Annotated in this window: 48 protein-coding genes, 11 tRNA genes and 2 rRNA genes (1 of these 61 running past the window's edge); 21 read left to right on the top strand and 40 right to left on the bottom strand. The window is 40.7% G+C overall.

Annotation, left to right across the window (positions count from 1 at the left end; all coding sequences use genetic code 11):
* The 3 genes from ACOT8F_RS16575 to ACOT8F_RS16565 form a co-directional block, all read right to left on the bottom strand.
* Positions 1-1043 carry the 5' portion of a BglG family transcription antiterminator gene (locus ACOT8F_RS16575; protein WP_421653026.1) on the bottom strand. It extends 1048 nt beyond the left edge of the window, so 1043 of the gene's 2091 nt are visible here — the first part of the coding sequence; the start codon lies at positions 1041-1043; its stop codon lies beyond the left edge, outside the window.
* Between the two features lie 77 nt (positions 1044-1120).
* Positions 1121-3049 carry a PTS mannitol transporter subunit IICBA gene (locus ACOT8F_RS16570; RefSeq protein ID WP_421653025.1) on the bottom strand — a complete coding sequence of 643 codons (1929 nt, stop codon included), beginning with the start codon at positions 3047-3049 and terminating at the stop codon, positions 1121-1123.
* A 247-nt stretch (positions 3050-3296) separates the two neighbouring features.
* Positions 3297-4004 (bottom strand): class I SAM-dependent methyltransferase, encoded by a 708-nt coding sequence (locus tag ACOT8F_RS16565; RefSeq protein ID WP_421653024.1) that lies wholly within the window; start codon positions 4002-4004, stop codon positions 3297-3299.
* A gap of 186 nt (positions 4005-4190) precedes the next feature.
* On the opposite strand from ACOT8F_RS16565, the gene ACOT8F_RS16560 reads away from it, so the two are divergent.
* A complete protein-coding gene (locus ACOT8F_RS16560; RefSeq protein ID WP_421653023.1) occupies positions 4191-4721 on the top strand; it encodes a YfiT family bacillithiol transferase in 531 nt (176 codons plus the stop codon).
* A gap of 82 nt (positions 4722-4803) precedes the next feature.
* Here the strand turns inward: ACOT8F_RS16560 and ACOT8F_RS16555 are convergent, their stop codons facing one another.
* Complete coding sequence (locus ACOT8F_RS16555) at positions 4804-5997, bottom strand: MFS transporter (protein ID WP_421653022.1); 1194 nt, start codon at positions 5995-5997, stop codon at positions 4804-4806.
* Between the two features lie 533 nt (positions 5998-6530).
* Positions 6531-7175 (bottom strand): SDR family oxidoreductase, encoded by a 645-nt coding sequence (locus tag ACOT8F_RS16550; protein WP_421653021.1) that lies wholly within the window; start codon positions 7173-7175, stop codon positions 6531-6533.
* A gap of 217 nt (positions 7176-7392) precedes the next feature.
* On the opposite strand from ACOT8F_RS16550, the gene ACOT8F_RS16545 reads away from it, so the two are divergent.
* Positions 7393-8895 carry an amidase family protein gene (locus ACOT8F_RS16545; protein ID WP_421653020.1) on the top strand — a complete coding sequence of 501 codons (1503 nt, stop codon included), beginning with the start codon at positions 7393-7395 and terminating at the stop codon, positions 8893-8895.
* Between the two features lie 108 nt (positions 8896-9003).
* Here ACOT8F_RS16545 and ACOT8F_RS16540 read toward each other — a convergent pair whose 3' ends face one another.
* The 7 genes from ACOT8F_RS16540 to fdhA all read right to left on the bottom strand — a co-directional run bounded on the left by ACOT8F_RS16540 (position 9004) and on the right by fdhA (position 18187).
* Complete coding sequence (locus ACOT8F_RS16540; RefSeq protein WP_421653019.1) at positions 9004-10098, bottom strand: Gfo/Idh/MocA family protein; 1095 nt, start codon at positions 10096-10098, stop codon at positions 9004-9006.
* Positions 10099-10119: 21 nt separating this feature from the next.
* A complete protein-coding gene (locus ACOT8F_RS16535; RefSeq protein ID WP_421653018.1) occupies positions 10120-10947 on the bottom strand; it encodes a sugar phosphate isomerase/epimerase family protein in 828 nt (275 codons plus the stop codon).
* A 331-nt stretch (positions 10948-11278) separates the two neighbouring features.
* Entirely contained in the window at positions 11279-12127 is an 849-nt protein-coding gene (locus tag ACOT8F_RS16530) for an SDR family oxidoreductase (RefSeq protein WP_421653017.1), read from the bottom strand.
* Between the two features lie 34 nt (positions 12128-12161).
* Positions 12162-13223, bottom strand: coding sequence for a mannonate dehydratase (gene uxuA / locus ACOT8F_RS16525; protein WP_421653016.1), 1062 nt, complete (start codon positions 13221-13223; stop codon positions 12162-12164).
* 17 nt (positions 13224-13240) lie between these two features.
* Complete coding sequence (uxaC, locus tag ACOT8F_RS16520) at positions 13241-14647, bottom strand: glucuronate isomerase (RefSeq protein ID WP_421653015.1); 1407 nt, start codon at positions 14645-14647, stop codon at positions 13241-13243.
* Between the two features lie 1072 nt (positions 14648-15719).
* Positions 15720-16427: a hypothetical protein gene (locus tag ACOT8F_RS16515; protein WP_421653014.1), complete on the bottom strand. Its 708-nt coding sequence runs from the start codon at positions 16425-16427 to the stop codon at positions 15720-15722.
* A gap of 542 nt (positions 16428-16969) precedes the next feature.
* On the bottom strand, positions 16970-18187 hold the full coding sequence (fdhA, locus tag ACOT8F_RS16510; protein ID WP_421653013.1) for a formaldehyde dehydrogenase, glutathione-independent: 1218 nt from the start codon (positions 18185-18187) through the stop codon (positions 16970-16972).
* 293 nt (positions 18188-18480) lie between these two features.
* Between fdhA and ACOT8F_RS16505 the strand changes: the two genes are divergently transcribed.
* The 3 genes from ACOT8F_RS16505 to ACOT8F_RS16495 all read left to right on the top strand — a co-directional run bounded on the left by ACOT8F_RS16505 (position 18481) and on the right by ACOT8F_RS16495 (position 21911).
* A complete protein-coding gene (locus ACOT8F_RS16505; protein ID WP_421653012.1) occupies positions 18481-18852 on the top strand; it encodes a DUF948 domain-containing protein in 372 nt (123 codons plus the stop codon).
* A gap of 349 nt (positions 18853-19201) precedes the next feature.
* Entirely contained in the window at positions 19202-20530 is a 1329-nt protein-coding gene (locus ACOT8F_RS16500) for an FAD-dependent oxidoreductase (protein ID WP_421653011.1), read from the top strand.
* Between the two features lie 454 nt (positions 20531-20984).
* A complete protein-coding gene (locus tag ACOT8F_RS16495; RefSeq protein ID WP_421653010.1) occupies positions 20985-21911 on the top strand; it encodes a S66 peptidase family protein in 927 nt (308 codons plus the stop codon).
* A 191-nt stretch (positions 21912-22102) separates the two neighbouring features.
* Here ACOT8F_RS16495 and ACOT8F_RS16490 read toward each other — a convergent pair whose 3' ends face one another.
* Positions 22103-23284: an MFS transporter gene (locus tag ACOT8F_RS16490; RefSeq protein WP_421653009.1), complete on the bottom strand. Its 1182-nt coding sequence runs from the start codon at positions 23282-23284 to the stop codon at positions 22103-22105.
* 397 nt (positions 23285-23681) lie between these two features.
* Here ACOT8F_RS16490 and ACOT8F_RS16485 point away from each other — a divergent pair, with 397 nt between their 5' ends.
* The 7 genes from ACOT8F_RS16485 to ACOT8F_RS16455 all read left to right on the top strand — a co-directional run bounded on the left by ACOT8F_RS16485 (position 23682) and on the right by ACOT8F_RS16455 (position 29759).
* Entirely contained in the window at positions 23682-23993 is a 312-nt protein-coding gene (locus tag ACOT8F_RS16485) for an iron-sulfur cluster biosynthesis family protein (protein WP_421653008.1), read from the top strand.
* A 73-nt stretch (positions 23994-24066) separates the two neighbouring features.
* Positions 24067-24411, top strand: a complete 345-nt coding sequence (locus tag ACOT8F_RS16480) for a metal-sensitive transcriptional regulator (protein ID WP_421653007.1) — start codon at positions 24067-24069, stop codon at positions 24409-24411.
* Between the two features lie 19 nt (positions 24412-24430).
* Positions 24431-24637, top strand: a complete 207-nt coding sequence (gene copZ / locus ACOT8F_RS16475) for a copper chaperone CopZ (RefSeq protein ID WP_421653006.1) — start codon at positions 24431-24433, stop codon at positions 24635-24637.
* An 83-nt stretch (positions 24638-24720) separates the two neighbouring features.
* The gene (locus ACOT8F_RS16470) at positions 24721-27138 is read left to right on the top strand and encodes a heavy metal translocating P-type ATPase (protein ID WP_421653005.1); all 2418 of its coding nucleotides are present in this window, start codon (positions 24721-24723) and stop codon (positions 27136-27138) included.
* Positions 27139-27286: 148 nt separating this feature from the next.
* Positions 27287-28021 (top strand): ABC transporter ATP-binding protein, encoded by a 735-nt coding sequence (locus tag ACOT8F_RS16465; RefSeq protein WP_421653004.1) that lies wholly within the window; start codon positions 27287-27289, stop codon positions 28019-28021.
* Positions 28011-29039 carry an ABC transporter permease gene (locus ACOT8F_RS16460; RefSeq protein WP_421653003.1) on the top strand — a complete coding sequence of 343 codons (1029 nt, stop codon included), beginning with the start codon at positions 28011-28013 and terminating at the stop codon, positions 29037-29039. The genes ACOT8F_RS16465 and ACOT8F_RS16460 overlap by 11 nt, the downstream gene beginning before the upstream one ends.
* Before the next feature lie 75 nt (positions 29040-29114).
* Complete coding sequence (locus ACOT8F_RS16455; RefSeq protein WP_421653002.1) at positions 29115-29759, top strand: TetR/AcrR family transcriptional regulator; 645 nt, start codon at positions 29115-29117, stop codon at positions 29757-29759.
* 27 nt (positions 29760-29786) lie between these two features.
* On the opposite strand, the gene ACOT8F_RS16450 is transcribed toward ACOT8F_RS16455, so the two are convergent.
* Positions 29787-31208: a Na+/H+ antiporter NhaC family protein gene (locus tag ACOT8F_RS16450; RefSeq protein WP_421653001.1), complete on the bottom strand. Its 1422-nt coding sequence runs from the start codon at positions 31206-31208 to the stop codon at positions 29787-29789.
* A gap of 369 nt (positions 31209-31577) precedes the next feature.
* Here ACOT8F_RS16450 and ACOT8F_RS16445 point away from each other — a divergent pair, with 369 nt between their 5' ends.
* Positions 31578-31967: a DUF3231 family protein gene (locus tag ACOT8F_RS16445; RefSeq protein ID WP_421653091.1), complete on the top strand. Its 390-nt coding sequence runs from the start codon at positions 31578-31580 to the stop codon at positions 31965-31967.
* Here the strand turns inward: ACOT8F_RS16445 and ACOT8F_RS16440 are convergent.
* A complete protein-coding gene (locus ACOT8F_RS16440) occupies positions 31920-32279 on the bottom strand; it encodes an MmcQ/YjbR family DNA-binding protein (RefSeq protein WP_421653000.1) in 360 nt (119 codons plus the stop codon). The two genes, ACOT8F_RS16445 and ACOT8F_RS16440, sit on opposite strands and share 48 nt — an antisense overlap.
* 200 nt (positions 32280-32479) lie before the next feature.
* On the opposite strand from ACOT8F_RS16440, the gene ACOT8F_RS16435 reads away from it, so the two are divergent.
* From ACOT8F_RS16435 to ACOT8F_RS16410, 6 genes are all read left to right on the top strand, one after another.
* The gene (locus ACOT8F_RS16435) at positions 32480-32821 is read left to right on the top strand and encodes a YflT domain-containing protein (protein ID WP_421652999.1); all 342 of its coding nucleotides are present in this window, start codon (positions 32480-32482) and stop codon (positions 32819-32821) included.
* A gap of 156 nt (positions 32822-32977) precedes the next feature.
* Positions 32978-34156 (top strand): GvpT/GvpP family gas vesicle accessory protein, encoded by a 1179-nt coding sequence (gene gvpT, locus ACOT8F_RS16430; protein WP_421652998.1) that lies wholly within the window; start codon positions 32978-32980, stop codon positions 34154-34156.
* 135 nt (positions 34157-34291) lie between these two features.
* Positions 34292-35455 carry a stage II sporulation protein P gene (gene spoIIP / locus ACOT8F_RS16425; RefSeq protein ID WP_421652997.1) on the top strand — a complete coding sequence of 388 codons (1164 nt, stop codon included), beginning with the start codon at positions 34292-34294 and terminating at the stop codon, positions 35453-35455.
* Complete coding sequence (locus ACOT8F_RS16420; RefSeq protein WP_421652996.1) at positions 35448-35618, top strand: hypothetical protein; 171 nt, start codon at positions 35448-35450, stop codon at positions 35616-35618. The genes spoIIP and ACOT8F_RS16420 overlap by 8 nt, the downstream gene beginning before the upstream one ends.
* A 676-nt stretch (positions 35619-36294) precedes the next feature.
* Entirely contained in the window at positions 36295-36972 is a 678-nt protein-coding gene (locus ACOT8F_RS16415) for a FadR/GntR family transcriptional regulator (RefSeq protein WP_421652995.1), read from the top strand.
* A gap of 2 nt (positions 36973-36974) precedes the next feature.
* Positions 36975-38201, top strand: coding sequence for a CynX/NimT family MFS transporter (locus tag ACOT8F_RS16410; RefSeq protein ID WP_421652994.1), 1227 nt, complete (start codon positions 36975-36977; stop codon positions 38199-38201).
* A 641-nt stretch (positions 38202-38842) separates the two neighbouring features.
* Here ACOT8F_RS16410 and ACOT8F_RS16405 read toward each other — a convergent pair.
* The 5 genes from ACOT8F_RS16405 to ACOT8F_RS16385 all read right to left on the bottom strand — a co-directional run bounded on the left by ACOT8F_RS16405 (position 38843) and on the right by ACOT8F_RS16385 (position 44342).
* On the bottom strand, positions 38843-39334 hold the full coding sequence (locus ACOT8F_RS16405; RefSeq protein WP_421652993.1) for a DinB family protein: 492 nt from the start codon (positions 39332-39334) through the stop codon (positions 38843-38845).
* A gap of 809 nt (positions 39335-40143) precedes the next feature.
* Positions 40144-42744, bottom strand: coding sequence for a phosphoenolpyruvate synthase (gene ppsA, locus ACOT8F_RS16400; protein WP_421652992.1), 2601 nt, complete (start codon positions 42742-42744; stop codon positions 40144-40146).
* Positions 42745-43278: 534 nt separating this feature from the next.
* A complete protein-coding gene (locus ACOT8F_RS16395) occupies positions 43279-43566 on the bottom strand; it encodes a hypothetical protein (protein WP_421652991.1) in 288 nt (95 codons plus the stop codon).
* Between the two features lie 5 nt (positions 43567-43571).
* A complete protein-coding gene (locus ACOT8F_RS16390) occupies positions 43572-43964 on the bottom strand; it encodes an SHOCT-like domain-containing protein (protein WP_421653090.1) in 393 nt (130 codons plus the stop codon).
* 15 nt (positions 43965-43979) lie between these two features.
* Positions 43980-44342, bottom strand: a complete 363-nt coding sequence (locus ACOT8F_RS16385; protein ID WP_421652990.1) for a DUF2089 domain-containing protein — start codon at positions 44340-44342, stop codon at positions 43980-43982.
* Between the two features lie 565 nt (positions 44343-44907).
* On the opposite strand from ACOT8F_RS16385, the gene ACOT8F_RS16380 reads away from it, so the two are divergent.
* Together ACOT8F_RS16380 and ACOT8F_RS16375 are read left to right on the top strand one after the other, a co-directional pair.
* A complete protein-coding gene (locus tag ACOT8F_RS16380) occupies positions 44908-45084 on the top strand; it encodes a hypothetical protein (protein WP_421652989.1) in 177 nt (58 codons plus the stop codon).
* A gap of 518 nt (positions 45085-45602) precedes the next feature.
* Positions 45603-46682, top strand: a complete 1080-nt coding sequence (locus tag ACOT8F_RS16375) for an NADH:flavin oxidoreductase/NADH oxidase (RefSeq protein WP_421652988.1) — start codon at positions 45603-45605, stop codon at positions 46680-46682.
* A gap of 426 nt (positions 46683-47108) precedes the next feature.
* On the opposite strand, the gene glmS is transcribed toward ACOT8F_RS16375, so the two are convergent.
* From glmS to ACOT8F_RS16275, 20 genes are all read right to left on the bottom strand, one after another.
* Positions 47109-48911 (bottom strand): glutamine--fructose-6-phosphate transaminase (isomerizing), encoded by a 1803-nt coding sequence (gene glmS, locus ACOT8F_RS16370; RefSeq protein ID WP_421652987.1) that lies wholly within the window; start codon positions 48909-48911, stop codon positions 47109-47111.
* Positions 48912-49555: 644 nt separating this feature from the next.
* A complete protein-coding gene (gene glmM, locus ACOT8F_RS16365; RefSeq protein ID WP_421652986.1) occupies positions 49556-50902 on the bottom strand; it encodes a phosphoglucosamine mutase in 1347 nt (448 codons plus the stop codon).
* 27 nt (positions 50903-50929) lie between these two features.
* A complete protein-coding gene (locus ACOT8F_RS16360; RefSeq protein WP_421652985.1) occupies positions 50930-52264 on the bottom strand; it encodes a CdaR family protein in 1335 nt (444 codons plus the stop codon).
* Positions 52257-53072 carry a diadenylate cyclase CdaA gene (gene cdaA / locus ACOT8F_RS16355; protein WP_421652984.1) on the bottom strand — a complete coding sequence of 272 codons (816 nt, stop codon included), beginning with the start codon at positions 53070-53072 and terminating at the stop codon, positions 52257-52259. The genes ACOT8F_RS16360 and cdaA overlap by 8 nt, the downstream gene beginning before the upstream one ends.
* Before the next feature lie 118 nt (positions 53073-53190).
* On the bottom strand, positions 53191-53799 hold the full coding sequence (locus ACOT8F_RS16350; RefSeq protein ID WP_421652983.1) for a zf-HC2 domain-containing protein: 609 nt from the start codon (positions 53797-53799) through the stop codon (positions 53191-53193).
* A 15-nt stretch (positions 53800-53814) separates the two neighbouring features.
* Entirely contained in the window at positions 53815-54378 is a 564-nt protein-coding gene (gene sigW / locus ACOT8F_RS16345) for an RNA polymerase sigma factor SigW (protein WP_421652982.1), read from the bottom strand.
* Positions 54379-54575: 197 nt separating this feature from the next.
* A complete protein-coding gene (gene rocF, locus ACOT8F_RS16340; protein WP_421652981.1) occupies positions 54576-55478 on the bottom strand; it encodes an arginase in 903 nt (300 codons plus the stop codon).
* Positions 55479-55759: 281 nt separating this feature from the next.
* Positions 55760-55832, bottom strand: a tRNA-Ala gene (locus tag ACOT8F_RS16335).
* Positions 55833-55836: 4 nt separating this feature from the next.
* Positions 55837-55911, bottom strand: a tRNA-Gly gene (locus tag ACOT8F_RS16330).
* Positions 55912-55930: 19 nt separating this feature from the next.
* A tRNA-Leu gene (locus ACOT8F_RS16325) sits at positions 55931-56012 on the bottom strand.
* A gap of 9 nt (positions 56013-56021) precedes the next feature.
* Positions 56022-56097: transfer RNA gene (locus tag ACOT8F_RS16320), tRNA-Lys, on the bottom strand.
* A gap of 137 nt (positions 56098-56234) precedes the next feature.
* Positions 56235-56309: transfer RNA gene (locus ACOT8F_RS16315), tRNA-Gln, on the bottom strand.
* 106 nt (positions 56310-56415) lie between these two features.
* A tRNA-Tyr gene (locus tag ACOT8F_RS16310) sits at positions 56416-56499 on the bottom strand.
* 13 nt (positions 56500-56512) lie between these two features.
* Positions 56513-56585, bottom strand: a tRNA-Thr gene (locus tag ACOT8F_RS16305).
* 170 nt (positions 56586-56755) lie between these two features.
* Positions 56756-56831 (bottom strand) — tRNA-Val (locus ACOT8F_RS16300).
* A 195-nt stretch (positions 56832-57026) separates the two neighbouring features.
* Positions 57027-57101 (bottom strand) — tRNA-Glu (locus ACOT8F_RS16295).
* Between the two features lie 15 nt (positions 57102-57116).
* A tRNA-Thr gene (locus ACOT8F_RS16290) sits at positions 57117-57189 on the bottom strand.
* Between the two features lie 2 nt (positions 57190-57191).
* Positions 57192-57266, bottom strand: a tRNA-Asn gene (locus ACOT8F_RS16285).
* A gap of 14 nt (positions 57267-57280) precedes the next feature.
* Positions 57281-57396: ribosomal RNA gene (gene rrf / locus ACOT8F_RS16280) — 5S ribosomal RNA — on the bottom strand.
* A gap of 156 nt (positions 57397-57552) precedes the next feature.
* Positions 57553-57671: ribosomal RNA gene (locus tag ACOT8F_RS16275) — 23S ribosomal RNA — on the bottom strand; the annotation flags it as partial.

Here is a 57671-nt window from a genome sequence, read left to right as displayed (position 1 = left end):
TGCCTGATTCTGAACAATGAAGGCTCTAAATGGGCCAGCAGTCCTTGAAATAGCGAAAAGTCCGCTGTTAAATCAACATGCAGCTGATCCGATACAATTTGGATCACATGCTTTAAGGACCTTCCGATCGTCACACTGTCATAATAGAGGTAGTCAGCCCCCTGCACCTTCGAGCCCCTCCATATCAATGCCAAAAAGCTTATATCCGAAGCATGCAAAGGGATGGATAGCTCCAGTTGAATTTTTCCTGCGAGCTGCTCCATCAGGCGGTATTCTTCAAATTCCTTTGTATACTGATCCATTTCTTTATCAGGCAGAAAAAACCCTTGCTCATTCCGCTGCAGGGTAATGCAGAGGTGCACTAGAAGGCCAATGTAATCATTGTCCGCAAGCTTCTGATAGCCCTCATTTAGTTCACTTAGCCACTCATCCGTTTTTTTCAGATAGTACGGAGTGAAAAAATGAAGAATGCGGCTGTTTTCCTCTCCCTCTTTTTCTGCAAGACGAAACAAATTCTCGATCAGTTCCTCGTTAAAATTCAGTAAATAATAATTAGCCAAAGCTTTTCTCTTAGCGTCTTCTGTTGCTAAAATATCAACCCCGATTCCTCTTTTTCTTGTGAGCTTAATGCCGTAGCTGCTCAAGCTTGCAGTTAATTCATCTAAATAGGTTACAAGGGTCGTGACACTGATTCCCAAATCGTTTGCTAATGGAGCAAGCTTCAGTGAATCCTGCTTGTCTAAAAGCTGGAGTAAAATCAATAGCTTCCGTTCCTCTGCTGACAAATCAATAGGCTGTATGGAAACAAGCGTTTGGATCAGGCGAAAAATATGCTCATTTTTGCCGGTAACGGAAAGACCCTTCTCATTCGACTTGACTAATTTCAGTTCAAAACGCTCAAGCAAGTGCTCGATATTTTTGAGATCCCGCTGGACTGTTCTGACACTGACATTCAAATAGTCTGCAATGGAATGAGCTGTATGTTTACCGGACGTTTTTATCATCAATTCAATAATTGCTTTTTCACGCGAAGTCACAAACATGCTATCCACTCATTTCCTATCAGCATGACAATAAACAGGAATAGAAAGGTGAAAAATCACCTTTCTTCCTGTTTTCATTATTTATTTAGACCGCCGATGACATCCATCAATTCTCTTGTTGTTTTTGCTGCCGCCATTTTTTCAATGTTCTCCATGTCAGAGCATGTAACAGCAATACCAGATAGAATTTCAAGATGTGTGCCGTCTTTTCCGGCTATTCCGAACAGCAGTCTTACTTTATTTCCATCAAAATCAACACCTTCAGGAACTTGAAGGATGACGACGCCTGATTTCAGTACGTCCTTCTTCGCTTCTTCTGTTCCATGAGGGATCGCAACATCATTCCCCATATAGGTTGATGTCAATTCATCTCTTGCGATCATGGCTTCGATATAATTTTCATTGACATATCCTTGTTCAGCCAATACTTTTCCGGCAAATCGAATTGCTTCTTCTTTGTTTGCGAATCGCTGATTCAAGTAAATATTTCTTTCAAGAAGGACATCTGAGTCTGATTCTGGAGCAGGAACTTCATCCGTTTCAGGGGATGGCTGCTCTGCCGGTGCTTCTTCGGCAACAGTTGCTGCTGCTTCTGTTTTTCCGTTTTTCAAATCTTCTACAAGCTTATCGTATTCAGGTGCTTGAAGGAAGCTATCAACTGAAATGTGATAAGCATTTGGCACTTTTTGGCGCGCCCGCGGTGTCAGCTCTTCCTGTGTAATAACAATTTCCGCATCTGGCGGAAGGTTTGAGATCGCAGAGTTGACAGATGTCACACTCAGTCCCGCTTCTTTTATTTTCTTTCTTAAAATGGATGCACCCATGGCGCTTGAACCCATTCCTGCATCACAAGCGAAAATCACTTTTTTTGCATCTGCAGGGAACTCACCGTTGCGTGCTGCGAAAGTACCGGCAACACTGCTTTTCTTCCCCTTCATTTCCTGCATTTTATTCGCTGCTGTTTCAATATCACCTGTTTCACTTTTGCTTGTTCTTAAAACAATAGCTGAAACAACGAAGGAAACCACTGCTGCAACCAGTACACCTAAAATATTGGCAATATACGTACCAGCATTATGAGGTGTTGCTAGAAGCAAGGCAATAATACTGCCTGGTGAAGCTGGTGACAATAATCCGCCGTGCAGAAGCACCAGTGTAAACACACCGCTCATTCCGCCAAGGATCGCTGCAATAAAAAGCATTGGTTTCATTAGAATATAAGGGAAATAAATTTCGTGAATACCGCCTAAAAACTGAATAATTGCTGCGCCAGGTGCAGACATCTTCGCTGAACCTTTTCCAAAGAAGCAATATGCGAGTAAGATACCAAAACCTGGTCCTGGGTTTGCTTCAAGAAGGAACAAGACAGATTGTCCTTGCTCTTTCGCCTGCTGCAATGCGATTGGAGATAATACACCATGGTTGATGGCGTTATTTAAGAACAATACTTTTGCTGGCTCGATGAAAATACTTGTTAATGGCAGAATGCCAAGCCCAACCATCCAGTCTACTCCTGCTACAAGCCATCCAGTAAAAGTACCGACAGCAGGCCCTATGATTAAAAAGGATAATAATGTAAGCGCTCCGCCAATAATTCCGGCAGAGAAGTTGTTCACCAGCATTTCAAAGCCGGCTTTTACTTTTCCTTCGATTGCCTTGTCAAACTTTTTAATGGCGTAACCTCCGAGAGGTCCCATGATCATGGCGCCAAGAAACATCGGCATAGTGGTACCGACGATAACCCCCATGGTGGCAATCGCTCCGACAACGCCCCCCCTTTGATCATGAATCAGTTTACCGCCTGTATAACCAATCAATAATGGCAGCAAATACGTTACCATCGGGCCTACAAGCTTTGCCAATGCTGCATTTGGTGCCCACCCTGTCGGGATAAATAAGGCTGTAATCAAGCCCCATGCTATAAATGCGCCAATATTCGGCATAACCATTGAGCTTAAAAAGTTACCGAACTTCTGAACGCCGACTTTTATGTTAGATTGAGCCATATCGCTCGCTTCCTTTCTATATATACTTCTGTTAGCCTATCTCAATCTTAGAATATTAACCGCTTACAAACAAACCTAAATTTGTCACGTCTATTCGCGTCACAACTTTTGTTTCTGCTGAATCGCCTATTAATAGGGTTTCCAGAAATTTTTGATCTGATGACTCTTCCTATACGACTGGCCAGCTCATTCATGTGAATCTCTGCGAAAACAGCCATAATAAAAGGATGAAAGCCCTTTTAGGCTCTCATCCCTTTTTTGCTTTTAGAATGAGAAAATGCGGATGGGTCATCAAGTATTGATACCCATCTGGCTTCTTATTTCTCATCGAATCCTTCGGCTGTGGCTCAATCATTTGTTCAATTGTAAAAAAGCACGATGTCTCATTAATAATTTCCTGCATCGGTCTTCTGTAAAATTGTACATCAATGTTGATATTAGGCTTATCCCACGAATCAGTCAGCTGCTTTTTTTCAAAATAATTATCACATTTAAAATTAACAAAATCCATAAATGGGTGATGGGTTGAAAAGAGAAGTGTTCCTCCCTGTTTCAACACCCTGTTAAACTCCTCAAAAATTGGCTGCCAATCCTCTAAATAGTGGAGGGTAAGCGAACTGACAATCAGATCAAATTCATTGTCCTGAAAAGGGAGCGGCTCTGAGAGATCATGGCTTAGAAGCCTCGCTCTCCCGTTTAGTCTCTTTTCGGCCTTCTGAATCATTTGTGGGCTAAGATCAATGCCTGTTACACTCGCTCCCCTCTTCGTGAGAGCTTCTGTATACCAGCCAGCTGAACAGCCGGCATCTAAAATCGTCTTTCCTTCAAGTACATCAGGAATCAATTCCATCATTGCCGGCCGTTCATAATCAGCATTATAAGGGCTCATCTGATCAACATCTTTTTCATACGTTTTAGCAAGTGCATCAAAGGTTTGTTCGGTTGATTTAGTCATATTTCCATTCCTTCCACTCCTTTATTTTCTTTTTGCATAACAGAATCCCTTCTTCCTGAGGTGATTACGATCTTTTATCGGCGGACAGCTCTTTTGGCGAATTATCCTTTTAACATTCTTCTCATGAAAGGAGTTTTAACTTATAAATATAAGAGAGACATATTTTTTGGAAGGGCAGTGAAACGCATGGAAGACTTAAAATATCCTATCGGGAAGTTTAAAAAACCAGAAATGATTTCAGCTGAAACCAAAAAAGAATGGATTGAAGTGATAAGGCTGCTCCCTGAAAAGCTGGAAAAGGCCGTAGAAAGGCTAACAGAGGATCAGCTTGAAACAACATACCGCCCTTTCGGCTGGACGATCCGGCAGGTCATTCACCATGTCGCAGACAGTCATATGAACAGCTTTATCCGATTCAAGCTGGCTTTAACAGAGGATGACCCGGCAGTAAAGATGTATAAAGAAGACAAATGGGCTGAGCTGCCTGATGTTTTGGCTGTTGATCCTGTCTTTTCTCTGCAGCTTTTAAAAGGGCTGCACGCTAGGTGGGTTCATTTGCTTGAAGGATTAACAGAGGAGGAATTTAAAAGAGGATTTTATCACCCCGAATGGAAGGCCGTCATCCCGCTTGATGTCACACTGGCCTTGTATGCTTGGCATTCGGAGCATCATCTTGCTCATGTTACGAATCTTATTAAGAGAATGGGCTGGGGTTAAAGCGCACGATTTTTCTCCAGTATTCAGACTTATAATACTATAAAACCCCCTGCTCCAACACAGGAGACGGGGGTTTTTCAGATTACTTGCTTTGTACCTTTGTAAACTGCACTTTCCTAGTGAGTGTATAGACGGCAGATAACGCCAATAAAGCAGCTGCTCCAATATAAACATTTCCAATATCTGTCTTATCTGCAAGATACCCTGAAGCTACTGAGCCGAGACCGAAGACCAGAGCTATCAATGTACTTTGGGCTGAATAGATTTTTGGCAGGAGCTGTCTTGGAGCTATTTTTTGCAGCGTTGTTGTCATACACACTGATTTCACCTGCTCCATTACACCGAATAACGCTGATGCTGCCAGGGCGGCTGCAGGCAATGCCGTGATTCCAAACCATAAAGTCGAAAGAGCAATGCCAAATCCTCCTGCTGCCATCAAAGAATACATATGCCTCTCAAGGAAGCGAGCATATTGAAAGCTTATAGCCCTTCCGAGGATCAGCCCCGCAAAGAAGCTGGCATTAATGTAGCCCCACCATTCTTCTCCCATATGCAGCTGCTCTTTTACGTAAATATAGAGAAGGGCTGCAATCCAAACCGTTCCTGCAGCCGTTTCCAAAAAGAGAATGATATGAATCGCTTTTAGACCCGGATTTTTCCAGATTTCAAGCCATCCTTCTATCATCAAAGCACCTTTTGGCAAAGAAACGGAGGGCTTTTCATAAACGGCACCTGAATGAATGCCCTTCATCATGAAAGTGGAGATGGCGAATAAAAGGACAGTCAGCCAAACGAGGTTCTGCCCCCCAACCGCAGCTGCAAGGATGCCTCCAACTGCCCATCCGCCAAGCTGCACAGACTGATCAAGCGTTGAAACAAAGCTGTTTGCCCTTACCAGCTCTTCTTCCTTCACAAGAATTGGAAGCAGGGTACTTCTTGCAGGTGCAGCCCATCCGTCTAAAAAGGAAATTAAAAACACTAGGATAAATATGAAATAAATTGAACTGGAAGGAAAACATAGCATCAAGAGGAGCGCCGTCTTCCCTCCTTGAGAATAAAAAAGCAAGGATTCGAGTTTCCATTTATCAAGAATAATAGGTGCAGCCATACCGCTTATAAACTTCGCTATCATAATGCAGAGCGGAACAGCGGCAAGAAACAAAGCGGTACCCGTGATTTTATATAACAAAGCAATGAGCCCGACAATATAAAAAATGTCTCCGGAATTCGCCAGCGTCTGGCCAATCCAAAGAAATCGAAAGGATGGTGTTTTCATTTTTAAAGCGCCCCTTTACTTATGATTATTCTTAGTATGAAGGGGTTATTTTCACATGGGACTGCTCCTTTTTATGAAATTTTGCTTATAGCTTATCATTCATATCACATTGGGCTGTCTCCTTTGTTTTGGTTAGTTTTATTATATGATAAATGTTTGAATTGAGCCTAAAATTAAGATAGGCTTGTTTCCAATTACTCTGCGTTCTTCTACTTCTAAAAGATTGATTTTTGAGGGTTAAGCCTCTGATCATTAACGCACCTCGCTTCTGTTTGCTGACCAAATCCTTGAAGAAAGATACTGCCAAAATGTTAGTATTCTTGATAAAAAACCTATAAATTGAAGAGGAACCGCCTCTTCACTTCATTCCATCGGCTTTTCAAATCAAGTACTCATCTGTACATACAAATACTCCATTTTATGTAAAAAATTACAGCTTTACAATCTATTTCAGGCATCCTAATAGTTCCCCCACATGAAAGAAGCCGCCCAGCTAAGCAGGCGGCTCCTTTCTAACTCGTTAAATTTTAAAATCAAACAGACTTAACAGCCTCCTCAATCGGCGTATCTCCTGAAACCAAATCAAAGGCCTTATTATAAGTTTTCTCTTCATCAAGTGCCGCAAGAATGACAGATGCTACATCCTCACGAGGGATGTAGCCCCTATCATGCTTTTCTCCAACAGAAACCTTTCCTGTTCCAGGCTCGTTCAGCAGCCCTCCAGGGCGGATGATTGTATAGGTTAAATTGCTTTGAAGCAGGGCTCTGTCTGCATAATGCTTTGCCACATAATAAGGCTTTAATTTTTCATTCCAGTTTTCTCTGTTGTTTGCCTGCAGAGCGCTTACCATGACGAATCGTTTGATTCCTGCAGCTTCTGCCGCTTCCATTACTTTCACTGCACCGTCAAGGTCAATCAAGAGGGTTTTATCTTCTCCTGTGCTTCCGCCTGAACCAGCTGTAAATACGATGGCGTCATTTCCTTTGACTGCTTCTGTCAGCTTGTCCACTGAATCTTCCAAATTAGCGAGTACAGTTTCTACACCGGTTTCAGCATAGGAATCAGCCTGCTCCTGTTTTCTGACCAACGCAACCGGAGTATGCTCGCCGCTGTTTTTCAGCTTATCTACTAACTGTTTGCCAATCTGTCCATTTGCTCCTGCTACTAAAACCTTCATGATCTACCGCTCCCTTCTTTACTTGTCCTCTATTTTGTCAAATGAGGAAGTTGAGTTCAATTATCCTGTTTCACTTGGCTTAATAGCTGAAACAAAGAGTTAATCAAACGTTTGTTTAACTTTACTATTCCCTGAAATCCTCTGTTAAAAGCTTTTTCAATTAAAGGAATTTCCTCTTTCCTCCCAGAAAGTATAAGAAAAGAAAGCAGGTGACTGAGTGAAGGTTCAAGAGTATAAACGGTATGACGGTTTAGGTATTGCAGCATTAATTGAAAAAAAAGAAGTAAAACCTGAAGAAGTCCTTTCTGCCGCCATTGAGGCAATCGAATTCCATAACCCTTCCCTGAATGCTGTTATTAATAAAATGTATGATCAAGCGGAAAAGTCACTTGAAGCCCCTCTTTCAGATGGTCCTTTTAAGGGTGTTCCCATTCTTCTAAAAGATATTGTTCAAGAGATTAAGGGAGAAAAAATCTCATCCGGCTCAAAAGCTTTTCAAAATTACCGCGCTAAAGAAGACGCAGCCTATGTAAAGAGCATTCGCAGAACCGGGGCTGTTATTGCAGGCCAGACCAATGTGCCGGAGTTTGCCCTTCTTGGCATTACTGAGCCTGTATTTTATGGACCTGCAAGAAACCCGTGGAATGATCAGCACACACCAGGAGGTTCAAGCGGCGGCTCGGCGGCTGCCGTTGCAGGAGGGATGGTTCCTATCGCAGGGGCAAGTGATGGAGGAGGCTCCATTCGGATTCCAGGATCTTACTGCGGTCTATTTGGCTTAAAGCCGACTAGAGGAAGGACACCTACTGGCCCGTCCCTAGGAAGACACTGGCAGGGTGCATCGATCGACCACATCCTTTCAAGATCGGTCCGGGACAGTGCAGTGATGCTTGATGCCATTCATACCCACGAAAAAGGAGCTGCCTTTCATGCGCCTCCTTATCAAGGCTCCTATCTAAATGAAATAACTCATCCTGACGAAAAAAAGTATTCCATCGCGTTCAGCATAGAATCTCCAATGGGCACTGAAGTTCATCAAGATTGTCAAAAAGCTGTACTAAAAACGGTAAAGTGGCTGGAATCAAAAGGTCATTCGGTTGTTGAAAAGGCGGCTCCGACTGATGGTCATATCATTGCAAAAAGCTATTTAACGATGTGTTTTGGAGAGGTAGCCGCTTTAATTTTTTCTTTGGAAAAGGTACTGGGAAGAAAAGCTAAGCGAAATGACGTGGAGCCTGTCACATGGATGATGGGCATGCTTGGAAGAGCGCTGACGGCAGAGGAATTGATTTTATCCTTACGGGAATGGGATCGTGCAGCATATGTCATGGAAGATTTCCATGAGACATATGATTTTTATCTTACACCCTCTACGGCCTACCCCGCTCCATTAATCGGAGAACTTAAGCCGAGTAAAACAGAAGCCATGCTCGTTAAGCTTTCCGGACAGCTGAGGGCAGGAAAATTACTGAAGAAAATGGGCATTGTTGATCAGCTTGCTGAAAACAATCTAAAACGCACTCCCTTCACCCAGCTTGCGAACCTGACAGGCCAGCCTGCCATGACCCTTCCCCTTCATGTTACAGATGAAGGCCTTCCTCTTGGCATTCAGGTAATGGCAGCGCGTGGGCGCGAGGATTTGCTGTACAGGCTTGCCGGGCAGCTGGAGGAGTCTGATATATGGGTTTCGGCAGATACTAATCCTCATTATCTTGTTTGAATAATTTTCTAAAGGTATTGTCTCTCAAGCTTAAAATCAGCCAGGTAGGTTTATGGCAGAAAAAAACCTAAGAACTCTTTGTGCTAGAGAACTTAGGTTTTTTGCTTATCATTGGATAACAGAATCATACAAAGAAGAGATTTTTACAGGCTTGCCTGACTCTGCAGATTTATAAATGGCTAAAATAATCTCCAAAGGTTTTACTCCTTCTCTTCCATTAACGAGTGGCTCTCGGTCTTCTCTAATTGCCGCAATCATATCCTGTAATTGATCGCGATGTGAGTTCCCGGCAATAGCTCCAGGATTGCTGGCGCCCGTTTCCGTTTGCTTTTCCTGAATTTCTGCCAGATTTTTCGCATTTACTTCGTAATGTGCTGATAAATTCATTGCAGTTTCCTTTAGATACAAATGGGTTAAGCGGTCATCATCTATGACTGCTGTACCTAACGTACCAAAAACTTCAAGCCTAGCAGATAATCCTGGAAAAGCGCATGTCGTTCCCACGATGCTGCCAATGCCTCCATTCGTGAATTTAACTGTTGCCGCTGCAACATCCTCTACCTCAATTCTTTCATGAGCAAGTGTTGCTGTATGGGCAAAAACACTTTCAACAGGTCCCATCAAGTATTGAAGGAGGTCAATGGTATGTATGGACTGGTTCATTAAAGCCCCCCCACCATCAAGCTTCCATGTTCCACGCCAATCCCCGCTGTCATAGTATTCTTGGGAGCGATACCAATTGACAGAAGCTTGCCCTAGAATCATCTTACCGAACTTTCCTTCATCAATCGCTTTCTTCACTTTATTGGTTGAAGAATCGAACCGATGCTGAGAAATAACAGAGAGTTTCACATTAGCTTTTTCACATTCTTCAATCATTAATGCCGCTTTTTCAAGAGTGGTATCAATCGGTTTTTCTGTAATGACATGCTTTCCTGCTCTTGCTGCATCTATTGTCATTTCGTGATGCGCTCCGCTTGGTGTTAGAATACATACCACATCTATATCGTTCCTTTTTAGCATCTCCCTATAATCACTGTACCAATCTGCATCTGCCTTTGCTGCTAAATCCCTTGCTTTTTCCGGATTTTCATCAGAAACTGCCACTAATACGGCATCTTCTATTTCGCAAATTTGAGCCCGATGGGTTTCACTGATAACTCCGCACCCGATTATGCCAAACCCTATTTTGTCTCTAATCATGTATGATATCCTCCCTTTTTCTCATTTCCATGTGTAATTTGTTTCTTTTAGTATGTCCTTCAGCGCTTTAACTGCCACAACAAATAGTTCGGGACCACTATATCCCGAGAATGTCTCAGCAGCTGCTAAATGAGGTTCCAGAGATAAAAACCCTTTGTAATTGCTTTGCTTCAAAGTTGTCAATAAAGGCAGTAATTCCCCGTCACCCTTACCGGCGGGCACGACTTTTCCAGTTTTTAAAATGGCATCTTTTATATGAACATATTCAATGTATCTTTCTAAAAGAGGATAAGCTTCTGTGTGCGGCAATACGCCACATTGAATAAAGTTTGCCGGATCAAAGGCCATCCTTAAATTTGGAGAATTGATTGTTCTCAAAATATCTAAACAGCGCCATTCATTATCCCCATAAATCTCTTTTTCGTTCTCATGCAGCAGGATCATTCCTTTCTCTTCGGCCTTTTTTACAAGAGCAGACATCCTTCTCATGACTTCTTCTCTGTATCGAGCAGGATCCTCTCCTTCTGGCATGAAGAAAGAAAAGATACGGATGTATTTAGTTTGGAAATATTCAGCTACGGAAATGGCTCGTTCCAACCTTGATAGATGTCCATCAAAATCATCCAGTATGCTGATTTTGCCTATAGGTGATCCAATGGAGGAAAGTTTGAATCCGCCTTTTTCGAGTGTTTGTTTTATGCTGTGCAATTCCTCGTCCGTCAGCTCAAGAACATTCTTTTCCCAGACACCCCTAAGCTCGATATATTTAATTTCTTCCGATTGCAGAACCTCCAGCTGTTTATTCAAGTCTGGTGAAATTTCATCAGCAAATCCTGTTAAAGTAAGCATCCTTTTTCCTCCCTTTGATCTGTTGAACTAATGAACCGGTTTAAGTTGTTTTACGATTTTCGAAGAATTATACGAGCACCAAAGTATCGACACGCTTATCCAAAAAATATAGCCAATCCTGGTACAAGGAAGAAGACTGAACAAATGGCCAAAAGTCCAAAAAAGGTTAAGGATGTCTAATAAAAAGAATCTTCAATTCCGACTCATTTGGATGCTTCTAATGAGAAAAATCCTCCCCTTACCTTCTTTTTTTAGTATAGAGGAGGATCAAGCAGGCATAAATAATACGATTGCACAAAAAATTATAAATATTGAATATATTTCAGGCAGTTTAAACTCCTGAGTAAGCAGAAAATCCACCATCAACAGGAATGACAATTCCTGTTACAAAACCAGAGGCTCTTGGATCGGATAGGTAAAGCAGGGTTCCGACAAGTTCCTCTTTTTCTCCAAATCGGCTCATAGGAGTCTGGCTGATAATTTTTGCTGCACGCTCTGTGAGTTCTTCATTCTTATCTACTAATAAATTGCGGTTTTGGTCGGTTAAGAAAAAACCAGGTGCGATAGCGTTTACCCTTACCCCAGCTTTTGAAAAATGAACAGCAAGCCATTGCGTAAAATTGCTTACAGAGGCTTTCGCTGCGCTGTATGAAGGGATCTTTGTAAGAGGAGTAAAAGCATTCATTGAAGAGATATTAATAATGGAACATCCTTGTTTTTTAACCATATCTTTTGCAAATACTTGTGTTGCAAGCAGAGTTCCCATGAAGTTAATATCAAAAACGTATCGAATACCTTCCTCATCAAGATCGAAAAATGAGGTGAGTTCAGTTTGGTTTAGATCATCTAATTCGAAGTATTCTTTGCTGGTCGTTCCCGATGGATGATTGCCTCCAGCTCCGTTAATTAAAATGTCGCAGCCTCCAAACTTATTTTGAATGATTTGCCTGGCGTGCTCCAAGCTCTCCTTTTTCAGGACGTCTGCATCAATACCTAATGCCATACCTCCACTGCTTGTAATTTCTTCAGCTAATGCCTCGGCTTTTGATTCTGTGCGGTTTAAAATTGCTACGCTTGCACCGCAGGAAGCGAGCGCTTTAGAAAATTCCGCACAAAGAACCCCAGCGCCCCCCGTTACAACCGCTACTTTACCGGATAAATCAATTTGGTATGCCTTCATTTTAAAATCTCCTTTCGGCTTCGAGCACCCATTTTTACTGGTGAACTGAAATTTTTGATTTTTTTTGAAGGGCCTCCCATAGTCCATTCAAATAGACGGCACCTAGAGCTCGATCAAAGAGGCCATAGCCAGGTTTTCCTGTTTCTCCCCAGATCATTCTCCCGTGATCTGGACGGATCGGGCCTGTGTAGCGTATTTCATGTAATGCTTGGACAACATCAAACATATCAACGGATCCTTCAGCTGATAGATGTGCAGATTCATGGAAGCTTTTATCCCCAGTTATTTTGACATTTCTTGCATGAACAAAATGAATTCGCCCTTTTGAACCAAAATATCGTATTAAATCAGGCAGTTCCTTCGCCAGATTAGGCCCAAGTGAACCCGTACAGAAGCACATGCCATGGCTCGGACTGTCAGAAAGCGAGAAAAGCCAATCAAAATCCTCTTTTGTTGATAGAATTCTAGGAAGCCCAAAGATATCCCATGGCGGATCGTCCGGATGAACGGCGAGTTTTACGCCTTCCTCCTCAGCCACGGGAATGATCTGCTGCAAGAAATCCTTCAAGTTTAAACGGAGCTGTTCCTTATCAATGGAAGCATATAGATTGAAAATGCGTTCCACATCCTCTTTTTTGTAGCTGGAGTCCCACCCGGGCAGGCTCAATTCTCCGGAAAGGGGATCCATTCTCTCAATTACATCCTCTTCATAGGAAAGGCATGTAGAGCCGTCGGAGAGTTCATGTTCAAGAGAAGAACGGGTCCAGTCGAATACAGGCATGAAATTATAACAAACAGTTTCAATTCCGCATTCTGCAAGGTTTCTGATGGTTTGCTTGTAATTTTCAATATAGTTTTCCTTTGAAGGCAATCCGAGCTTAATGTCCTCGTGAACGGGCACGCTTTCGATAACGGTTAGCTCAAGGCCCGCCTTTTCAACCTCGTTTTTTAGCCCTCTGATTTTATCGATCGGCCACACGTCGCCTGGGTCGATATCGTAAATCGCTGAGACAATCCCCTTCATGCCTGGAATTTGCCTAATGTACGCTAACGGGATAAGGTCTGAATTTCCGTACCATCTAAAAGACATTTTCATATTCATTCGCTCCTCTATCAGTCTAGTGGAATGTCAAAATAATGTTTAGCATTGTGAAAACTTATGTCCTGAATGATTCCGCCTATAAGCTTATAGTCTGCTGGAATTTCTCCATCCTCAATCCATGTTCCCACCAGCTGACAGAGAATTCTTCGGAAATACTCATGTCTAGTATAAGACAAAAAGCTTCTTGAGTCGGTTAGCATTCCAATAAATGTGTTCAATAGCCCAATATTGGCAAGATCGGTCATTTGTTTGAGCATTCCGCCTTTCTGATCGTTATACCACCAGCCCGATCCAAACTGAATTTTCCCGCGGATTCCATCTCCCTGAAAATTGCCGGCTGTACTTGCCACTAATTCAAAATGATTAGGGTTAAGCGGGTAAATAATCGTCTTCGGTAAACAGTTCTTTTGATCAAGTGCATCCAGAAATAAATTTAAGGGTTTCGCTAACCCATGATCAGAAATTGAATCAAATCCGCTATCTGCTCCAAGCTGTGCAAATTTGCGGGTATTATTGTTCCGTATAGCTCCTATATGCAGCTGCATTGCCCATCCAAGTGAATAGTAGAGCTCACATAAAAAGACAAATGTATAAGTTTTGAACTGGTCTGCTTCAACGCTTGAAATGGTCTGTCCGCTCAAAGCTTTTTCAAATGTTGAGGCCGCCTCCTGCTTAGTTCCAGGTTCGTAAACTAGCTTTTCAAATCCATGATCAGATATGCGGCATCCCGTTTCATGAAAGAAGTGAACTCTTTTTTCTAGACACTCTAGATACTGTTCATAGCTTTGAATGGTAACTTGAGCAGCTGCCTCTAATTTTCGGACGAAAGGGAGGAAAGCAGACTGCTTGATTTCCAGCCCTTTATCAGGACGGAAAGCAGGAAGAACTTTTGTTTCGATGCTGGGATTATTAGCAATTTGAATATGACTGACCAGAGAATCACAAGGGTCATCCGTAGTACAAATTACTTTCACACAGCTGCTGCTGATAATAGACTGAGTACTGAAAGCATCCCCTGAGAGAACTTCGGTACAGTGATTCCATATATCTTCCCAGTCTTCTTCTTTTACGGCCTTGCTGTATCCAAAATACCGTTTGAGTTCAAGGTGTGACCAATGGTAAAGCGGGTTGCCAATCATGTACGATAATGTCTTGATCCACTCCCGGAACTTTTCTTTGTCTGAAGCTTTGCCAGTTATGAGCGATTCATCTATTCCAAATGCTCTCATAGCCCTCCACTTATAGTGGTCACCTTCGAGCCATAGCTCCGTCATCGATTCATACCTTTTGTTGTCGGCAATTTCTTTAGGATTGAGATGGCAGTGGAAATCATAAATGGGCATATCCTTTGCATAGTCATGGAATAAAATCTTAGAGCTTTTACTATGAAGTAGGAAATCTTCATCTAAGAACGTCATTCAACTCATCCCTTCAAAAAATAGTTAGCAGATCAGCACAGAATAAAGCGTTTACAAAAATACAGAGGAAAGATTGGTATATAAACCGATTTATTAGATTCATTTTACATACGCATTTTTAATGAGGCAATGCTTTTGTAGCATTTTGAAATAATATGAGCATTTATCGTCTAAAAGCACTAGTGGGCAGGAGTATATCTAGATATTCACTTAAATTAGGATATTAATATCTTAAGAGTTGTCGGGAGATAACAGGGGACAAAGGAAATGACAATTTTTAAAGGAAGCACTTACTTAGCTATTTTTCCATTTATGATTAACACATCATTTGAGATATCAGCCAGTTTACAGGTACGATTATAGAAAAATGATAAAAGGAGCCTATTTTGTCCTTACGGCTCCTCAAATAACTTTCTTATCAGCAAAACAAATCGCTATTTAGAAGCTTCTAATTTGTCGATATCTACTCAGAATTTGTAATTATTTCTCGGGAAATTGTTGAAATTTGAAAAATGGTGAATCCTTTTTTAATGGTTTGGGATTATGGGTTAAATTATCATATATATCGTCTAGGATTTTCCGTATCGCATAACGCTATAAGCGCTTTGATGGCGGATTAAATAAGATACGCCAAGCGCCTACTTTTAAAAACTCTTATCCGTTTCGTACTATGTTATGACCATACTTTTAAACAGTGGGTGTTGCATCCCGACTTCTTACACTGCCTTAGAAAAGAATATTCGGTATATCATGTCAAAGGTTTTGAATATAATTGCAAGTTATATCGCCCGACGATACGAAAGGAAAAAAAGGAGCCGGTCAACCCATGTATGGAGCAACTCCATTAAGGAGGACTCTTGTTTTTGAATGCAGGTTTTCAACCGCCTCAACTCCTATTTTAACAAACATGCCTTTTTTGCTTGCTTCAAGTTGTGCATTTTGTTTAGATGCATATCGCTTAAATCTTCTATGAATTTCAATTGAGCCTTCGTTTGCCTTTGGTAGATCAACCGATACATTGGTATCGCCCAGGTCTTACATATCATGTACGCAAAACACCTTAACTGGCATCTTATTTTCGGAATATGGAGAAAAACCCCCCCCATTTTTCTTTACGTTGTTGTATCGCTTCTTCTAAACGTTTATTAAAATCATTTTGGGAACTCCATTCTTTTTTCTGTTCGTCCCGCATATTTTGTATTTCTTTTTGTAAGAGTTCACTTTTTTGTTTTTCTTGTTGCAGCAATGTTTCGTAATGGGTGTTTTGTTGTTCAGTTAATTTTTCAATTTTAGCATTAGTTCTTTGCGCTGAATTTCCAATACTAGAACTTATAACATGATGATCTTGCTGGAGCTGGGAAACCTTTGTTTTAAGCTGTGACATATCGTTTGTCAGTTGGACATTCATTTCACGGGTGGCTGCGAGTTCATTGACTAAAAACATTAAGGCCTCTTTTAATTGATTGGGGTCATGAGATAAATTTTCATATGTATCGGGTATCGCTATCTCTGTTTCATTGGATCCTTCTAATTTTTCTCTTTGTTGATACACAAGGTCTTTCGCTGTATCGTCTAAGGGCTTATCCGTATCGCGTAACGCTATAAGCGCTTCGATGTCAGATTGAACAAAGATACGCCGATCGCCATCTTTCAAAAACTCATATCCATTCCGCTCTAAGATTTGGCCATACTTACGAACAGTGGGAGTTGCAATCCCCACTTCTTCTGCCACTTCCTTGGAAGAGAAAGCTTGTTCATTCTGTTGTATATCACGTCGCATATCGGTCCTCCTTTTCTATTAAATATGAAGGTTTTTAAATTTATTTGCAAGTTATATCGCCCGCGATACAAAACAAAAAAAGAGCCGATCAGCCCCCCGCTTGAGGAATTCTATTAAGAAAATCGCTTGTTTATGACCAAGGTTCTCCACCGCTTAAACTCCTGTTTTTTACTGCAAATTAAAAATCTAAATTACTAATCCACTTCAAAACAATTAATCATTTAAGCCATTGCGAGCAAAAGAAGTCCAAGAGCGTCTGGAACACTCAAATATCCAAATGGCAATGAATAAATATATATACTCATGTAACAGACATTTAGAAGAACAAACAGCTACAAAATTTAAAAACGATATTTTGAGCTATAATTCATAGACTATTGTGGTCAAAGTATATTTTAAAACATAAAAAAGGCCCCCAACCAAATAAGCATAAGCCTGAGAGCCTTCAAAACGTTGATAATTAATGTTTTGGAACTTATCAGCACGTAGAGCACCTTTAAGACCATATTATCCTTTTATAACAATACAGCTGATCAAGTATATTACTGCTTTACAGATCCATGAGGATCAATTACAAACTTCTTAGCTGCCCCTTTATCAAAATCTTTATAGCCCTGGGGAGCCTCTTCTAATGAAATTAAGGTAGCATTAACGGCTTTGGCAATTTGTGCTTTTCCGCTTAAAATGGACCTCATCAGCCCGCGATGATACTGCATAACAGGGGTTTGGCCGGTTACAAAAGTATGCGCCTTCGCCCATCCTAGTCCAAAACGGATTTTCAGAGAACCCTGTTTCGCATCATTATCAGATGCACCTGGATCTTCCGTTACATAAAGTCCAGGTATGCCAAGCTTTCCTCCAGCCTGAGTCACATCCATAATGGAATTCAACACGGCAGCTGGCGCTTCCTTTCTTTCAGCCCCATGGCCATGAGCTTCAAACCCTACGCAATCAATAGCACTGTCAACAACCGGCTCACCCAGAAGCTGATCAATTTGTTCACCAAGGTTGTCATGCTGGCTTAAATCGACTGTTTCACATCCAAAACTTCTTGCCTGCGCTAATCTCTCCGTATTCATATCTCCTACAATAACCGTTGACGCACCGAGCAGCTGTGCTGAATGAGCTGCAGCAAGCCCGACCGGCCCGGCTCCTGCAACATAAACAGTTGAACCTGTTTTCACCCCGGCTGTATAGGCCCCATGAAAGCCTGTCGGGAAAATATCAGACAGCATCGTTAAATCAAGAATTTTTTCCATTGCCAAATCTTTATCAGGAAACTTTAACAGCTGGAAATCAGCATAAGGAACCATGACATATTCTGATTGTCCGCCTACCCAGCCTCCCATGTCGACATAGCCATATGCAGAGCCCGGCCGATCCGGATTCACATTCAGGCATATATGTGTTTTTTGTTCCTTGCACATCACACAGCGCCCGCACGCTATGTTAAACGGAACCGATACGAAATCTCCTTTTTCAATAAATTCTACATCCCGTCCGACTTCAATCACTTCTCCCGTAATTTCATGCCCTAGTGCTAAACCTTTAGGTGCTGTCGTCCTGCCCCTCACCATATGCTGGTCACTTCCGCAAATATTCGTTGTGATGATTTTTATAATGACACCATGATCACATTTCCGTCCTACGTTTTTAGGATTAACTCCTGGACCGTCTCTCAAAATAAGCTCTGGATATCCAATATCCTTGACCTCTACTTTGCCTTCACCTGCATAGACAACGGCTTTATTACCTGCCATGCATAAGTCCCTCCTCTATTAAAACGCTTTCATTCTGTAAAAGCATAACAACTTTCAGAAATTTCTACAAATAAACTGCTTAGTCTTCCTTTTTCTGCCGCATGAAGAGTGCCTTTGAAAGAGGCTGGCAACGCCTGCAAAATTTTTAATGATCATACAGATGACTGCGTGAAGATTGTCATAAAACTTCAGACCTTTATAATTGTCGGACGAATTCCGAATAGAATGATGAATGACATGGACAGCCGCCACATAAAGTTTAAAAAAGCTTTGTATAAGAAAGGGGCTTCGCCATGCTTGTTCAGCTTTGTATTGCAGCGGTATCAGTTGCTTTTATCTGCCTTGTCGTCTATTTGATCCTCACCCTCCGTAAAGGAATGGTTACCCTCAGCGAAACGAAAGAAACAATGGCAGAGGTAAAAACCGCTGTTCATGGATTATCAGAGGAAGCCGAACAATTTATCCACACAGCCAACCAAGTGACAGTTGATGTGAAAGACAAGATGAGATCAGTTGATCCTTTACTTGAATCCGTGCATGACGTCGGCGAAGTCATTCATCAGGTAACGAACTCAGTCAAAAAAGCAGCAGCCCCTAAAAAAGTGATCCAATCGAAAACCATTGAAACAAAGCAAGGAAGGCCTGTTCAAATTAAATTGAAATAGGAAACAAAGGATGAAGCAGCATGTGTTAGGCTGTTTCACCCTCTTTTTTAATGGCGCTTATCTTAAACTTTGTTGCTTTTCCATCTTTATAAATACCTGGACATTTATACAGCTGCTAATTTTAAGAAAAGATGCCACGAAGCCTATCTATAACCGTTTTCTAAACAAAATACGAAGAGCAGCAGCCTTTGCGAACAGTCTTTTTATCTGAAATTGAACAATTTGTGAAATTCTTCACAATTAATTGCATTTGGAAAAAATTCGAGTATACTAGGAATTAAGTTACATGTGAATCATTTCACATATTCTTGTGAAATACATCACAATATATTATCAGGAGGTTTTTTCGATGAAAGTTCTTGTAATCGGTTGTACACATGCTGGAACAGCTGCGGTTTCTAATATGAAAAATTTATATCCTGAAGCAGAAATTACTGTCTATGAAAAAAATGATAATGTTTCCTTCCTCTCATGCGGCATAGCGCTTTATGTTGGAGGAGTTGTTGAAAAAGCAGAAAGCCTTTTTTATTCTTCACCAGAGCACCTTGCCAATCTTGGTATTCACATGAAAATGAAGCACGAGGTTACCTCTATCGATACAGATCGTAAAACAGTGAAAGCAAAAAACTTAACAACAGGCGAAGAAATGACGGAGGCTTATGATAAATTGGTTGTTACAACTGGATCATGGCCTGTCATCCCTCCTATTGAAGGGATTCAGATGAATAACATCCAGCTTTGCAAAAACTATGACCACGCGAAAACCATTATCGAGAAAGCAAAACACTCCAGCAAAATAACAGTTGTTGGAGCAGGCTATATCGGAATAGAATTAGTCGAAGCATTTCAGCATTATGGCAAAGACGTCACTCTTATTGACAGTGAAGATCGAATCTTGAATAAGTACCTTGACCCTGAATTTACAGACATGATTGAAAATAAACTAGTTTCCAAAAAGATCAATCTGGCTCTTGGGCAAACAGTTAACCGGTTTGAAGGTGCTGACGGAAATGTAACCAAAGTTATCACAAACAAGGGAGAATACGAGGCAGATCTCGTTGTTCTTTGTATCGGATTTAAACCAAACACCTCTCTTTTGAAAGGAAAAGCAGACATGCTTGGCAATGGTGCCATCATTGTTGATGATTACATGAGAACAAGCAACAAAGATATTTTTGCCGCAGGCGACAGCTGTGCCATTACCTATAACCCAACAAAAAAACCGGCTTATATCCCGCTTGCAACAAATGCAGTCCGCATGGGTACACTTGTAGCAAGAAATCTAGTTAAGCCCACCATTCGCTACATGGGCACACAGGGTACATCAGGCATTAAAATTTTTGATATGAATATTGCCTCCAGCGGTGTGACAGAAGCATCTGCTATTCATTTAGGCATGAATGTGAAATCTATCACAATTAAAGAAAATGACAAACCTGAATTTATGCCTGATTCCCATGAAGTAACTTTAAAAGTGGTCTATGAAGAAGAAACACGCAGGATCGTCGGAGCACAAGTGATGTCTGAAACAGACGTAACGCAAGCAGTCAACACCCTGTCTGTCTGTATCCAAAATGAAATGACCATCGACGAACTGGGCTTCGTAGACTTCTTCTTCCAGCCCCACTACAACAAGCCTTGGAACTTTCTTAACCAGGCTGGACTGCAAGCGATCTAGGCAGAAAAGCGGCGCCGACTGTTTAGCTGCGACAAGCGCAGGATGAAAAATCCAGAAAGTCCGGTCTTAGACTTTTTGGATTTTTCTGAAGCGACTCGAGCAGCTAGGAGGCGCAGCTGGACAATGAAAAGCGGCGCCGACTGTTTGGCTGTGACAAGCGCTGGATGAAAAATCCAGAAAGTCCGGTCTTAGACTTTTTGGATTTTTCTGAAGCGACTCGAGCAGCTAGGAGGCGCAGCTGGACAATGAAAAGCGGAGCCGACTGTTCAGCTGCGACAAGCACTTCAAATGGGGATAGATAATAAAAAATGATGAGGAAATAATCAGGGCAGCTCAAAATAAGAGCTGCCCTTTTCCTATGGTTCCATTCAAAACTTTCTCCACGAACGGCATAAAATCACCTGCCAGAAAATAAATATAGCACAAGGAAAATGAAAGGTAAGGGGAAATCAACATGACCATAAAACCGCCGATTCTGCAAAGGGGAGATACAATTGGAATTGTAACGCTCGGCAGCCCGCTTGCTGCGAGTACGATTAATCAAGGTATCAATACCTTACGGAATCTTGGTTTTAAAGTCATATTAGGAAACTACGTTTATGCGCAAAACGGTTACCTTGCCGGTACGGATCAAGAGAGAGCCGCTGACTTAATGATGATGTTCTCCAATAAAGAAGTGAAGATGATTTTACCTACAAGAGGCGGTGTCGGCGTTCTTGGCATCCTGCCTTATCTTGATTTCACCATTATCAATCAGAATCCTAAAATTGTATCCGGCTACAGCGACATAACTATTCTTCTAAATGTCCTGTACCAGTTTGCCGATTTAGTCGCCTTTCAAAGCTTGCTTCTGCTTGATTTCGTTCCTGGAACACCAGCTTATAATTATAATCAATTCTTCCTTGCCACCTCAACATTTCAATCACCAAGGCAAATTGTAAATCCACCTGGAATCTCCCAAATCAGCAGAGTGCCTGGTAATGTCACTGGTCAAATCGTAGGTGGAAACCTTACCTCTTTTGTCGATTGCCTTGGAACGGATTTTGAAATTGACACAACCGATAAAATACTTGTTCTTGAGGAAACACATGAATCAATCAATAAGGTTTACCGATACATGAATCATTTAAAGGTGGCAGGAAAGTTCGATGACTGTGCTGGAATTGTGATTGGGGAATGCACAGAATGCAAAACGGCATACGGCAAGACATATGAAGACCTCATTAATGACTTTTTGGTTCCGCTCGGAAAACCTCTTATGACCAATGTCACGACGGCACATGGTTTTTATAAAGCGGCGATTCCAATCGGAGCAACAGCAGCATTGAACACTCTGAATAATACCTTTATTGTGCTCGAGCCTGAAGTAAGCCCGGCTTAATGCTTCCTTGCTGTTTGGACAGTATACAGGGTTCTTTATCCAGTAGAATTGTACATTCGGCCAGTGAATCTACTTCCAGTAATCATTATTTTTTCAAGAAAATTTACTGCTTTTTACTCTTTTTTTTCTTGAAAAACCGTGAAAAACATAAGAGCTGACTCCATTTTAAGAGTCAGCTCTTTTCTTTTTACTCAATTTGTTCTTGTTCTATGCTTCTGGACTTTTCTTACCACAAAGTAAACTAAATAAATGAGCGAGATCCCAATAAAAATAGAAGCACTGACTTCAATCGTATTGGCTGCTTTATTTTTAAGAGCTAACAGGCTTCCAAGCGTAGGTCCGATCATCACCCCTACCCCTTGAAGAGCTGAAAAGATACCCCAGCTTGCTTCCTTTAAGGATTCTGGAATAAATCCTGCAATAAAGGCGTTCCACGCAGGCAATACAACAGCGAAAAAGAGTCCGAGAAGCACGATATAAATGAGTGTTGTCACAAAATTTTTGCTGTTAGCTAAAAGAAACAGTGAGACGCCGCTCACCCCAAACCCTAGAATAACGAGCCCAACCTTGCTTGCCCTGTCGGCAACCTTCCCCATTGGCACTAAAAAGAAAACCGCCATTGCTCCTCCAAGCAAAAGAAGCAAAGAATATTCTGTATGTGATAAACCCATTTGCTTAATGATAAATGACGGGAGAATCGGAATGAGCATCCCCATTGAAATCCCCTGCAAAAGAGTACCGGGAATCACAGGTCTGCTTTTCTTCAGCAATTCCAATGTAGCTTTCCATTGCGTTTTAAGATCTGTCTGATGAGGGTCAATTTCATCTCTTATGACAAGATTAAATATAATCCAGCCAGCAATCATTAAGATAGGCAGAAGCCAAAGGATCGGGAATTTTTCAAATTCCAGCAAATAGTTCATTAAAATGGTTCCTGCTCCAAGTCCTCCAAGCCAACCAAGATAAACAAGGCTCATGTTATGCCCGCGATTGTCCCCGCTTGCTTTTGTGAGCATAACGAGCCATAACGGACAGATTCCGATCCCAAGCAATAATGAGCTAATCAGTACTGTAAAGTTATTCATCCAGATACAGACAAGAATTAACCCGACAGAAGAAATCAGAAAACTGAACTGAATAACGAGCTTTGTGCCCACATGTTTAATCAAATAGCCAATAACGAGGTTCGTTATGGCGTCACTTATAAAGTGTATAGAAACAGCAAGTCCTACAACTGCAATTGAGATACCGGCATGCCTTACGGATAGGTCTGGCACATAGCTGATAATAAAAGCTCCCCTTACAAACTCAACAATCAAAAGAGGAATAATCAGCAGTAAAAATTCCCTTTTTGCACTTTCACTACTCAACATTACAGGACTTCCTTATAACTGTATTCATATTTTTGCCTCCCACTGCAACTGTTCACTATGTATTAAAACAAATCAATTGTAACACCTAGTCATTGTCTCATAATAGCTTACGATATTCTTTATTAAAAAGTTTCAGAATAAGAACTCTTCTTCTTATTCTAAACAATTATCATTCAAGCAAAACCTATCGTTACAAAGGTTCGTTACAATTATACGAACTAATCCTATCCTATGACAAAGGTTATTTGGAATATGTTTACTGATAAACTGTATTTTATTCTCCTAACAACCTCAAACAGCTAAACAAATCATCATTTTTGACGCTGATTTCATTTTCCAGCAAAATGAAATAATAAGGGTATTGAACGAATTGTACTTAAAAGAGGAGGAAATGATCATGATCCGTCTAACACAAGAAGCAAAAAGAAAATTAAGCGAAGCACCAGCAGGTACTGTATTCATGCTTCCATTTGATAAAGGCAGCTGTGATATTGTTAATACCGTATCAGAAATCAAAGCGATAAAAGACAGGCCGCTGGAAAGCTATGAAGAAAAAGTAGAGGCAGAAGGTTTTGTTTTTATTACAGGAGAAAATTTCGCACACTTTTTTGATGACGAGCTAGTGATTGATTTTTCCAATAACAGCTTTGTGCTAAAAAACAGAAATCAAATCTTTAATAGCAGAGTCCGATTCACTATCACCGATTAACTTGAACATAAAACTCGGATCTCTTTACATACCCTATAGGGGTATATTATGATGGATATATGGAGGCGGCAAAATGGGAAAAGAATTGGAACAGGTAAACGAAAGTACCCACAATCACGACATGTGCGGCACTTCCGAAAGAAAAAGCCATCATTCTGAAGCAGTTAAAAAGAATTTAACCACCCGCTTGAACCGGATTGAAGGCCAGATACGAGGAATTAAAGGCCTGATTGAAAGAGATACTTACTGTGACGATGTGATAACGCAAATTGCAGCTACCCAGTCAGCTTTAAACAGTGTGGGGAAGCTTCTTTTAGAAGGACATATTAAAACCTGTGTCGTAGACCGGATTGAAGAAGGCGATTCAGAAGTATTAGATGAATTAATCCTGACAATCGGAAAATTGATGAAAAAATAACTTTAACGGAGAGATTAATATGGAAACAACTTTAAAAGTAAACGGAATGAGCTGCGCGCATTGTGTGAAAGCAGTCGAAGGCAGCGTCGGAAAGTTAGCTGGAGTGGCTTCTGTAAAAGTTCACCTGGAAGCAGGAAAAGTAGATGTGAAGTATGATGCGGATCAAGTTTCCTTGAATGAAATTAAAGAAGCCATTGATGATCAAGGTTATGAAGTCGAAGAATAAAAGCAGATAAACGTGCTATACATGGTCTAGCACGTCTATTTACGGAAAAAATATACCCCCGTAGGGTATCGGAGGCGATAGGTATGGCCCAGCCAGTGAAAGAAACGAATATGCAGATTACCGGGATGACGTGTGCTGCTTGTGCTGTGAGAATTGAAAAGGGATTGAAAAAGATGAATGGCGTAGAAGAGGCCAACGTCAATTTAGCTCTAGAAAGGTCCTCTATCAAATATGATCCGGCCAAAGTTTCCCCACTCGATTTCCAGGCCAAAATAAGAGACCTTGGCTACGATGTCGTTACTGAAACAGCCAAGTTTTCCATAACCGGAATGACATGTGCAGCCTGCGCAAACCGGATCGAAAAAGGACTAAATAAGCTGGAAGGCGTCAATCAAGCTTCCGTCAATCTTGCCTTGGAAAGTGCATCCATTGAATACAACCCTTCCCTTCTCAGCTCCCGTGATTTAATAAATCGGGTAGAAAAGCTCGGGTACGGTGCGATTCAAAAGGATGAAAACAAAGAACATCATGATTATCGCCAAGAGGAAATTCAAAAGCAGCAGCGGAAATTCGCTGTTTCCCTTATCTTATCTCTCCCTTTGCTTTGGGCAATGGTCAGTCACTTTCAGTTCCTGTCGTTTCTCTACCTTCCAGACATAGTGATGAATCCGTGGGTGCAGTTCACACTTGCCACACCTGTTCAATTTATCATTGGAAGGCAATTTTATATAGGTGCTTACAAGGCACTTCGCAATAAAAGCGCCAATATGGATGTTTTGGTAGCACTCGGGACTTCTGCAGCCTATTTCTACAGCCTTTATCAGGCATTCTTGTCACTTGGCACAGGCGCTCAAATGCCAGAGCTCTATTTTGAAACAAGCGCCATTTTGATTACGTTAATTCTTCTTGGCAAATTGTTTGAAGCGAAAGCGAAAGGCCGATCGTCTGAAGCCATCAAAAAACTGATGGGACTGCAGGCAAAAACAGCAATGGTCTTGCGTGACGGAAAAGAAATGGAAATTCCCTTGGAAGATGTCGTTCAAGGAGATCTGATCTCGGTAAAACCCGGTGAAAAGATTCCGGTTGACGGAGAAATTGTTGAAGGCCGCTCAGCCATCGACGAATCCATGCTTACAGGTGAAAGCATTCCAGTCGATAAGTCTGCTTTCGACCCGGTCATTGGTGCCACACTCAACAAAAATGGCTTTATCAAAATAAAAGCAGTAAAGGTCGGACGCGATACTGCGCTGGCCCAAATCATCAGGGTTGTTGAAGAAGCTCAAGGCTCCAAAGCGCCTATTCAGCGGCTGGCGGATACGATATCAGGGATCTTTGTGCCGATTGTCGTTGGTATTGCAGCACTTACCTTCCTCATTTGGATTATCTGGGTCAATCCAGGTGAATTTGCCTCCGCGCTTGAGAAAATGATTGCCGTTCTTGTCATTGCCTGTCCATGTGCATTAGGGCTTGCTACTCCTGCCTCTATCATGGCGGGTTCAGGCCGCTCAGCAGAGTATGGCATACTGTTTAAAGGCGGAGAGCATTTGGAGCGGACACACAGCATTGATACGATTTTATTAGATAAAACAGGCACTGTGACCAACGGAAAACCAGTATTAACAGATCTTATCCTTGACCATTCTATCCTTGATGAAAGTGAAATGCTGTCATTAATCGCTTCTGCAGAAAATCAATCAGAACACCCTCTTGCTGAAGCCATTGTTCAAGGAATAAAAGATAGAGGAATCCCTCTTAGGGCTGTTCAGGAATTCGAAGCCATTCCTGGTTTCGGCATACGTGCATTGATTGATAACCGAAACATTCTCATAGGAACCAGAAAACTAATGAAACAAAACGAAATTGACAGTTCACCAGCAGAAACGCAAATGGATGAACTTGAGTCAAACGGGAAAACAGCCATGCTGGTAAGTATTGACGGTACCTTTGCCGGCTTAGTGGCTGTTGCTGATACGATTAAAGATACCTCCAAAAAAGCCATCTGCCGATTAAAAGAACAAGGCTTAACCGTCATAATGATTACAGGCGACAATGAAAAAACCGCCCTGGCCATTGCTGAACAGGCTGGCATTGAGCAGGTTATAGCAGAGGTTCTGCCTGAGCAAAAAGCCGAAGAAGTCATATCCCTTCAGAAAAAAGGCAAAAAAGTCGCCATGGTCGGTGACGGGATTAATGACGCTCCTGCTCTTGCAGCTGCTGAAATCGGAATGGCAATCGGAACAGGTACAGATGTCGCTATGGAAGCGGCAGATATCACGTTAATGCGAGGCGATCTGAATAGCATCGCAGATGCCATCATGATGAGCAAAAAAACGATCCGAAATATTAAGCAGAATCTCTTTTGGGCATTCGGCTACAATGTTCTCGGTATTCCAATAGCCGCGATCGGATTATTGGCTCCTTGGCTTGCGGGTGCTGCAATGGCCTTCAGTTCTGTTTCCGTTGTTTTAAATGCCTTAAGGCTGCAGAGAGTGAAGCTTTAACATGATCCTTTCTTACAAATCGGAGATCTCCTCCGATTTTTTTATTCTTGGAATTAAAGCGATTACTCTCTTTACAATCCCTCGTTTTCCTTTTATTATAAAAGTGAGTAATCACTCATTATATACACAAGAAGAGGTGATTTTAGTTATGGATAAAAAGGCTATTATTTCGGTAATTAACGTATCTAAATCCTTTCACCAGCATCAGGTTTTGAAGAAAATCAGCCTCAACATTTATGAGGGAGAAATTTTTGGCCTGTTAGGACCTTCCGGCGCTGGCAAAACCACTTTGGTTAAGCAGCTGTCAGGTCTGGATGTCCCCTCTGAAGGTGAAAATCTGCTTTTCGAAAAACCAATGCCAAACTTGAAAACGATTGAAAAGATCGGGTATATGGCTCAATCTGATGCCCTTTATGAGGAATTAACAGCAAAAGAAAATCTTCAGTTTTTTGCTGCCTTGTATGGTTTAAAAGGAGCTCGTCAGAAGGAGAGGATTAACGAAGTGATGCGCATAACTGACCTTACTGATCACCTCAATAAGCCTGTTGCCAAATATTCAGGAGGCATGAAAAGAAGGCTTTCCCTGGCCATTGCCCTTCTTCATGAACCTTCTTTGCTTATCCTAGACGAGCCGACAGTAGGAATTGATCCTGTACTCCGCAAAAGCATCTGGCAGGCATTTTATGAGCTTAAAAACAAAGGAACAACCATTATCGTCACGACCCACGTTATGGATGAGGCAGAAAAATGCGACAGGCTTGGCCTCATTAGAGAAGGACGGCTCATTGCGGCCGATACTCCTGAAAAACTAAAAGCAGAAACCCATTCAGCTACCATTGAAGAGGCGTTTCTTGTATACGGAGGTGCTTCTTATGAGAATTAGTGCTTTGATCCTTCGAATTTTAAGGCAAATCCTGCGTGATAAGCGGACAATTGCCCTTCTCGTACTCGCGCCAATTCTCGTTTTGACTATGCTGCACCTGGTGTTTGATGGAAAGGATTATACGCCAAAAATCGGTTTGGTTGACATGCCTTCTGCCATGTTAGAGAAAATGGACCTGAAGGATGCTGATATAACAAAATATTCTAATGAAGAGAAAGCTAAAAAGGATTTAGCCAATCAAAAGATTGACGCTTATTTCATTCTGCAGCAAAATAAGCCTTCCGTTCATCTAGAAGGCAGCGACCCAACCGTAAATGGAGCAAGTCTAAAGCAAGTACAAACAGCATTGACCTCACTTAAAGGGCCATCCAATTCAAAAGATCTGAACGTTACCTATTTGCATGGCTCAAAGGATATGGGGCAGTTCGATTACTTTGGCCCGGTATTGCTTGGATTTTTTGTTTTCTTTTTTGTATTTCTTATCGCAGGTGTTTCCTTTTTAAGAGAACGCACAACCGGTACACTTGAACGCCTTTTATCCACTCCTTTGAGAAAATGGGAAATTGTTGTAGGATATGTCGCCGGGTTTGGCATTTTCACAATGGTTCAGGCAACGATTATTGCTGCATACGCCATCTATGTCCTCCATATGCTGATGGAAGGAGCTTTTGGCTATGTGCTTTTGATCACTTTGCTTCTTTCACTGACAGCTCTTACACTCGGAATCCTGCTTTCTTCTTTTGCCAACAATGAGCTGCAGATGATTCAATTTATCCCGCTCGTCGTAGTGCCGCAGATTTTCTTTTCAGGACTTTTCAACCTGGAGAGCATTTCAGACTGGCTTAGCTGGATTGGCCCTCTAACCCCGCTCTATTATGCAGCCGATGCATTGCGGGATGTCATGATAAGAGGCTATGGATGGAAAGATATTTGGGTAAATGTAACAGTACTTGCAGGTTTTTCACTTGTCTTTATGCTCCTCAATGTCATTGCTCTCAGAAAATACCGAAAAATTTAAAGACAGCTTCCCTTTTTGTTTTTGAACCAAATCCATTAAGATAGAAGGAAAGGAAAAGGTTAAAAGGAGTAAACTATGCCGGAACAAAACATGATTGAAGAGTTATTTAATGAAGAAGCCTCGCTGACAGAAAAGCAGAAAAAGATATTGGCGGCTGCAATAGAGACATTTGCAGAAAAAGGATTTGCTGCAACTTCTACAAGTGAAATTGCCAAGAAAGCAGGCGTTGCAGAAGGAACCATTTTTAGACACTACCGTACTAAGAAGGAGCTCCTTCTTTCCATCGTTTCCCCAATGATGGCTAAATTGATTGCTCCTTTTGTGATAAAGGATCTGAACAAAGTCTTAAACCGTGATTTTGGGCGATATGAAGACTTTTTAAAGGCCGTGATTGAGAACCAGGCAGCTTTTTTGAAAAAAAACATGCCGCTTCTGCAAATTCTCATTCAAGAAATTCCTTTTCAGCCAGAGCTGAAAGAACAGTTTAAAGAACACATCGCGAAAAAGATTTTGGAGAGATTTCAAAAAATCATCGAGCATTACCAGAAAAAAGGGCAAATAATCGAAGCTCCTTCATACAGTGTTATCCGTATGACTTTATCAAGTATTTTTGGTTATCTCATTGCACGTTACATGATCATGCCCGAGGCAAAATGGAATGATGAGGAAGAAATCGAAAGAACAATCCATATTTTGATGAATGGATTATCTCCTAGATAATGGCCTGGCTTCATAGCCAGGCCATTTCTATTTAAGCAGAAACGACGCAATGCCGTACAGCACAACGGTAATTCCGGCTGCAATCAATGCCGGTTTTAATTTATACCGGGCATAAGTAATAACAGATAAGTTAAGGATACGGGCAATCGTATTCGTATCATCGCTTAACGGCGAAGCAAATGCGCCAAATGTTCCGCTCGCAAAAACGGTCCCGATGACTAACGGAAGAGACAACCCAGAAGCATCAGCCACCGAAACGCCAAGCGGCATCAAAATTCCCCATGTTCCCCATGCTGAGCCTATAAAATAAGACACTAATGCTCCAAAAAGAAATAAAATCGGTACAAGCAGAGACGATGGAATCCACTGAGAGTGTCTTGTGATGAACCCGGAAAAACCAAGTTCTTCGCTCGCAGATGACAGCCCCCACACTAAAGAAAGAAGCACAATGACTGACATTAAATCATTCCCCCCAAGAATAAAACTGCTCAGCAAATCCTTGGTTTTCATTTTTTGAAAGCGGAAAAATACGAAGGTCAATATCAGTGAAACAAGCAGTGCCGTCAGCATCGCACTCATTACATCTGCCTTAATAAAAGCCGGAAAAAACCCCTTCACCTTTTGAAATCCATCCCACCAAGTAAAAAGAAACGTCAGGCCGATGACGAGAATTAATGGAGCAAACAAATTCCACGGTTTTTCAGGCAAATCCTTGCCGACAGAAGGATCACAGTTGTGCCAGTCATCCTCTTCACTCCCGCCATCTTTCCCTATTTCCTTTGGATCACTCGTTTCAGTAGATTTTGAATGATGAAAAAAACTTAAATAAATGCCGACTAAAATTAAGACATAGGAGAAGAAATTAAATGGAATGCTCTGTAAAAATAACTGATAAGAATCTGCTTTGATATGCTTTGTTTCCAGCGAAAGATCTATCAAAGAGGTCATATACCCTACAAAGGCTGTAGCTATCGGAATCAGAACAATGATGGGAGTAGCTGTCGTTTCAATCACAAACCCTAATTCCTGAGTGGACATCTTCACCTTTTTTAAAAGCGCCCGCATAATCGGAGCAATCGTTACAAACCGGAAGCTCGGGGCTGCAAATGTTCCGATTGTTGATATGTAAGTTAAAAATAAAGCTTCTTTCTTCGAAGAAATTTTTGCCGAGGCCAGCTCTACAAATCCCCTGACTCCCCCAGCCATTTTGATCATTCCAATCAAACCGGTAAACGCATATAGAAAAATAAAAATCTTAATGTTTCCCGGATCAATGATCCCCTTTACCAATAGATCAATCATCTTATGAAGCCCCCCAACAGGACTTTGCTGCAGCAAATACGAGCCAGCCAGCAAACCGGCGAACAGCCCAGGCAGCACCTCTTTCGTTTTTACAGCAATCGGAATAGCAATTAAAAAGGGAATGACGGAAAACCAATCATGCTGCAACAGGCTTCACCCTTTCAGTAGATGATTTTATTAGAGTGCGGAAAAAGATGGGGGTTTATTCGCGGGGTGGCTATAGTATCTTTTGGTGAGGACACGCTCCCGCTCTAAAGAGTCCCTGTCCCATCAGCGTTAAACCAATATACCCTTATTCGATTTAATATTATTCAGGCATTAAGAAATCTGTATGACGAAGTAATGGATTAAGAATTAAAAGAAAAAGCAATGGAGTTAATAGAAACAGAGGAAGATATAAAGTATCAGAAGAAGGATAGAGATGTTTGGAAATAGTGGTGAAATAGTGGTTTTAGGGGATCAGACACTCTGAGAATAGTGGTGCCTGTCCACATTAAAGTAATAAAGCCTTAAGAGATCATCAAAGAATCAGCCAAAATCTTTCAGGAAAACAATATTCAAATGCCTGAAATGCCTATAGGCTTAGTGACAAATTCAAAAACAGCTCCTTTTCCCGATAAGCTGATGATGTATTGTATTTATCTGCTTTCTAACTTCAGCCTTGGAGGACAGAGCTTTGGAGCAGGCTTTAGTCTGCGGAATGACTTGGATGTAAAATTTGCTATCTTTGCGAAAGATGTATTTGAATATACTAGAGAAGTAACTTCCCAAATTTTACGTATTTATGTTATGACCAAAGTGAATAAAATAAAAAAAAGCCTGAAATCCAGTTTATGGATTTCAGGCTTTTTTAATTGGTTATTTAGAAACAATCTCTCTCTGTATTTTTTTAGGCAGTTTTTCTAGAACCAACTGATAGGAATGCTGAATCAGATTCTCTACTAGATCGTATGGCAAAGAGGAATCTAGATACAAGGAATTCCAGTGGGTTTTATTCATGTAGTAGCCAGGAATAATGCTTTCATACATTTCCCTTAATTCTTCAGCACGAACTGGATTGCATTTTAACGTAATGATCGGTTTTCCTTTAGAATCTCCGCCAATCATGGCAAACATTTTTCCTCCAATATGATAGCGGTCAGCCTGCCAGTCAGGCTGATAATCATGAGCAGTACCAGTTAGCGAAATACAAGTTAAATGCAGCTTGTCTTTATCCATCACGAAATCTCCTTTTTCGGTCTATCATAGGCACTTTATTTCTCTATCCATTCAATGTTTTTCAATGAATTATTCCATCTTTCGTACATTCTTTCCTGCCTTTTCTGCAAAAATCAAGAATTAGTATTTTATTCCAAAGCAACCAAACGGGTTTATGTTCTACATATTGGGGAAATTCATTCCCATAGGAGGCGATAGAATTGAATCCAAAATTTAAATTATTCCATAACGATGAAACGCTGAAAGAATCGATTGATAAGATTAGAAACAATGGTGTGCGTGATGAAGACATTTACATTCTTTCTCATGATAATGACCATGTGAGACGTTCAAGAAAAGAAACAGATGCCAATAAAGTTGGCGTTAAAGTAACCGGTATCGGTACTGCTACCAAAAATATATTCAGAAGCAAGGATGATAAGCTTGTATCGAAAATGAAAGAAATCGGATTCGATGTCAAAAAAGCCGAAGAGCTGGAAGAAGAACTGGATAAGGGAAAAACGCTGCTGATTGTGACAAATCAAGATGAGGTAACTTTTTAAAGGTCTTGTAAAAGGCCTTTTCTTTTAGGAAGGCTCCTTTCTTAAACTTTGACATCAAATCGATCAATTACAACGAATGTACATCTTAAAATTTTAAGAAAAGATTCCATGCAATGTGAAAACATCAAATAGAAAGTAAAAACAGGAGGCGTGCAGATGTTGAACAAAGCAAAACTAGCAAAAAACATGGTTAGGGGCGGTACTGTGAAACGGACGGTAGCCGGGGGACTTCTTGGTGCTGCCGTGGGCTATTTTGCCTCACCGGAAAAAAGCAAAAAACTACTTACCATGATGGGTAAGGAAGCGCTGAAAAATAAAGGCGAAGGCTTAGAGTCTATAGCAAAAAAGCTTGGCAGCAGTAAAGAGGCCGGAAAAGAAACAATTAAGAAAGCTTTCAGCAAACTGACAGGCAAAAACAAATTGCCGGAAGACGAGGATGAAAAAGAAATGAGCTCCGAAGAAGAACAGAACAGCACCGAAGAAAAGAAGCACTCCAACGAAGCGCAAAACGAAAACAGTGAAGAGTATGAACAGCTAGATGAAGAAAAGAAAAAGCTGCAGGAGCAGATCAAAGAAGTAGAAGAAAAAATGAATCAGCTTAAAAACACCGATAACAATGAAAGAAGCAAGGAAAACGAAGAAGATGAAGACGAGGAAGAAGAAGAGTACAACGGCCGGATAAAGAAAGAAGAACAACAATCTGACAATAAAAAAAAAGATGAATTGAATAGTGACAGCAGCAATGAGGATGAAGAAGAAAAGGATCAAGAAGACTCTGACCAGGATAATCAACAGTCTGCTGGTAAAGACAATGACCACCAAGAAGAAGATGGTTCTAAGCTGGATCTGAAGGAAAACCAATCACCTTCTAATGAAGATGATGATGAATCGAATAGTGACAGCAGCAATGAAGAGAAAGAAGACGACGTTCAGGTTGAGGATAAACTTCCCGCTAGTGAAGATAAAGAGGATGACGATCAGGATGAGAAATCTTCTAAGCAAGACAACGATGACCACAAACAGTTTGCTAGTGAAGGGAAAGAAGACGACGTTCAGGATGGGAAATCTTCTAAGCAAGATAACGATGACGACAAACAGCCTGCTAGTGAAGTGAAAGAAGATGACGTTCAGGATGAGAAATCTTCTAAGCAAGATAACGATGATAACCAACCAGAGGAGACCAACAAAAACAACAATCTAGAAGAAGAAAATAAGGCTCAAGATAATGAAGCCACTAAGCAAGATAAAAAGGAAAAGAAACAGCCTGCTAATAGAAGAAAAAAGGATAAAACAACAGTTCTTTCAAGTAATGATGATACATCTCCCAGAAACTAATTCTACATGCCTGATTTTGATCGAGATCAGGCTTTTTTTTGTGTTCAGATCTTTTGAGAGCTTTGTGAGGTTTAGGAATTCATTCATATTAAGAAGGTCCCCTTCATATGTTTACATGTGGAGGGGGTTGTCCGCTTGAATCGTAAAAAATACGAAAATGTCACATTCATCCGTGTATATTTTCATACACTGCTTGGTATACTTCTTTTTTTCCTTGCTGCTTTCATGCTTGTTTTAAATCTTAAAATTGATTCCATCGGCATTACGAAAGCGCTGGATGGCATCGGCAGCAGAGATGTTTTTACTTATTTTTTCAAATCGGAAAATCAGTATTATTTTCCTGAATATAAAAGTGATCTGTTCTCTGCATCTCATTTATCCAATCTTACCATCCATCTTGCTACAAACATTAAACCTACGGATTCACGCTCATTTTTAGGAAATGAGCTGCCCGGTTTCAGTGAGTATGATACAGAAATTGCTGTCGCAGGAGAAGGGACAAATATGAGCAATATCCCTGACGAGTCCGCCCCTCCGCCTGAAGCCATGCTGCATGAAAAACAAGTAGCCGAAGATAAACTAAAAAAAGATAAGCAGAATACTGCCGTAAAGGTCAATCCGAAAAACATTCCTAAAGTACCGTCTGTCTTTATCTATCACACACACAGCTGGGAGGCTTTTGCTCCTTATCTTCAAAATGCGAGCCAAACGACTGCTACCAGTTCTGACAAGCGCGTCAATGTGATTGGATTAGGGGAATGGCTCACTAATGATTTGCTTAACAAAGGCATTGGCGTGAAACACGATGAAACCAATATGACTAATGAATTAAAAAAGAGAGACATGTTATGGAATAAGGCTTATACTGCTTCTGGCAGCATAGTGGAAGCTGCTGCATCTGCACAAAAAAGCCTGCATTATTTTATTGATATTCACCGGGATTCTGCCAAAGGAGATATGACAACGAAGACCATTAATGGAAAAAAATACGCGAGGTTATATTTCGTTATAGGTAAAGAAAACCCAAATTACCAGGAAAATCTTGATTTTGCTAAACAGTTAAATAGTGAATTAGAGAAACAGCACCCTGGTATTAGCCGCGGGATTTTCCTAAAAACCAAACGCAATGGAAACGGAATATATAATCAAGAAGTCTCCAATAAGGCCATCCTAATTGAGGTCGGAGGGGTCGATAATCATATAGATGAACTGAATCGCACGATAGATGCGTTTTCTGAAGTTTTTTCTGATTATTACTGGAAGCATCAAAATGCTAAGGAAGTAAATGGAAATGGCTAAAAAATTACATTCTTCTCTTAAATGGCTAATTTTCACATTTGCGACGATGCTTCTCGCCTACTTTTTTACTGGGCTTTCTGTATTGACTGCTAGTTTCTTTATAACTGGGTTCTTATTTACTGTGGGCTATCTGAATAAGGAAGGAATTCATTTGAATGGCTAAAAATGAATTTTAAACATGAGCAAATGTATTGAGGATTGTTAATCGAATAAATCATTGACTTAGGTTATCTATATTTTCTGAATAAAATGTTGTCTTAACTGGAGGAATTATCCATTCGATTTTATAGGATACGTCACTTTTAGCCGCCCAGCCCAGACTTTAATACAGTCTTTTTGATCTTTAAGCTTCCATCTACCTGATATTTATACTATTTGGGGTTGAAGGAGTTTCTTTTTTATGCAGCAAGGTCTGGCTTTTGGTTTAGGGAAAAACCCTACTTATAAAAACTCTTTTGAGCCAGATGAAACAGTGGTTCATCAGTTTTATAGACTTTGTAAACGCAAATAGCTTTTATCAAAGGGATAGATACGCTGAAGTGATGAATCAGTAAAGAATGTCAAACAATATAAGACAGAAAATAAAAAGGGATAGGTAAGCCAGAATTATTTCTGCTTAATCTATCCCTTTTGTTCAACTATGACCTCATTTACATCAACAATATGAAATATTTACTGCAACAATTCATGAAGTTGCAGTTAAACCAAGCACCCGTTCGCGTAAGAAGAGGATGAAATCAATTTTCTCATGGAAGTTTAATTAAAAAAATACTATTTACGGATAATAATATCTTATGATAGAGTAAAAAGAGTAAACATCGGATGTTTGGAGGTTTGTGATGGATGTTAAAAAAACAAGCCGTTTATCACTTGTTGAACAAGTGACTGGGCAAATTAATGAATTAATAAAGTCTGGACAGTGGGCTGTAGGATACCGCCTTCCCCCTGAGCCTCTTTTGTCAGAGGAGCTTGGTGTGAGCCGCAATACTTTGAGAGAAGCCATCCGGGCACTCGTGCATTCCGGACTAATCGTAACAAAACCAGGAGATGGGACTTATGTCATATCTTCCAGTGTTTTAGGAGTGGCAATTAAAAGGCGCTTGGAGGAATCTACGCTGCTTGAAACATTGGAGGTGCGAAATGCTCTGGAAAGGGAAACAGCGGCTTTAGCAGCATTAAGGCGCACAAAAAGCGAGATGCAAAGAATTCAATCCTATCTCACCGTTTGTGAAAAAGCCGCCAAAGCAAACGATCTCGAATCGTATGTTGAAGCAGACATGGCGCTGCATAAATCAATTGCCGAAGCTGCGCATAATCCTCTTTTTTTAGAACTATATGAACATGTAACTGAGTATGTTCATATGTCTATTGGCAATATGATTGCCCTTTATGAGCAGCTGCCTCATCGTAAACTCGTTCAAGCAATCCACGAAAAAAATTCCATATTAGCTGCCTCTGCAGTCGATGAGTACATTGAAGAATTTAGAAAAATAATTAAATCTACAATGGAGGAGTAAAGGTGAAAACAGCAAGAAGCAATAATGATTTACAGATTGATCAAGAAGCCCCTATAGCCGGGACGCTACTGCTTATAGTAGGTATTATATTTATTGCAACAAACTTAAGGTCTCCCTTAACCTCTGTAGGTCCCCTGACGGGAACACTTCGAGAACATTTAGGAATATCCAACTTAGTGATTGGATTAATAACAACCATTCCATTATTAGCGTTTGCCCTATTCTCATCTCTAGCACCAAAACTTTCTCGTCAAATAGGAGCAGAACGTTTGCTTTTTGTTTCCTTGATTATTCTTACAGCTGGAATTGCGGTTCGTTCCATGGCTGGGGAAGCAACACTGTTTATGGGAACCATATTGATCGGGATCTCGATATCAGTGTGCAATGTCTTGATTCCAAGTTTAATTAAACGCGACTTCGGTCAAAAAGTAGGACTAATGACCGGGATTTTTTCAGTTTCTATGAATCTATGCGGTGCGATTGCCTCTGGAATCAGTATTCCGCTGGCAGATGGCATGCATTTTGGATGGCACGGCGCGATGGGTGTATGGGGCCTGCTTTCTCTTGTTTCCATTTTCCTCTGGCTCCCGCAAGTGAGAAAAATGCAGTCAAATCAAACGAGTGCTGTTTCAGAAACTAGTGAGAGGGAGACAAACATTTGGAAATCCCCGCTTGCATGGTATGTAACATTTTTTATGGGGTTTCAATCCCTGATTTTTTACGTAACTGTAACATGGCTCCCTGAAATTTTGGTTGATCAGGGATTTGGCATGGAAAGCTCCGGATGGATGCTCTCTTTCATGCAATTGGCTGTTTTGCCTTTTACTTTTATCGTTCCTATTTTGGCTGATCGCCTAAAAAATCAGAAGATTTTAGTCATTATCACTGCCCTGCTGTTCCTTTTGGGAATGTTAGGACTGCTATATGGAGGCAGAGGGCTTGCCTTAATTTCTGTTATCTTAATTGGAGTTGGAGTTGGCAGCAGCTTTAGTCTTGCCATGATGTTCTTCAGTCTTCGGACAAAAACGGCCAAGCAATCCGCAGGACTATCTGGGATGGCGCAATCGGTAGGTTATCTTTTGGCTGCTGCAGGACCTACATTATTTGGAATTCTTCATACAATGACAAAAAATTGGACAGCTCCTATTTATATGATTATCATTAGTGCCATTTTTCTTCTTATCACTGGGCTTAAAGCGGGAAGTAATAAATTTATTGATGAAAAATAACAACTCAGGCATACTTTCCCTTCCTTTTATTACCTGTATATAATTTGTTTTCCTTGAAATGCAGCATTACTTTTATGATTTTTACAAACAGATAATGAATGACTGTATTAGCTATGTATAAAAGGAAATATAGAGAAAATTCCCCACAATAATGAATGGTGGAATATTAATAAGTTATTGAATACAGCATTAGAAAAAAAATCTTAAAGAAATATTAAATAAAGTCGTGTGGAACTACATCCCAGATAGTCCTACACGCTTTTTATTTAAGGCTCTTTTCTTAAACTTTGTTGTTTTTTCATCCATTTAAGTGAACATAGAGCAAGAATACAGTTGCAAATTTTAAGAAAAGATGCCACGAAGCGTATCACTATGCGTGGTCTATGACTATACGAATAGCAACAATCTTTGCGAAAACAGCCTTATTTAATTATTGATAGACAATTACACAAAAAACAATATGAATAAATATAACTGATAAAACTTTCATACAAGTACTTAATTATTTTATTTTTGGCTTTGTTAAATATTATGGTTGTTTTTCAGGTATTAAATATGGGAACGTCCGATTTGGACGTTCCCGTTCTTATTCCATTAAAGCCCCATATAAATGGAATAACTGTAAAGCTAATGAAGCTTTTTTAAAAGCTGCCTTTCCCTGCCCAAGCTCCTTGCATTTTACTCAGGGATACAATTTGGCCAATATGATATGCGTCGTGCAATGCTAAACTCTTCAGTTCAAGCACTAATGATCTTTCTCCAGGGATCTGTCTATACAAATCTTCATGTTCTGATTTTGCTAGTATTTTTTCAAGTTCACGATGAACATAAAAGTATTCTTGTTTTGTTTCCTTCCAATTTTGAAACGTCTCAGTTGGTAATCGAAATGTAGATTCATTATCTTCTGCCTGGGGTTCATTCGCTGTTTCTCCAAGAAATCGCATCAGAAGTCTCTTTTTATAGAAAAGTAAATGACAAACTAATTCCCAAATGGAATTCATTGCCCCCTCAACTGGTTTCCAAATTGCCTGTTCAAAAGTAATTTCATCTAGCACTTTTTCAAGTGGTGGAAACCAGTCTTCTTCATCTAAGCAGCTTGCCCATTGTTGTAACAAAAGTGTCTTTACATCCATTTTTATTCCCTCCAATTTAATCCCTTTAATAGATAATCCCTTTGGTCAAAATTCATTCGCGGCGTGTTGTAGATAGCTCACTAATTAAGGTGTCATGCCAATTCCTTAAACTTCTTTCAACATTCAGCTACAGTAAAATTCCGGTAAAATTGAAGATCATCGACTGAGCTTCAATTTTTGCCCCCATAGTCAGCTACTTCTCCATATTATTCTTTTTGTTCATGTTTAGAGCTATATATAAAAGTAAACCAAACGCACCTTCCTTAAAATATTTGTTTTTAGATGAATGATGGACAATTTCTCTTGTAACACATTTTTATTCCTTCTGCGCCCGTTCTGCTATTAGAAAATAATAACTCTTTCTTCCCAAAGGCCCTTTTATAGACTTCATTTCCTAATTCCTCTTCATCGTAAACATATTTAATTTCAATTTTTTCTTTGGTTTATTCTCTTTAGGAGGATTAATCACACCTCGTGGACGTTTACTGCTACCTTGTATCCACCATTCACTTATTTGTTGGGGCTCAATTCATGCGCCCAATTGTTGAATATCTTAACTACTTTTTCTTATTGAAACAACGCACCCCTATTTTAAGTGATAGCGTTCACAAAATGATATATAAAAAGCCGATCTCCACATTTGGAAAATCGGCCATATTGATGTATGAGTGGCGTTGGATCTATCATTTGTAAGTATGCACCATCGATAAAGATGGCTTCAACTTTTTGTCCCAATGGAAAGATTGTAAGACACCGCTCTGGTAACCACTGGAGCGGTGCTACTGATTAAATCTGGAAGTATTCACTAATTATAATATTTTGATATACCCTTCTGTTCCATGCACCCTAATTCGTTGCCCATCTTTTATCAGTTTGGTGGCATTTTCCACCCCGACAACAGCTGGTAAGCCATATTCACGTGCGATAACTGCTCCATGGGTCATCAGTCCACCAACTTCGGTAACTAGGCCTTTTATGGATACAAACAATGGTGTCCAGCTAGGATCAGTAAAGGAGGTGACTAATATATCTCCCTCTTCTAAATTGGCATCTTCCATGTTTAAGATGACACGAGCGCGTCCCTCTATAACTCCTGAAGAAACAGGTAGACCAACAATCGCTTCGGCTGGGAAATTTTCTCGGTTGTATTTACCTGCAATGATTTCACCATCAGACGTGATCACACGTGGGGGAGTTAGTTTTTCATATAATTTGTACTCGTCTTTTCGTTTGCTGATGATCTGGTAATCCAGTTTATTTGTGCGTAAGACTTCGCGAAGTTCTTCAAAAGTAAGATAGTATATATCTTCTTTTTCATGAATAACATTGGTTAGTACGAGTTGTTCGGCTTCTTTCAGTAATGCCTGCTTATAAACAAAGTAACGATTGATCATGCCGTATTTTGGATATTCACGATAACCAATGAAATTCCGGATGATGCTAATCATTCGTTTTGTCTCGTTGGCTTTTTGTTTACCATTCGGCAATTGCTTCAATCGATCTAATAACTCTTGTTCTTTTTTCAAGGCTTCCTGTCGCCCTTGCTCAAATTTCTGTTTGCCAGCATTCGGCTCAAAGTTTTTGATATTCATGAGAATCAATGGGACAAGTGTAGTTGGTTTTTCACTCCAACGACTTCTGGTAATATCGATTTCTCCGGCACATCTCATTCCGTATTTGTCGAGATAAGCATAGATCGCGTCTCGGGTTTTTTGTCCACCTTCAAACTTAACCAGTTCATCCAAAAAGTTATCATCTTTTACATGTTGTAAATAATCAATTACTTTTGGATAAGGACGAATCACATCTGCGACATCCAATAATGCTAGACCCATTTCCGAAGTAATATTGTTTGGTACCGATTGAGAAAGCATGTCTGCTGCGTTTTTTTCACCTAGCCACTCGTTCATTTTTTCATTGATCCATGTTGAAGCATTTATAGCAGCCATAAATACAGCTGAACTTTGTGGGTCAAATAAAATCTTCCTTAATTCCTGAATATCTTCTAGAATAAAATCAAATAAATTTATTCCTGATTTCGTTTGGATGTTTTGTTTTAACTCTTCTATGGATGTTTGACTACGCTTAATCAAATCAGAAACGATTGATGGATTGTTTTCGATTTGTGCCAGCATATCTGTATTGCCTCTTTTGGGACTCGGTGCTTTATTATCATTTGGTAACGATTTTATATAATCTCCACGCCCAATGGTGTTGATAAGTGCGTCTTTCATGAGCGGATCGTGTTGTCCCATAGCATTTAATAAAATGTTTCTACTGACAGGTGAAGCCAGTTGATGTGTGACATCAACAAATAACCTTCCGCCAGCTTTACGCATGGGTGCAGGAGTCGTTAACAGGAAAAACGACAATCCCAATGGTTTCATGGGATCAGTCATCATTTGTTGATGACCGACAGATACATAGACGTGATTTTCTTGATCATCGGCTTCTGGAATGGGGTATAACGTAGTAATGGGGCGACTTTGAACGATATAAAATGTCTCATCAACCAAGCACCATTCGATGTCTTGTGGGCAACCAAAATAAGCTTCAATCTGTCTTCCAATGCGTGCCAGTTGTAAAATTTGTTGTTCAGTAAGTGTTTGAGTCTTTTGCTGATCAGGATCAATCTGCTGTGTCTCTGTTCCGCCTTCTTTTCGTCCAAAGATAGCCAATTTTTTGGCTGCGATCATCTTATCGACGATTTTATCTTCCTGTACTTTATAACAATCGGCAGATACCAAGCCAGAGACCAGTGCTTCTCCAAGCCCAAAACTGGCATCGATTGATAGTAACTTTCGGTTAGAGGTAATCGGATCAGCGGTAAATAAAATTCCTGAAGCCTGTGGGAAAACCATCCTTTGAACGATAACGGATAAATAAACTTGACTGTGATCAAATTCATTTTGCATACGGTAGATTACCGCGCGATCCGTAAATAGGGAAGCCCAACATTGGCTGATATGCTGCAAGATTGCTTCTTTACCGATGATATTTAAATAGGTGTCTTGCTGACCAGCAAAAGAGGCATGTGGTAAATCTTCAGCGGTCGCACTAGAACGCAATGCATAAGCATGTTCCTCGCCAAACTGGGAGAGATAGTGAGTAACTGCCTTCACAACATCGGAAGGAATTTCTACTTCCATAATGATTTGTCGAATCTTCCTGCTGATTTCACCAATTTGATCTCGATTTTCTACTTTTAACATTGTTAGTCGATCCAACAAAGCATGATACGTTTCATTTTGTTCGATGGCTTTTTGATATCCCACTGTTGTAACACAAAATCCTTCTGGTACTTGTATTCCTTGAATTTTTGATAATTCCCCTAAATTCAACCCTTTTCCGCCAACGAGCAAAAGCTGTGTTTTTTCTATTTCCTGAAAACCGAGAGCCAAAGAACTCATTCAACATCTCTCCCTAACCATTAATGTTCTATTGATTTTACTAGTAATAAATAGGAATAAACAGTCTATATTGACCATTTTTTATATGCTATAATTAAGATAGGAAGAGTACAAAAAAATAGCCAGACCTTACCCTACAGTAAACTGATGCCCCGGTTCATCCCCTCGAAAACAGCTCATATACCTTTTAACTAACCCACAATATGATTAAAATCAATTTTTTTCCATTTAATCTGTTTATTTTCCCAAAAACACCTTATATTAATATGAGATTTCAAGCTCTTATTAAACTCCCTCGATAACTAAGAAAAACCTCTTAAATACTCATGTATTCGCAGGATCTCACCCATACCGGTATCCAATTTTATTAAGAGTTATTATTTCAAAAGGGACCATAAATGGAAAAAGCACTGCCCTTTTTCAAGGATAGCGCCCCATTACTTCTTCCAATATTTATTACTTTTTTACAATAGTTTGTTCCACTATAATTGATAGCAATAAATAACGACTGCTGTTATAAGAATGCCCCTACATTTATAACCTTACAACGACTTCTGCCCCGTCCTTATCTTTCACTTCAACGATTGTTAATCCACGACATCGTTTGATTTCTCTCAATAAATGCCTAAATGCTTTACGATCAATTGACATGGGACTAAACGACTTTGCATTTTCCTCTACGTTCTTTTGGAGAAACGTACTGTTTACAAATTTCCAAAGTAAAGGTGAAGATGCAATCCAACCACCGGCATGTAAAAGGGTATACGGCAAAGGAACCGTGAATTCCGTCTTGCCTTTAAGCTTCACTTTAACTTTTAACATGGCGATCACTCAATGACAACGGAGACTTTTTCGCCCTTTTTACTTTCGACATCGACAATTTGACCTGACAATTCGTTTTCAATTGATTTTAAAATCAAGTCCACGTCAAGAACATCGATATCTTTTACGTACTTAGCGGATTCAGGTATTGCTGTAGCAATGCTAAGACCTGTTTTTAAGGCAACTTTGATTAGTCGTAATGGCAAGTTTACGTTTACTTTATCGCCTTCTTCTGACATAACGCGAATTTTTAACATTTTATCCAGGTAGTTCGAACCTTTAATCGTAGCTGGAGTCGAATCTTTTTCCTTTAATGCCTGAATTAGTTCACTAGCCTCATCTGAATCAAGCTTTCCTTCTTGAACCATTGTAAGTACCTTCGTAATTTCTTCTTTCATCATCTAGTTTCTCCTTTAATTTCTCTTTAGTATTTTTAATGCTTCATCAGGTGAGATTTCTCCTTTTTCAAGCATGTCAATTACTTTCTTATCATCTACATCGCTTTTCTTTTCGGCGAACCCAAGTGCAGAAACAATTTCGTTTAACTTCCCCCGTACAGTTGGATAGGAAACCCCCAATTCTTTTTCAACTTCTTTAATATTTCCGCGGCTTTTAAGGAAGATTTCGATAAAAAATAGCTGTTCTTGACCAAGAGTTGCAAACTTGGATAGTTCAAATTCATTTTCAATTGTTGTATGACAATGCGTACACTGTAACTTTGTAATCTTTAACACTTCGCTGCAAACAGGGCAATTTGTGATAACTTGGTAAGCCATATCCTTCTCCTCTCTTAATGTTATTAACATCATATTTCATATATTCAATAAAGTAAATGTATTTAATTGATTTTTTTAATAATCAAATCAAAATAATTAATTAACCTAAAAGCGTTAATTTGAAAATGAAACACTGATTGAACAAAATTTAAAGTTAACCCCAAATCGGGTGGGGTACCGTCAGTAAAATGCTGATTTACAACGTTAAGGAAATTACGATATTAAAAAGCCCAATTTCCCATTATTAAAATTGAGAAAATAGGCTTTTTTCATTGCTCCTTTAAATGGCCCTTTCATGGATTAACATGTCTGCTGTATTTAACAACTTTATTTGTAATGAAACATCTTTATTGTCATTCAACAAAAAAACTGGATAGCCATTTTGACTATCCAGCCTCGCTTATTTTTCTTCCGGAGATAGTATTTGTCTGCCATGTATAATCTTCAATTAATGATCGCTAGCCTCTAATAAAGAAATCGACCCTATTGAAGCAGTAATATTGAATGAAGTTTATTTTTTTGTCAGAAGGAAATGATAGAGATAAAAATTGAAAGGAGAATTTAAGTGGAAACGAGTATGAGCGTTGAACAGGTTAAGAACCATATCTCTGAACTAATTCAAAAAGAAGGACAGTCACTTCGTAAGAAGCAAGTTAAGAAGTTGAATCCAGAGTTGTTGAAAAATGCATTATATTACTTTCCAAGTTGGGAAACGGCAATAAAAAAGAGTATTGAGAATTGAATCTTAACCTTAAACTGTACATAAGTCTTTTTATTTTCTCAGATTGATGTATAATCCGTAGTTTTTGTGAATATAAAAAAAGCATCGATTAAACCACATAAGTTGTCTAACTTGATAGAGCAATTTCTGTGAATTTTATTTATAGATAATCGGTAGATTTTTTTAGTTCTTTTTAGTTTTTTCACGAATCCTTCTTTCGTCCATAAGCTAAATATGAGTTGGCGGCAGGAAAATGTACAACGTTAAATATAAAAACCCAAATTCCTCTTTATTAAAGTTGAGAAATTAGGCTCTTTTTCGTTACTACATTAAAGTGCCCGATAAGCGAAACTTAGTGAAGACCAATGATATGATATAACAAAAAGAAGTACCAAAAAAGCCTATTTCAAATAAGACATTTCTCCGATTTATTTTACAATGAATATCGAAGTTGTAAACTAGTGGAACAAGCTAATGAGAGCTATTGGAGTTTGCTTGCGGATCCCAATTAGTATATTTTAACAGGAGGAATTATTACAATGCCGCATCTTTTTTCACCGCTTACCATTAAAGACGTCACCCTTCGGAACAGAATTGGTGTTTCACCTATGTGCCAATATAGTGCGGAAGATGGGATGCCGAATGATTGGCATTTGGTTCATTTGGGTTCCCGTGCAGTGGGAGGGGCAGGACTTGTTATTGCAGAGGCTACTGCCGTGGAACCTAGAGGACGAATATCCCCTGAAGATTTGGGAATATACACGGACAAGCATGTTGAAGCGTTCCAGAAAATTACGAGTTTCATTAAGGAACAAGGAGCGGTTCCAGGAGTTCAGCTTGCACATGCCGGAAGAAAGGCATCCACTTACTCCCCCTGGAAGCAAAGAGATAACGGGGCAACCGTTTCTGATGAAAACGGGGGATGGGAGGTTGTAGGACCAAGTGCCACTCCATTCGCGGAAGATTATCGAAGCCCGAAGGAACTGACGTTAGAAGAAATCAAGGACATCCAAGAGTCATTTCGCCAAGCGACAATCAGGGCACGCGAGGCCGGTTTCCAATGGGTCGAATTCCACGGCGCCCATGGGTATTTGGCCCATAGCTTCTATTCTCCCCTTTCCAACAAGCGGACGGATGAGTATGGAGGAAGCTATGAAAACCGGATTCGGTTTGTCATCGAAACCGTGCGTTTGATGAAACAGGAATGGCCTGATAATCTCCCATTCGCTGTGCGTTTGTCCTGCACTGATTGGGTGGAAGACGGCTGGACAATCAAGGATTCAGTTGAACTCTCCAAGCGTTTAAAAGACGAAGGCGTTGACATTATTGATTGCAGTTCTGGAGGGAATACAAAATCTGCACCGATTCCGGTTGGAGCCGGTTATCAAAATCCTTTTGCTGAGGAAATCCGGAAATCTGCTGATATTCCTACAGCAGCTGTTGGATTGATCACACAGCCCATGCAAGCAGATGAACTCATTCGCAACGAGAAAGCGGATGTTGTGCTTCTCGCCAGGGAAATGCTGCGGGACCCTTATTGGCCGCTTAGGGCTGCACAAGTTGTTCATCAGAAGGATTACTTGGCTGTTCCCCCGCAATATGAGCGCGGCTGGATTTAAGAAATAGGAAGCTGGCCCGTCTTAGCGGGCCAGCTTTTTCAAAGGGAGCGGGAGATATGTGGATATTGTTGATCCTGTTTGCCTTTTTAGCAGGGATTTCTAATACCCTTATGAATCAAATTGGATTTCCTTCCTAAAGAAAACCTTCTGTTGTTCAATAATACCAGCTAATAGGAGGTCAAGTTTTAATCTAAAATATAGTTAAATACTGTTATACTAATGTTTGAGACATACTTAATAACCCTCTTTTAGAACATGGTTATTATTACTTTTAACTTATTGGTTTTTCTAACAATTTTATTACGTTCACCTAAGGTTAACATTTTGTTTACCTCCATTTATAAAAAAAGACCCGATGAATAAATCATCGGGTCTCAAAAATTGTAGTTCCAGAGTTTTTTTACTGGTTCCCCTTTTTTTTAAACCTTATTCCACAGTTACACTCTTAGCAAGGTTACGTGGCTTATCAACGTCACAGCCTCTGTGCAATGCTGCAAAATAGCTGATCAATTGAAGTGGGATAACCGCTGCAAGTGGTGATAGTGTTGGATGAACAGCTGGAAGGACGAAACGGTCGTCTTCTTGTTCCATGCCTTTCATTGAGATGATGCATGGGTTGGCACCGCGGGCTGTTACTTCTTTTACGTTTCCGCGAATGCTCAAGTTAACATGCTCTTGCGTAGCAAGGGCGATAATAGGTGTTCCTTGTTCGATTAAAGCAATCGTACCATGCTTCAATTCTCCGCCTGCAAATCCTTCTGCTTGAATGTAAGAGATCTCTTTCAGTTTAAGAGCTCCTTCAAGTACTACATAGTAGTCAACAGAACGGCCGATGAAGAAGGCGTTGCGTGTTGTAGAAAGGTATTCGCGTGCAATGTATTCCATTTCTTCTTTTTGGTCGCAAAGGGCTTCCATTGCAGTTGCAACGATACCAAGCTCTTTTACAAGGTTGATTTCAGAAACAAGTCCTTTTGCTTCAGCTGTAACAGCAGCAAGTATAGAAAGAACAGCAAGCTGAGCTGTGTATGCTTTTGTTGAAGCAACGGCAATTTCAGGACCTGCATGCAAAAGCAGTGTGTAGTCAGCTTCACGTGAAAGTGTAGAACCCGGTACGTTTGTTACAGTCAGGGCTTTGTGGCCAAGTTCTTTCACTTGTACAAGTACAGCACGGCTATCAGCTGTTTCACCGCTTTGTGAGATGAAGATAAAGAGCGGATTTTCAGAAAGAATCGGCATGTTGTAAGAGAATTCACTTGCTACATGTACTTCTACTGGCGTTTTTGCCCAAGTTTCGATGAACTGTTTTCCTACAAGACCTGCATGGTAGCTTGTTCCGCAAGCTATAATATATACACGGTCTGCTTCATGCAAAGCATTTACGATTGCTGGATCAACTGTCAGCTCATCGGAATCGTTTTGATATTTTTGAATGATTTTACGCAAAACAAGCGGCTGCTCGTCGATTTCTTTCAACATGTAGTGAGGATATGTTCCTTTTTCAATATCGCTTGCATCAAGTTCTGCTTTGTAAGGAGCGCGTTCAATGACTTCTCCAGCAAGATTTTTAATGACCACCGCTTCGCGTGTAACAAGTACAATTTCTTTGTCCATAAGCTCAACATACTGGTCTGTTACTTGAAGCATTGCCATCGCATCAGAAGCAACAACATTAAAGCCATTTCCAAGTCCAACAAGCAATGGGCTTTTGTTTTTAGCTACATAAATTGTATCCGGATCTTGGTTATCCAAAAGACCGATCGCATAAGAACCTTTCAATACAGTTAAAGCTGCACGAAATGCTTCTTCTACTTCTCTTCCTTGATTGACGAACTTCTCAATCACTTGAACAACAACTTCTGTATCTGTTTCACTTTTCAGCTCAACATCTTGAAGGTATTCGCGTTTTAATTGGATATAGTTTTCAATAACGCCGTTGTGAACCAAAGTAAAACGTTCAGATGTACTTTGGTGCGGATGAGCATTCAGAGTGCTTGGCACCCCATGTGTCGCCCAGCGTGTGTGACCGATTCCAGCTGTAGCAAAAATGTCATTGTTAACAATTTCACGTAGCTCGGCAATCCGGCCCTTCTCTTTGAAAACATGTACATCTTTTCCATCTGACACTGCGATACCTGCTGAGTCGTAACCGCGATACTCAAGTTTTTCAAGGCCTTTCAGCAAGATCTCTTTTGAATCGTTTTGTCCAATATATCCTACAATTCCGCACATAGTTATAGTTCCTCCCAAGTATCATGCACCGGGGACAGGAAGACCGATAATCGGGGACCTTCTGCCGTCCCCTCACACATGTTTGTTTTTTTAAGTGTCGATTGATGTTCTTCCCTTTGTGCGAAAAGTTGCCTTCTCGTTTTAAGGAAGTACTTGCGGCTGTATTCGTCCAGCCGGGAGGTATCCGCCGAAAATTCGATAATCCTCCTCCTCGTCAACTCAGGATCCCATTCCGTTCGGATCCAAGTTCAGGCGCTTTATGAAACGTTAATTCCTCTATCCTCCTCTCTATTTTTAAGTAGAGTGAAATACAAGGTTTATCTTACAATACATCGCAGAAATTCGTCAATCGTAATATTTCCTTACACATCCAGGATTTCACTCTGCCTTCATATTATATGCGTTGGACAGGCTGCCCGTTATACATATTGTTTTAAAAGGTACAAGATGTTTTTTTCCCTATTTTCATCCCGGTTAAACCTTTATAGCGAAGACTTCTTTAGTGAAGTAATGCAATAATGCTTCGCAAGGGAAAATACGCCTGATCTTTTCTCAAGCTTTTTTTAAAAAAATAGGTTAAAAAGAGCAGACAAAAGTGGTAAAGAAAGAGCGGGATTTATGCCCCGCTCCTGCCCTTCACTTCTTTATTCAATACCCATTTCTTCTTTTACTACAGCTGCAATACGCTCAACATACTGACGGCATTGCTCTTCTGTCCGCGCCTCCGCCATTACCCTTACTAGCGGCTCCGTTCCGGAAGGTCTGACCAGGATTCGGCCATCGCCGTTCATTTCTTTCTCAACACCAGCAATAACGGCTTTTACTTTTTCATTTTCTGTTACATTATATTTATCTGTTACTCTAACATTTACCAATATTTGCGGAAATTTCTTCATTTCGCCAGCAAGCTCAGAAAGCGTTTTGCCTGTTACCTTCATAATATTTACCAGCTGAATGGCTGTAAGAAGGCCATCGCCTGTCGTATTGTAATCCAGGAAGATAATATGGCCTGATTGTTCGCCGCCAAGGTTATACTGTTTCTGTTTCATCTCTTCCACTACATAGCGGTCGCCGACTGCAGTCTGAACACTTTTTATTCCAGCTGCTTCAAGGCCTTTATAAAAGCCCAGATTGCTCATGATTGTAGAAACGACAGTATCTTGATTCAGCTGACCTTGTTCTTTAAGGTATTTTGCGCATATGTACATAATTTGATCGCCATCAACAATATTTCCTTTTTCATTTACTGCAATCAGACGGTCGCCGTCGCCATCAAAGGCAAGACCAACATCAGCGCCTTTTTCTTTAAGGAACGCTGCCATTGCTTCTGGGTGAGTTGAGCCCACTCCGTCATTGATGTTTAATCCGTTTGGAGAAGTTCCCATAGTTGAAACATCTGCCTCAAGATCTGCAAACAGATGTGTTGCAAGTGCAGAAGTAGCACCATGAGCGCAATCAAGCGCCACGTGAAGTCCTGCAAAGTCTTCATCCACTGTCTGTTTAAGAAATTGAAGATATTTCTGTCCGCCCTCAAAATAGTCATTTACCTGTCCTAAGTCTGTTCCAACAGGTCTTGGAAGCTGATCATCTGTTTGGTCCATCAAAGCTTCAATTTCAAGCTCCTGATCATCAGATAATTTAAAACCGTCCGGCCCAAAGAATTTGATTCCATTGTCCTGTACTGGATTATGAGAAGCTGAAATCATAACACCTGCTTGAGCGCCAAGTGCTTTTGTCAAATAAGATACTCCCGGTGTGGAAATGACACCAAGACGCATAACTTCCGCACCAATCGACAATAGACCCGCTACAAGCGCACCTTCAAGCATATGGCCTGATACGCGAGTATCCCGTCCGATTAATACTTTTGGCCTGTCTTTATCCTTAGTAAGCACATATCCGCCGCAGCGTCCGATTTTAAATGCCAGTTCAGGCGTCAGCTCACTGTTTGCCACTCCTCGTACACCATCTGTTCCAAAATACTTGCCCATGTTAGAATCGCTCCTTTTATCTGTTCATCAAGATTGTGAAGAATCTGTCTGCAGTTGTGATGATATTCGAATTTTCGCTTCTTCCTGTGGAAGTTTCCAGGCTGCATTCTTTGGTCCTGATGCATTGATTTTAACAGTATGATCCCCGTCGTCGAGACCTGATACATCTATTGAAAGAGCAAAGTCGGAAGATGATACCTTATTCAGCTCTGCTGAAGTCCCTGTCACAGTGACATCCAAAGCATCAACGGATGGAGTGAGAAATTCAATTTGTTTCGTATTATCCATTCCTGTTGTTTTAATCGGTATCCCTTTTAAAACTTTTGTCTCCTGCTTGTCTGCACTTGCAGGCACATCAGCCTTCTGCTTATCCACATTTACTTTTACCTGTATTTGTTTCGGATAGACTTCCTTAATACCCTCCGGCACCGGTACATCCAGATTGATGGTTGAGTCATCTTTAATTTTACTAATATCAAGTCTGATATCATCAATCTTTGTGAGGGAATTTAATACATCCTCAGGTCCATAAGCTGTTATCTCTTTTGGATCTACCTGAATGTCTTTTATTGTAATCCCGTCTTGAGGAGTACCAGTTTGAATTACATTAACAGGAAGCTGCTTGCCTGGACTTGAGATTGGTACCGTGATCGAAACTCCTGAAGGAGAAATTTTAGAAACAGGCAATATGTTGCCTCTTCTGTCATACAGCGTAACATCTGAATTTTGAGAAATATCGTTGTTGGCACCCTGCAAATTAACTCTCGCTTTTGCTTCTGCAATGCTTTCAACGACTCTTTCAGGCCCTGTAACCTCTACTGTTTTCGGATTAACAACCGGTGTTCCCGCTTTATATCCTGAAGCGATTTGATTCGAGTTAACAAAATCAACCTTTACTGGAAATGATTTTGTTATTTTTCTTTCAATCGAAACAGTCGCAGTTGAAGGGCTCATATCCATTTTGATGTTGCTGTTCAAATTGCGGTACTTCAATTTTATTTTATGGTTTCCCGGTTTGAGACCTTCAAGATCTGCATATACTTCAAAGTCCTTTTGCACAGATGCTTTTGTCACATCACTTAATGGACCATTGAGTGTTACGGCTATTTCGTCAGGAAGACCATAAACAATATAATTCTCATTATCAAAGTAGGCTTTGACAGGCACGCTGTCGACTACTTTAGTTATATTGCCTGATGTATCATTGGTAGAAGTAGAAGTGGTACTTTCCTGATTTGTCTGAGATTGCTTACTCGGTCCGATAAGCGGATTCGAATTTTCCGGTACAGAAATGTACAAAAGAAGCGCCAGAAACAAAGCAATAATCCGAACAAACCAATTATTATTAATCCACTTATCCATTTCTCTTCCTCCTCCATTGCCAGCGGTTTGAGGAAGTGCTGCCGGATTCATCCGTGAGTAATTCTTTTAATGCCGCTTCATCCAGTTCTCTATGTAACTCACCATTTCTTGCCAGTGAAACATTCCCCGTTTCCTCGGAAACGACAATTGTTACACTATCCGTATCTTCACTTATTCCGACTGCAGCACGATGTCGCGTTCCAAGCTCTTTTGAAATAAAAGGGCTTTCTGAAAGAGGCAGATAGCATGCAGCTGCAGCAACCTGTCCTTTTTGCAAAATGACTGCTCCATCATGTAATGGTGTATTCGGAATAAAAATGTTGATCAGCAATTCCGATGAAATCGTTGCATTCATTGGTATACCAGTTTCAATGTAATCACTTAACCCGGTATCCCTTTCAATCGTCATCAGGGCGCCGATTCTGCGTTTAGCCATGTAAGATGTCGCTTTTACAATAGCATCAACGGTTTTTTGCTGCTCTTCCTCTTGAGGAAGCCCATTTCGGGAAAAGATACTCCCCCTGCCAAGCTGTTCCAATGCTCTCCGGAGTTCGGGCTGGAAAATGATAATGATAGCCAAAAAACCCCATGTTATAGCTTGGTCCATTAACCAACTCAAGGTTTTCAATCCAAGACTAGAACTAAGGAACTTTACGAGAACGATCACCGTAATCCCTTTTAAAAGCTGAACGGCTTTGGTCCCTCGTATAACCATGATCAGTTTATAAATAACGAACCAAACCAGGAGAATATCAACGGCATTGACGAGGTAATGAAGTATTGGATTCGCCTCAAATACTGCTGCCATTCTCGTTCCTCCATAAGTTCAGATAAAAATTCATTTGTCACCAACTACCCCATTATAGCACATTTTTTTTAAAGAATAGAAATGAGTAAAAGGCCTCTGAATTAGAAGGCCTTCCGGCTTAGCTGAATGCTCCGGCAACTTCGAGTCCGAAAGACTTAATCCGGTACCAGAGCCATTCAAACAGCGCGTTTACTTTTTCCATCTTTCCAGTTACACGTCCAGCTGATGCTTTATATTCTTCACCATTTATGACGGTTACATTCCCATCAACCGTGCCTTCAATCCTTAAAGTACCGTTTTTTACCATTACGTCCCCTCTTACAACCTCATTTTTAGGAACGATTACGGTATTGTCTCTTACCACCAGATTATGCTGATTGCTTACACTGAATTGATGGTCACTGGACCAGGCCGAAATAAGGCTTGCAGCCATAAAAAACAGAAACAGAGATGCTGCTGATAAAATCGGATGATTTCTAAACCATATCCCTGCTTTGAACCTCTTCTCTTCTGGCAGCCTATTCATCACAGCTGCAGTAAAGTGCTCAGAAGAAGCAAAGGTCATAGCCTCTTTTAAAAGCATATCGGTCCTGTTCAGTTCCTGAAAATGCCTGGAGCAGGCATTGCAGCTTCCGAGATGCTCTTTAAGTTCATTCTCCTCATCTGAAGTGATCTCTTTATCCAGATATTTATGCATAAGCAGCACGATGTTTTCAGGACAATTCATTATTCTTCACCTCAATCATAAACGCCTCAGCCTTTTCCTTAATGCTTCCCTGCCGCGATGAATTCTTGTCTTCACAGTACCTACAGGGATATTGAGTATTTCACTGATTTCATTTAATGAAAGTTCATCCAAATACTTCAGAATCACAACACTTCTGTATTTTTCGGGAAGTTCTAGAATTCCCCTGTGGATCGTCCTCTGCAGCTCCATTGATTCCACTTCTTCTTCAGGAAGTGCCACATCAGCGGCCACCTGAGAATACATTGTTAAGCCCTCTGTCCCGGCTATCTCCTGATCGAGATAATAATCGGGTTTATTCTTTCTGAGGCGGTCAATCGATAAATTGGTCGCTATACGGTAAAGCCAGGTAGAAAACTTCTTTTCCATCTTAAAGGTATGAAGATTAATATATGCTTTAATAAAAGCTTCCTGTGCCATATCCTCTGCTTCATGCACATTGCCAAGCATACGGAAGCAGAGCTGAAAGATTCTATCCTTATAAAGGTTCACAATCTCGGCAAAAGCGTTCTTGTCACCCTTTTTCACTTGCAAAATTCTTGCTTTCACTAAGGTTTCCATTTCATCTGCCCTCATCTCTTAGCGGGTCTGCTTGTATACGAACTTATTCAATAAAAAGTTTCAAAAATATAGATGATATCATTTTAACAAATAATGGTTTGGTTTGGAGACGGAAATTATTACTCCTTTGTGAAGGAATGGAAGGATAATTCTGGAATAAAAAAAGGCCAGTATAACCTTGGCCTTTTCAAATTTCATTATAGCAATTTTTCACCAAATAATGAGCCCATCAATGCAACAGCTACGGTTGCTGTCTTGTTTCGCTCATCAAGAATCGGATTTACCTCAACAAACTCTGCTGACGTAATCATATTGGCTTCAGCAAGCATCTCCATTGCCAGGTGACTTTCTCTATAGCTGATGCCACCGATAACAGGTGTACCGACTCCAGGTGCATCCAGCGGATCCAATCCATCAAGATCCAGTGAGAGATGAACACCATCTGTTTTATCTTTTAAATAGCTAATCGTTTCTTCTATAACAGCTGCCATTCCCATGCGGTCAATTTCATGCATGGTGAAAACTTTAATTCCATGCTCCTTAATAAGCTCACGTTCTCCTTCATCAAGAGACCTCGCGCCGATGATCACAACATTCTCCGGCCTGATCTTCGGACTGCTTCCTGCAATTCCTGTTAAAGAAGAATCACCTAATCCAAGGCTTACGGCAAGCGGCATGCCATGAATATTTCCTGAAGGTGATGTTTCCTCTGTGTTTAAATCTCCATGAGCGTCATACCAGATCACTCCAAGATTTTCATAATGCTTTGAAACCCCCGCAAGAGTACCTATCGCAATACTATGATCACCGCCGAAAACGAGCGGAAAAGATCCTGAGGAAATGACCTCATCTACTTTGGATGCAAGCTGCTCACTTGCCTCTGCGACCGCTTTCAAATTTTTCAACTTGTGATTAGGCTCATGGTTATTTCTTTCTCTCTTGCCGATTTGGATATCTCCAAGATCTTCAATCTTATAATCAAGCCTTTCTAGCAGCTCTATAATGCCAGCATACCTGATGGCACTTGGCCCCATATCAACTCCACGCCTTGTCTGGCCAAGATCCATAGGTACCCCTATGATTGAAATATTGTTAGTCATTTTAATAACCTCCTCTTCCCCTTGTAACACCATTTTACCTATTCTAATGCCTCTGACTCAACTCGACAAGAATGTGTATAATCATGCAGTGATGGCTGTAATAAAGTCATTTAGAACGGCATTTTAGCGTAAGGAGGTTTAAGGTTAGTTAGAGGTAGTGGATGAATAGTATGTTATGAAAGACTAAAACGAATTTTTCACAAAATAGTAGAGTTGACTAATCGGGATAATTAAACAGGAAAAAAGAGCCCAGAGGACTCTTTTTTAACAGACATACTTTATGGAGCCTAGCGGGATCGAACCGCTGACCTCCTGCGTGCAAAGCAGGCGCTCTCCCAGCTGAGCTAAGGCCCCGGGATGGAGCGGAAGACGGGATTCGAACCCGCGACCCCCACCTTGGCAAGGTGGTGTTCTACCACTGAACTACTTCCGCTTGGAAGCAGAGAAAATAATGCGGGTGAAGGGACTTGAACCCCCACGCCGTAAGGCGCCAGATCCTAAGTCTGGTGCGTCTGCCAATTCCGCCACACCCGCATATGAAAATGGTGAGCCATGAAGGACTCGAACCTTCGACCCTCTGATTAAAAGTCAGATGCTCTACCGACTGAGCTAATGGCTCTTGATTATACTACACGCAAAGTTTGGACACCCAAATCTCAGAAAGATTATTCAAGCAGCAGCTCGATTTGTGTGCTGAAGCAATTGCTTCGAAGCTTATTCGACCGTGCTCTGCCGACTGAGCTAATGGCTCTTAAATGGCTGGGCTAGCTGGATTCGAACCAGCGCATGACGGAGTCAAAGTCCGTTGCCTTACCGCTTGGCTATAGCCCACTATACAGAATACAATGTTCAACTCTATATAACATGTCCAAATTCTCATTATATAAACAAAAGATAAACATATAAAGAATAAGTTTATCCAGATTAAGTATTAAAATGGTGGAGGGGGGCAGATTCGAACTGCCGAACCCGAAGGAGCGGATTTACAGTCCGCCGCGTTTAGCCACTTCGCTACCCCTCCGTATGAAAAACAGTGCCGGCAAGAGGACTTGAACCCCCAACCTACTGATTACAAGTCAGTTGCTCTACCAATTGAGCTACACCGGCAATTTAAGAAAGTCAACAATACCGTTCCTGCTTGATAATCCTGATCTCAGGAAGTTTAGTCAAGAAGCTTCTCGATCAGTACGCTGAAGTGATTTCAGGAAGGCTATTAGATCGTGCTCTACCAATTGAGCTACACCGGCATATAATGTAGTGTTACAGTATGTAAAAAATGGTGGAGGATGACGGGATCGAACCGCCGACCCTCTGCTTGTAAGGCAGATGCTCTCCCAGCTGAGCTAATCCTCCATATGTTACGGCTTTTGATAAGCGGCGCATTTCATTGTCATCCCCGGTGTTCGCTCCCTCGATTCCTAGAACTGCTTGCTTCTCAAAACCCTAATTCTCTAATTGTTGTTTAGTAGAGTTACGGCTTTTGATAAGCAGCCTTTGCCGAAATACACACTTTTCAAAATCTCTTATTCATTCTATTAAAAGATAGTATGGTGACCCCTACGGGATTCGAACCCGTGTTACCGCCGTGAAAGGGCGGTGTCTTAACCGCTTGACCAAGGGGCCGTTCGTCAAAATATAAGCTTCCAACCGGGCTCGAACCGGTGACCTCTTCCTTACCATGGAAGCACTCTACCAACTGAGCTATGGAAGCAATGGCTCCGCAGGCAGGACTCGAACCTGCGACCGATCGGTTAACAGCCGATAGCTCTACCACTGAGCTACTGCGGAATAATAAAGAAATTGCCCGGCGATGTCCTACTCTCACAGGGGGAAACCCCCAACTACCATCGGCGCTGAAGAGCTTAACTTCCGTGTTCGGTATGGGAACGGGTGTGACCTCTTCGCCATCATCACCAGACAACGATCTTTTAAAAAAGAGACAAGATTTATTATAACGGGTCCAGGCAAAAAAGCAAGACCCTTTTTCAATAATAATTGTTCTCTCAAAACCAGATAACACAGTCACAAGTTTCACAGGAGAACACTTCCGTGTTCCTTCTTTTGGGTATCACATTAGGTTAAGTCCTCGATCGATTAGTATCCGTCAGCTCCACGTGTCACCACGCTTCCACCTCGGACCTATCTACCTGATCATCTTTCAGGGATCTTACTTCAAATGAATGGGAAATCTCA

It is taken from the genome of Chryseobacillus diguaensis (genome assembly GCF_049220665.1).
In the GTDB taxonomy this organism is placed as follows: Bacteria; Bacillota; Bacilli; order Bacillales; family Bacillaceae; genus Metabacillus_B.
This window is presented reverse-complemented; position numbering and strand designations above follow the sequence as displayed.

What these genes read in the sequence shown, in the direction of transcription:
- copZ (WP_421653006.1), top strand. Translation starts at nt 24,431, where the DNA reads ATGGAAACAACTTTAAAAGTAAACGGAATGAGCTGCGCGCATTGTGTG.
- ACOT8F_RS16535 (WP_421653018.1), bottom strand. Translation starts at nt 10,947, where the DNA reads ATGCTTACTTTAACAGGATTTGCTGATGAAATTTCACCAGACTTGAAT.
- ACOT8F_RS16405 (WP_421652993.1), bottom strand. Translation starts at nt 39,334, where the DNA reads ATGGATGTAAAGACACTTTTGTTACAACAATGGGCAAGCTGCTTAGAT.
- glmM (WP_421652986.1), bottom strand. Translation starts at nt 50,902, where the DNA reads ATGGGCAAGTATTTTGGAACAGATGGTGTACGAGGAGTGGCAAACAGT.
- ACOT8F_RS16485 (WP_421653008.1), top strand. Translation starts at nt 23,682, where the DNA reads ATGATCCGTCTAACACAAGAAGCAAAAAGAAAATTAAGCGAAGCACCA.
- uxuA (WP_421653016.1), bottom strand. Translation starts at nt 13,223, where the DNA reads ATGAAAATGTCTTTTAGATGGTACGGAAATTCAGACCTTATCCCGTTA.
- ACOT8F_RS16455 (WP_421653002.1), top strand. Translation starts at nt 29,115, where the DNA reads ATGCCGGAACAAAACATGATTGAAGAGTTATTTAATGAAGAAGCCTCG.
- glmS (WP_421652987.1), bottom strand. Translation starts at nt 48,911, where the DNA reads ATGTGCGGAATTGTAGGATATATTGGACAAAACGATTCAAAAGAGATC.
- ACOT8F_RS16390 (WP_421653090.1), bottom strand. Translation starts at nt 43,964, where the DNA reads ATGAAAGAAGAAATTACGAAGGTACTTACAATGGTTCAAGAAGGAAAG.
- ACOT8F_RS16395 (WP_421652991.1), bottom strand. Translation starts at nt 43,566, where the DNA reads ATGTTAAAAGTTAAAGTGAAGCTTAAAGGCAAGACGGAATTCACGGTT.
- rocF (WP_421652981.1), bottom strand. Translation starts at nt 55,478, where the DNA reads ATGACTAACAATATTTCAATCATAGGGGTACCTATGGATCTTGGCCAG.
- ACOT8F_RS16440 (WP_421653000.1), bottom strand. Translation starts at nt 32,279, where the DNA reads ATGGATAAAGACAAGCTGCATTTAACTTGTATTTCGCTAACTGGTACT.
- ACOT8F_RS16385 (WP_421652990.1), bottom strand. Translation starts at nt 44,342, where the DNA reads ATGGCTTACCAAGTTATCACAAATTGCCCTGTTTGCAGCGAAGTGTTA.
- ACOT8F_RS16540 (WP_421653019.1), bottom strand. Translation starts at nt 10,098, where the DNA reads ATGATTAGAGACAAAATAGGGTTTGGCATAATCGGGTGCGGAGTTATC.
- cdaA (WP_421652984.1), bottom strand. Translation starts at nt 53,072, where the DNA reads ATGGCAGCAGTATTTGAGGCGAATCCAATACTTCATTACCTCGTCAAT.
- ACOT8F_RS16480 (WP_421653007.1), top strand. Translation starts at nt 24,067, where the DNA reads ATGGGAAAAGAATTGGAACAGGTAAACGAAAGTACCCACAATCACGAC.
- ACOT8F_RS16420 (WP_421652996.1), top strand. Translation starts at nt 35,448, where the DNA reads ATGGCTAAAAAATTACATTCTTCTCTTAAATGGCTAATTTTCACATTT.
- ACOT8F_RS16460 (WP_421653003.1), top strand. Translation starts at nt 28,011, where the DNA reads ATGAGAATTAGTGCTTTGATCCTTCGAATTTTAAGGCAAATCCTGCGT.
- ACOT8F_RS16470 (WP_421653005.1), top strand. Translation starts at nt 24,721, where the DNA reads ATGGCCCAGCCAGTGAAAGAAACGAATATGCAGATTACCGGGATGACG.
- ACOT8F_RS16490 (WP_421653009.1), bottom strand. Translation starts at nt 23,284, where the DNA reads ATGTTGAGTAGTGAAAGTGCAAAAAGGGAATTTTTACTGCTGATTATT.
- ACOT8F_RS16350 (WP_421652983.1), bottom strand. Translation starts at nt 53,799, where the DNA reads ATGAATTGTCCTGAAAACATCGTGCTGCTTATGCATAAATATCTGGAT.
- uxaC (WP_421653015.1), bottom strand. Translation starts at nt 14,647, where the DNA reads ATGACGTTCTTAGATGAAGATTTCCTACTTCATAGTAAAAGCTCTAAG.
- ACOT8F_RS16550 (WP_421653021.1), bottom strand. Translation starts at nt 7,175, where the DNA reads ATGAAGGTTTTAGTAGCAGGAGCAAATGGACAGATTGGCAAACAGTTA.
- ACOT8F_RS16360 (WP_421652985.1), bottom strand. Translation starts at nt 52,264, where the DNA reads ATGGATAAGTGGATTAATAATAATTGGTTTGTTCGGATTATTGCTTTG.
- ACOT8F_RS16495 (WP_421653010.1), top strand. Translation starts at nt 20,985, where the DNA reads ATGACCATAAAACCGCCGATTCTGCAAAGGGGAGATACAATTGGAATT.
- ACOT8F_RS16375 (WP_421652988.1), top strand. Translation starts at nt 45,603, where the DNA reads ATGCCGCATCTTTTTTCACCGCTTACCATTAAAGACGTCACCCTTCGG.
- ACOT8F_RS16570 (WP_421653025.1), bottom strand. Translation starts at nt 3,049, where the DNA reads ATGGCTCAATCTAACATAAAAGTCGGCGTTCAGAAGTTCGGTAACTTT.
- ACOT8F_RS16555 (WP_421653022.1), bottom strand. Translation starts at nt 5,997, where the DNA reads ATGAAAACACCATCCTTTCGATTTCTTTGGATTGGCCAGACGCTGGCG.
- ACOT8F_RS16465 (WP_421653004.1), top strand. Translation starts at nt 27,287, where the DNA reads ATGGATAAAAAGGCTATTATTTCGGTAATTAACGTATCTAAATCCTTT.
- sigW (WP_421652982.1), bottom strand. Translation starts at nt 54,378, where the DNA reads ATGGAAACCTTAGTGAAAGCAAGAATTTTGCAAGTGAAAAAGGGTGAC.
- ppsA (WP_421652992.1), bottom strand. Translation starts at nt 42,744, where the DNA reads ATGAGTTCTTTGGCTCTCGGTTTTCAGGAAATAGAAAAAACACAGCTT.
- ACOT8F_RS16415 (WP_421652995.1), top strand. Translation starts at nt 36,295, where the DNA reads ATGGATGTTAAAAAAACAAGCCGTTTATCACTTGTTGAACAAGTGACT.
- fdhA (WP_421653013.1), bottom strand. Translation starts at nt 18,187, where the DNA reads ATGGCAGGTAATAAAGCCGTTGTCTATGCAGGTGAAGGCAAAGTAGAG.
- ACOT8F_RS16560 (WP_421653023.1), top strand. Translation starts at nt 4,191, where the DNA reads ATGGAAGACTTAAAATATCCTATCGGGAAGTTTAAAAAACCAGAAATG.
- ACOT8F_RS16505 (WP_421653012.1), top strand. Translation starts at nt 18,481, where the DNA reads ATGCTTGTTCAGCTTTGTATTGCAGCGGTATCAGTTGCTTTTATCTGC.
- ACOT8F_RS16515 (WP_421653014.1), bottom strand. Translation starts at nt 16,427, where the DNA reads ATGCGACGTGATATACAACAGAATGAACAAGCTTTCTCTTCCAAGGAA.
- ACOT8F_RS16500 (WP_421653011.1), top strand. Translation starts at nt 19,202, where the DNA reads ATGAAAGTTCTTGTAATCGGTTGTACACATGCTGGAACAGCTGCGGTT.
- gvpT (WP_421652998.1), top strand. Translation starts at nt 32,978, where the DNA reads ATGTTGAACAAAGCAAAACTAGCAAAAAACATGGTTAGGGGCGGTACT.
- ACOT8F_RS16565 (WP_421653024.1), bottom strand. Translation starts at nt 4,004, where the DNA reads ATGACTAAATCAACCGAACAAACCTTTGATGCACTTGCTAAAACGTAT.
- ACOT8F_RS16530 (WP_421653017.1), bottom strand. Translation starts at nt 12,127, where the DNA reads ATGAAGGCATACCAAATTGATTTATCCGGTAAAGTAGCGGTTGTAACG.